Consider the following 57,671-nt stretch of genomic DNA (forward strand, 5'->3'; position numbering starts at 1 on the left):
ATCAACTATCAAATCGGAAAAAATAGCAGAGAGAACTGTTTCCAATGTGACAAATGCGATGGCAGGTCAGGTTGCCGGTGTGCAAATCACCCAAAGTAACGGTCAACCGGGTAGTTCGGCCAGTATTCGTATCCGTGGTATCGGCTCTATGTCGGCCAGTAATGCTCCTCTGTATGTAGTAGACGGGGTACCTTATGACGGCGAAATCTCAGCTATCAACCCGCAAGATATTGAGTCTATGACTGTGTTGAAAGATGCTGCTGCCAATGCTATTTATGGTGCACGTGGTGCCAATGGTGTGGTGCTGATTACCACAAAGAAAGGTGCTACCGGTGCGGCTCAAATTACAGTAGATGCCAAATGGGGCTCCAACAGACGTGGTGTGCCCAATTATGATGTGATGACCGATCCTGCGATGTACTATGAAACCGCTTATCGTGCCATGTACAATTCTAAAATCTACAATGGTTCTTCTGCTGCTGAGGCTTATGCTTTTGCCGACAAAACATTCTTGGACGCCAATAACGGTGGTTTAGGCTATCTGGTTTATACCGTTCCTGAAGGCGAGAAGTTAATTGGAACCAATTTCAAACTGAATCCTAATGCTACTTTGGGCTATTCTGATGGTACTTATTATTATACACCGGATGACTGGTATGATGAAATTTTCGGTGAAGGAAATATGCGTCAGGAATACAATGTGACAATTTCCGGTGCTTCCGACAAATTGAACTATTATGTATCAGCCGGCTATTTGGATGACAATGGAATTATTGCCAATTCTGGTTTCCAGCGTTTTGCCGGTCGTGCCAAGACTGACTACCAAGCTAATAAGTGGTTGAAAGTGGGTACCAATATCGCTTACACCTATTATAATATAAAGTCTCCGTCGGGACAGGATGACTGGGGTTCTACCGGAAACTTGTTCTACATATCCAATTTGATTGCTCCCATCTATCCGATGTATGTTCGTAATGTTGATGGAACTATCATGAAAGACAATAGGGGAATGACTGTTTACGATTTCGGTTCCGGTTCTTCCAATTTTAACCGACCTACTTTAATGGGTAATCCGGCAGGTACATTGAATCTGGATGACCAAAACACTTACAGTGATATGTTGAGTACTAAGTGGTATGCTACCATTACTCCGATAGAAGGGTTGAACATCACTGCTACGTTGGGTGCCAATGTGTTGAACCAGCGCAAAAATACGCTGAATAATCCTTTCTATGGAGGTGCTGTTTCTTCCGGTGGTTCCGTGTCTGTTGTTCATCAACGTATTTTCGACATCAACCAGCAGTATATGGCAACCTACAAGAAGACATTTAATCAGGTGCATAACATGGATTTGTTGGCCGGCTTTGAGTCTTATTCCCACAAGATTCAATACTTGGGCGGTTCTAACTCCAAGCTCTATAATCCTTTTATCGGTGAGCTTAACAATGCTATCAATACTCCTCCGAGTGTAAGTTCTTATACACATGAATATGCCACAATCGGTTATCTGGCACGTGCCCAGTATGATTATGACGGAAAGTACTTTTTGTCTGCTTCTTATCGTCGTGATGCTTCTTCACGTTTCCACCCGGACAATCGTTGGGGTAACTTCGGTAGTGTAGGTTTGGCCTGGTTGATGACCAAAGAAGATTTCATGGACGGTATCGACTGGATTGATATGTTGAAAGTAAAGGCAAGTTACGGTGTTCAGGGTAATGACAATTTAGGGACCAACTCTGCATATTATTATGCTTATGCGGACCAGTTTACTGTAAAGAACAGTAATGGTGACTACGCTGTGTCTTTTGCATTCAAAGGTAACAAGGACATTACTTGGGAAACTTCACATGCATTCAATGCCGGTTTCGACTTTGAATTGTTCGGTAGCCGTTTCAACGGTACGGTAGAATACTTTAACCGTAAAACTTCCGACTTGCTCTACAATCAACCTGTGCCCATCTCTTATGGTTACTCTTCTATCCCCAAGAATGTGGTTCTATCGTAAACCAAGGTATCGAATTGGATTTCAATGGCGTTTTGTTTAAGAACAATGATATAGAATGGTCGGCCAACTTCAACCTGACTCATTACAAAAATAAGATTACCGACCTTGATGCAACAGTGCGCGAAGAAGGTATCAAGTACTCAAATGCCATCTATCGGGTAGGCGGTTCTCTCTACAACTCTTACTTACCGGTATATGCAGGTGTTAATAAAGAGAACGGTATGGCACAATATTATGTAGATCCGGATAATGGCGATTACACGCTTACCACCGACTATGAAAAAGCACAGCAGTCTGATTTGGGCAGTACACTTGCGAAAGTATATGGCGGTTTCGGTACGCAGTTGAATGCATATGGTTTCGATTTGGGTGTACAACTTTCTTATCAATTGGGCGGTAAGGTGTATGATGGTACCTACGAGGCACTGATGCAGACCGGTGACTTGATAGGACAGAATTTCCACAAAGATGTATTGAAAGCATGGACTCCTGAGAATATGAACAGTGATATTCCTCGTATGTCTGTATCTGATGTTTCAAGCCAACGTATCTCATCTCGCTTTTTGGTAAGTTCTGATTATTTGAGTATCAACAATGTGACGTTGGGATATACATTGCCCAAACGTTGGGTTCAAAAGTTGGGTGTATCAAGCCTTCGTCTTTATGTAACGGGAGACAACTTGGGTGTTATATCTTGCCGCAAAGGTTTTGACCCGCGTCAGTTCATCGGGTTGGGTAGCTCTACCGGTAGCGGTAACTTCACTTACTCGGCTTTACGTACCATCACCGGTGGTATTACTTTGAAATTCTAACCAATAGACTTTTATTATAAAAAGAGAAATATGAAAACATATAATAAGATATTATCAGCATTGGCCATAGGAAGTATGGCGCTGGCTTCATGTACCGACTTGGACACCTTTCCTCAAAGCGGTAGTTTTACTGAAGACCAAAAGCAGGAGGTGGTAGGCATGCTGCCCGAACGTCTGGCTGCAGATATTGTGGGTATGTACTCTTCCAACCTGAAACAGTTCACTGTATTCGGCTCTACTTCGGAACGTGGTGATGACTTCGGTTATCCTGCCGTATGTCTTTCTAATGATTTGAATGGTCCCGATATGGTGGCACCCGATAACGGTTATAACTGGTTCACCACTTGCAGTGAATTTTCTGACCGTAGTGATACGTATGCCAATCCCTATATGCGTTGGGCTTTGTTCTATAATCAAATCAAAATGGCAAATGACATTTTGAATTCAATTCCCGATGATACGACAGACCCCACACTGCTTTCTTATCGCGGTCAGGCCAAAGCCATCCGTGCTTTCGACTATCTGAGCGTGGCTCCGTACTTCCAGTTCAAATATAAAGGTAACGAAGATAAACCTTGTATCCCTTTGGTTACAGAAGAAATGGCGGCAGACCCTAATAACCCGCGTGCTACAGTGCAGGATGTCTATGAATTGATTATCAGAGATTTGACGGGCGCAATTGCTGACCTGGAGGGCTATACGCGTAAAGATAAGAGTGAAATAGACCAGCAAATAGCTTACGGTTTGCGTGCTCGTGCCAACCTTTATATGGAAAATTGGCAGGCCGCTGCCGACGATGCCGCTAAAGCCATGGTGGGTTACACTCCTTATCAAAGAGCGGAGTTGACAAAACCGATGTTCGTTTCTTCTGATGAAAGTGGTTGGATGTGGGCTTTGGAGATTACTGAAGCGGATTATAACTCTGAGAACAGTTTGATTTCTTGGCCGGGAGTAATCGGGTCTTTCTGTGAAGGTTCTTATTCAGCCGGTGTAGGTATGTACAAGTGCATCAACGTATTGTTGTTTAATCTGATTTCTGAAACCGACGTACGTAAGGGGTGGTGGGTTGACGAGAACCTGCACTCTGACAACTTGGCGGGACAGAGTTGGCGTGGTCTTGCCTCCGGTGATGGCATTGCAACTCTGACGGTTGCCAATCAAGGTAAAGCAGCTTTCTTGCCATATACCAATGTCAAGTTCGGTATGTACGGAGGGCTTGGCAACAATGCCGCCGCTAATGACTGGCCGTTGATGCGTGTGGAAGAAATGATTCTGATTCAGGCAGAAGCCACTGCCATGGCCGGGAATCCGGGCAATGGCAAGCAACAGCTGGAAAACTTCGTTAAGACCTACCGTGACGAAAAATACACTTGTAGAGCTACCGATGCTACAGGCGTGCAAAATGCCGTATGGTTGCAACGCCGTATTGAATTATGGGGCGAGGGCTTTGCCATGGCAGACATTATGCGTTTGGGCAGAAATATAGTACGTGTGAAGAATGGCGTAACGACTAACTTTCCCGATGCTTTTGCCTTCAATGTCGCTGCTGATAACGGCTGGTTGCTGATGCGCATTCCGCAAGATGAGACAAATGCCAACACCGGTATCCCTCCGACGGCAAACAATTTGGATGGTACAATGCCTAAACCCGGTGAAGGAATGGGGCTTACTGATGGTGTAACAGATTAACTACTTTAATAAGATGAATATATGAAAACTATAAATAAATATTTTCTTTTTGCACTGACCGGAGGGTTGCTGGCCTTTTCGGCTTGTTCTGACGATATCGAAAGAGAATCATCTCCCTTGGTGCCGGAGAGTTGTCAAGGTGCTTCATTCTCTGCTGCGAATAAGTATGACTATGAGTTGGAACCGGAAGCTGCAATGGAACTGACATTGACCGTGACCCGTGAGAAGACAGATGGTACTGCAACCGTAGGAGTGGAGGTATTGAACAATACAGAAAACGTATTTGAAGTACCTGCCACAGTATCTTTTGCAGATGGAGAGAAAGAAGCTGCATTGACTTTGAAGTTTCCGAATGCAGAAATCGGAACATCTTACAACTATGCTTTAAAGTTTGTAGAAGGTGATTACAATCCGTATTTGGATAAGACGGTTTATGTTTCAGGTAGCGTCATCCGTATTAAATGGAATCCATTGGAAACGGCTATCTACACAGATGGTATGATTTCTACACTTTATGGTGTTGATTATCCGCTGTCATGGTATGTGAATGCTGAATATGCTTCATTCCCGGATGGCAGTCTGCGTGTACGCTTGAATAGTCCTTATTGTGTGGCAGAGAATGTTGATGACAATGGCATTTATGACGGTTATCCTTACTTTGATTCGGAAAGTATTGTTAATCCGAATGTCAAGATGCAGATTGATATTACTGGAAAAGAAGCGCATATACCTGCATTCAAGTTTGGAGCATTCTTGAATAGTAGCGACGGACAGTTGCTTGGTGGCTCTGCGTATGGTGTGTTCAAGGGTACTAAGGATGATTTCCCGTTGGGCGAAGTGGCTTATGATAAAGAAGGAAAACTTGCTTCTATCGTATTCGGTCCTAATTCTCTGTTCGCGTCTATAGAAAGTTTGTGGGCTGTGGGAAAGGCTGGTATTGCAACCAATCCGACCACTTTGTTCTTCTCTTTGGAAGGTTGGGAAGAATACCAGGAAGCTTCTGCTGAATAGTTTGTAGATGGCATGTCAATAGATTGACATTATTATATTGAAAGAGTTGTATCAACATAAAATGATATTATGTTTGGTGCAACTCTTTTTAGTTTAATCTTTGTATCTGATTAACGGTTTAATTATAATACGTGAGAAATATGAAAACAAAATTATCGTTTCTTCTACTGTGCGTCTTCGTGCTGGTGGCTTGTTCTAAAGATGATGAAGAGGCGCCGTCCCTCCAATTCAGTTCTGGTGTAGAGAATCTTGTCTTGGGGGCTGAGAAAGATTCTAGGCTTACACTCAATTTCTCCAGTTCCCATTCTTGGCAAGCAAGTACCGACACTGATTGGATTACTCTTTCTCCGGCACAAGGCAATGCGGGAAACTCTTCTCTTGCCGTTTTTGCCAAAGAAGGAAACCGTACGGGAGAAGTGCGTGAAGCAACCGTTACTTTCTCTGCCGGTGGTACTGTAATCAAGGAATTGAAAATAAGCCAACGAAAGAAGGATATTCTTGAAATGAAGCAAACGACCTATAATGTGCCTGCCGAAGGCATGGCTATACGGTTGGAGTTCACCACGAATTTGCAAGAGGGTGTTGTGAAAATACGCTATTCAAAAGATGCAAAAGATTGGTTAGCATTCAATGAAAAAACAAAAGCGTTGGTGGAGAAGTCGTTTGATGTCAGGGTATTACCAAACTCTTCCCGCGCTGAGCGAACAGCTATATTGCAAATAGTAATAGAAGATGCTGCCGGTAAGCAACTGATAGAATCTGATGAAATCTCTATTGTGCAGGAAGGAGCGGGAGTAGGTACTTCCACAGATCTTGAAACGGATGATGGTAAGGTGGTAAAGTTGCAGACACACTCTAAAGGGAACGGAATCCCGGTAGTGTTTATGGGAGACGGATTTCTGGATACTGATATTCAAAGTGGCTTTTACCGGAAAGTAATGGAGAAAGGTATGGAACACTTCTTCTCGGAAGAACCGGTAAAATCTTTGCGTGAGTATTTCGATGTATGGATGGTGACTGCCGTATCGTTGAACGATGCTCTGGGTGAAGGTTATTCTACAAAATTCAGTTGTTGGCTGGAAGGTGGGAACAGTACGTTTATTAAAGGAGATGAAGGGATGGTACAGCGCTATACGCAAGCCGTGGATGAAATCAGAACCAATCTGGGGATGTTTTACGAGACGATGTCTATAGTCATATTAAATACGGAAGCGTATGCCGGCACTACTTACTTTGGTTATGGTACGGAAGATGGTAGTTTGATAGAATATGCTATCGGTTATTGTCCAATTATTAGTGGTATGGAGAGCGAGGCTTTCCGCCAAGTGCTGTGTCATGAGTGTATAGGACACGGATTTGCCAAGTTATTGGATGAATATTCCTATCAGTCAATGGGACAGATTCCTGCAAAGGAGATAGAGGATAATCAACTGTTGCAAACGTTTGGTTGGGCTATGAATGTCGATTTTATCGGTGACAAGAGCCAGGTGATATGGAAGCACTTTTTGGAAGACGAGCGCTATGCCGGTGCTGATGCTTTTGGAGAGACTCTGAGTACCTATGAAGGTGCTTGTACTTATTGGAACGGTGCTTGGCGCCCAACCAATGAAAGCATGATGCGAAGCAATATACACGGTTTCAATGCCCCTTCACGCGAAGCCATCTACAAACGTGTTATGGAGACTGCCTATGGCACTCCGTGTAGTATAATTATGAAGAGTTTGTGAAATTTGACCGTGAACACTTGCCGCAGCCGGTCGGAGTCACCACTAAAAGTGTGGAACAAGTCGGTAAAGGCAGATACTTTGCCCCACCTCAGTTTGTAAAACGTGCTTTGATAGGCAAATAAGTATGACTTTGGGCCTTTCCTAATTAGAAAAAGTAGAGGATGCGTGACGAATGCCTTGGTATAATGGTATTTGCCCCGCATTACTATTTGTAATATAGTCGAACAGAATTGGTTTGCGAAAAAATACGAAGTAAGATACTCTCTCTATTCGCTTTTCTTTTCGCAAATCATTTCTGTTCTACTATAAAAGGCAATAGCGATATACCTATTCCATTAAATTTTCGTATATTTGTCGCCACGAACCAACAATACATAATGTATATATAATAAGGTATAGAAACTATGAAAGAATTTGTAATCTCCGAAGTACAGGCAGAAACAGCGGTATTGGTAGGGCTTGTCACGAAGACTCAGGATGAGCGAAAGACCAACGAATACCTGGACGAGCTTGCATTCTTGGCTGAGACAGCGGGGCGGAAGTCGTAAAGCGGTTTACTCAGAAGTTGGACCAGGCAAACTCCGTGACTTACGTCGGCAAGGGCAAGCTGGAAGAAATTAAGGAGTATATCCGGAATGAAGAAGAAGCCGAACGTGAAGTCGGTATGGTGATTTTTGACGATGAACTTTCTGCGAAACAGATACGTAACATTGAAGCGGAGTTGAAGATTAAGATATTGGACCGTACTTCGCTCATTCTCGATATTTTTGCCATGCGTGCACAGACTGCCAATGCAAAAACGCAGGTGGAGTTGGCGCAATACAAGTATATGCTGCCCCGTCTGCAACGCTTATGGACCCACTTGGAACGCCAGGGTGGTGGCTCCGGTGCCGGTGGAGGTAAAGGTTCCGTGGGACTTCGCGGTCCGGGTGAAACGCAGCTGGAGATGGACCGCCGTATCATCTTGAACCGTATGTCATTGTTGAAGGAGCGCTTGGCTGAGATTGACAAGCAGAAGTCTACCCAGCGGAAGAACCGCGGACGCTTGATTCGTGTGGCATTGGTGGGATATACCAACGTGGGAAAATCCACATTGATGACTTTGCTTTCGAAAAGTGAAGTTTTTGCCGAGAACAAGCTGTTTGCCACGTTGGATACTACGGTGCGTAAGGTGATTATTGAGAACCTGCCGTTCCTGCTCTCTGATACGGTGGGCTTTATCCGTAAATTGCCGACGGATTTGGTAGACTCCTTCAAGTCTACCCTGGACGAGGTGCGCGAGGCAGACTTGCTGTTGCATATCGTAGACATCTCTCATCCGGATTTTGAAGAACAGATAGAAGTTGTGAACAAGACGTTGGCAGATATCGGTGCCGCCGATAAGCCCATGATTCTTGTATTCAATAAGATAGACGCTTATACCTATATAGAGAAAGCGGCTGACGACCTTACCCCCAGAACCAAGGAAAACTTGACGCTCGAAGAACTGATGAAGACGTGGATGGCTAAGATGGAGGATAACTGCCTCTTTATCTCCGCCCGCGAAAAAATCAATATGGAGGAACTGAAGAGTGTGGTTTATCAGCGTGTGAAGGAATTGCACGTGCAGAAGTACCCCTATAATGACTTTCTTTATCAGACCTACGAAGAAGAAGTTTAATTTTAGGAGGGTGTGTCAAAATTCACCACAGATTACACGGATTAACACAGAATGAGCTTAATCTGCTGATAATCAATGATGCTTATTTGTGCAAATCTGTGTAATCTGTGGTGAATACCAGTTTTGACACACCCTCCTCATAACTCATTATAAGGATGAATTACAGAAGACTGACCGAAGATGAAATTCTCCGGTTGAAGAGCCAGTCATGTCTGGCAGATGATTGGGGGAAAGTAACCGTTGCAGAAGAGTTCTCAACGGAATTTGTGCATCATACCCGTTTCTCGGGCGAGGTGCGTTTGGGAGTGTTCCATTCAGAATTTATGTTGCCGGGAGGAATCAGGAAGCATTCCGGTTTGCGGCATGTGACGTTGCATAATGTAACAGTGGGAGATAACTGTTGCATTGAGAATATCCAGAACTACATTGCCAATTATGAAATAGGGCATGATACCTTCATTGAGAATGTGGATATTATTCTGGTAGACGGTGTGTCGAAGTTCGGCAACGGGGTAGAAGTGTCTGTCCTGAATGAGACGGGAGGCCGTGAGGTGCTGATTAATGATAAACTCTCCGCACACCAAGCCTATATTCTGGCGCTTTACCGCCATCGTCCGGAGCTGATTGCACGGATGAAGGAAATCACGGATTTTTATTCCAACAAACATGCTTCTGCTGTAGGAAGCATCGGGAACCATGTAATGATATTGAACACCGGTTCCATAAAGAATGTGCGCATCGGTGATTATTGCCGCATCTGTGGTACATGTCGTCTGTATAACGGAAGCATCAACAGCAACGAGGTGGCGCCGGTACACATTGGGCATGGGGTGATTTGTGATGATTTCATCATCTCTACCGGGTCGCATGTGGACGACGGAGCTATGCTGAGCCGCTGCTTCGTGGGGCAGGCATGCAAGTTGGGACACAACTACTCTGCCTCGGATTCTTTGTTCTTCAGCAATTGCCAGGGAGAGAATGGGGAGGCGTGCGCTATTTTTGCCGGACCTTATACGGTGACGCACCATAAATCCACGTTGCTGATTGCCGGTATGTTTTCCTTTATGAATGCCGGTTCGGGGTCCAATCAGAGCAACCACATGTATAAGTTAGGGCCTATCCATCAAGGTACCTTGGAGCGTGGTGCCAAGACGACTTCCGATTCGTACATCTTGTGGCCTGCAAGGGTGGGGGCGTTCTCCTTGGTAATGGGGCGCCACGTTAACCATTCCGATACTTCGAACCTGCCGTTCTCTTACTTGATAGAGCAGAATAATACGACTTATCTCGTGCCCGGTGTCAACTTGCGTAGTGTGGGTACCATTCGTGATGCCCAGAAGTGGCCGAAACGTGACGGGCGTACCGACCCGAACAAACTGGATTACATCAACTATAATCTTCTCAGCCCCTACACGGTGCAGAAGATGTTCAAGGGACGGGAAACGTTGCAGAATCTGCGTCATGCCAGTGGCGAGCTTTCGGACATCTACTCTTTCCATAGCGCGAAGATACGTAACTCGGCTTTGGTGAAAGGCATCCGCTTCTATGAAATAGCCATTCATAAGTTCCTCGGAAACTCTGTCATCAAGCGCTTGGAAGGCATTGACTTCCGGAGCAATGAAGAAATACGGGCCCGTTTGAAGCCCGATACTGCCATTGGCAGCGGCGAATGGGTGGATATTTCCGGATTGATAGCCCCGAAGAGTGAGATAGATGCGCTGATAGACGGTATTGAGTCCGGTAAAGTCAACCGCTTGAAGTCTATCAATGCCGAGTTTGAGAAGATGCACAGCAACTACTACACCTACGAATGGACCTGGGCGTATGAGAAGCTGGAAGAGTTCTATGGTATCAAGCCGGAAGGTATGACGGCGGAAGACGTCATACATATTGTCGAAAAATGGAAAGAAGCGGTAGTAGGCCTCGACCGCATGGTGTATGAGGATGCCAAGAAAGAATTTTCACTGGCTTCCATGACGGGCTTTGGAGCCGATGGCTCACGCTTGGAAAAGGAACTCGACTTTGAGCAGGTACGCGGCGACTTTGAAAGCAATCCGTTTGTAATGGCTGTGCTGAAACACATTGAGGTGAAGACGGCGCTGGGCGATGAACTGATAGGGCGGATGCAGCGGGTATCAGAAAATTAATTATGATTTGTTGCGTTTTTACTCTAATTAAAGAATTATTTCAATAATAGTTTTTACCTTTGCTCGGTAAAGGCGGTTTTGTGCTGCCTTTGCTACCCGAATCACTTTTAAACATTAAATATACGAGTAATTATGGCAACAACACCTCCGTTCAAGTATCAGCCCATGTTTGAGAAGGGAAAAGATACTACTGAGTATTATCTGCTTACGAAAGATTACGTGTCAGTAAGCGAGTTTGAAGGAAAACCTATCCTGAAGATTGAAAAAGAAGGTTTGACGGCAATGGCCAATGCGGCTTTCCGCGATGTATCGTTCATGTTGCGTCGTTCGCACAACGAGCAGGTTGCTAAGATTCTGAGTGACCCCGAAGCAAGCGATAACGATAAATATGTGGCGCTCACCTTCCTGCGCAATGCAGAGGTAGCATCCAAGGGGGTACTTCCTTTCTGCCAGGATACGGGTACGGCAATCATCCACGGCGAAAAGGGACAACAAGTATGGACCGGCTACTGTGATGAAGAAGCTCTCTCACTGGGTGTTTACAAGACTTATACCGAAGAGAACCTGCGCTATTCGCAGAATGCTCCCCTCACCATGTACGATGAGGTGAATACGAAATGCAATCTCCCGGCACAGATTGACATCGAAGCTACGGAAGGTATGGAGTACGAGTTCCTCTGCGTTACCAAGGGGGGTGGATCTGCCAACAAGACTTATCTCTACCAGGAGACAAAGGCTATCCTCAACCCCGAAACATTGGTTCCCTTCCTTATCTCAAAAATCAAGACTTTGGGTACGGCAGCTTGTCCTCCCTATCACATCGCATTCGTTATCGGCGGTACCTCTGCCGAAAAGAACTTGCTGACTGTGAAACTGGCTTCCACCCACTTCTACGACAATCTGCCCACTACCGGCAATGAGTTCGGCCGCGCCTTCCGCGATGTGGAACTGGAGAAGCTGGTACTGGAAGAAGCTCATAAGATTGGTCTCGGTGCCCAGTTCGGCGGCAAGTATCTGGCTCACGACATCCGCATCATCCGCCTGCCGCGTCACGGTGCGTCCTGCCCCGTGGGTCTGGGTGTTTCCTGCTCTGCCGACCGTAACATCAAGTGTAAAATCAATAAAGAAGGTATCTGGATTGAGAAGCTCGACAGCAACCCGGGCGAACTGATTCCCGAAGAACTCCGCAAGGCAGGTGAAGGCGACGTGGTGAAGATTGACTTGAACCAGCCGATGGCCGATATTCTGAAGGAACTGACCAAGTATCCGGTTTCCACCCGTTTGTCTCTGAATGGAACCATCATCGTAGGCCGTGACATCGCACATGCCAAGCTGAAAGAACGTCTGGACCGTGGCGAAGACCTGCCGCAGTACATCAAAGACCATCCCATCTACTACGCCGGTCCTGCCAAGACTCCTCAAGGCATGGCTTGCGGCTCCATGGGCCCGACTACTGCCGGACGTATGGACCCGTATGTAGACCTCTTCCAAAGCCATGGCGCAGCATGATTATGCTTGCCAAAGGTAACCGCAGTCAACAGGTGACGGATGCCTGCCAGAAGTACGGCGGTTTCTACCTGGGTTCTATTGGTGGCCCTGCCGCTATCTTGGCGCAGAACAACATCAAGAGCATTGAGTGCGTGGAATATCCCGAGCTCGGTATGGAAGCTATCTGGAAGATTGAGGTGGAGAACTTCCCTGCATTTATCCTGGTGGACGATAAGGGCAACGACTTCTTCAAGCAACTGAAGCCTTGGAATTGCAGCAAGTAAAACAGAAGCCTTTTAGAAGGGCATAATATAAGGAAAGCCGTAACGGAGAAAATCTTGTTACGGCTTTTTTGTTTTACTTTGATAAAACAGCTTGTTTTTTTATAGGAGGACAAAGCTGAAACTCGTTTGTTGTCGCATTTTTGTTACATTCTCCTTTTCATTTCTCAGTTAACTTCTTTATCTTTAGCCCTCCAAACAACCAATTTAATAAAACATGGAACCAACTCTTACACGACAAACTCCGGCACAACGCATCGTATGGCTGGATGTGGTACGCCTTGTTGCAATGTTTACAGTAGTTTGCTGCCATTGCACAGACCCTTTTAACTTCTATCCGGGCACATCGCCCGACATTGTTGACATCAAGTTCTGGGGAGCTGTCTACGGTGCGGCGCTCCGTCCTTGCGTACCGCTTTTTGTAATGATTACCGGCGCATTGCTGTTGCCGGTACGGGGTGACGCCTCGGCATTTTACAAGAAACGTATCCCCCGCGTATTCTTTCCTTTCCTCATCTGGTCTGTGATTTACAATCTGTTTCCCTGGATAACGGGCCTGCTGGGAGTGGAGCCGAAAGTGATTCTGGATTTCTTCCCTTATTCGGGTGAGGAAGCGATGCGCCAGTCTCTGGCAGTGAGCCTGGGATATATTGCAGAAATGCCTGTTAATTTCTCTCTATTGGATGTGCACATGTGGTATATCTATCTGCTGATAGGGCTTTATCTCTATCTGCCGATATTCTCGGCATGGGTGGAGAAGGCCTCGGAACGTGCCAAACTATGGTTTCTTGCAGCATGGGGAGTGACACTGCTGCTGCCTTATTATACCGAGTTTGCCGCTCCGTACCTTTGGGGGACTTGCTCGTGGAACTCGTTCGGTATGCTGTATTACTTTGCCGGTTTTAACGGCTATCTATTGTTGGGCCATTATCTGAGGAACCACGAATGGACGTGCCGTCAGCTCTGCTTCATCGGCATTCCTATGTTTGCCATCGGCTATGCGGTGACCTTCTTCGGTTTCCGCCACATCACAGCGTTGCCGGAATATACGGAGGAGATGCTCGAACTCTTCTTCACTTACTGTTCGCTTAATGTGGCGATGATGACCATCCCCGTATTTATGCTTTGCAAGCGGGCCGATTTCCGTTCGGAGCGTATCAAGAAAGCATTGGCAAACTTGACGCTCTGTGGTTTCGGAGTCTATATGATTCACTATTTCTTTACCGGACCGAGCGTAGTCCTGATGCGTGCTATTCATGTTCCTGTCTATCTTCAGATACCTTGTGCCGCAGTCGTCGCTTTCTGTGTCTCCTGGTTTCTGGTGGCAATGGCATACCGTTGTTTCGGGAAGCGGACCAAGTGGGTGTTAGGGTAGTTGGGATGAAAGATTGTTTTTCTTCTTCCATTGCTCGTACTTCTTCAAGACTTTGAGCCCGTGGCTATTGTACCAGCTGTATCCGTTGCGGCGTTCATATCTTATCTCGGAGATGTCGAAGCGTTTCACTCCGTCGCGGTCGCAGAAGAAGGGACGGTTGTCTTCCAGGGTATAGAAACGCGCCCAGAGTGGGGGACAGTCGAAATCATCCTGGGGGCAGGGAGCCATGCGGTAATCTTTCTTTCCGTCGCTGTTTGTAAAGTATTCCTGTATGATACCGGTTATCTTGTTGGCGTTGAACCAAGCGACAGCGGCTTCTACAGATGCGATGATTTCAGGTGAGGGGTGGGGGATGGACATCAGCAGCAGCACAATGCCGTCGGACTCGGCACCGCTCAATGAGGGCAGTTCATAGGCGCGGGCCTTGGCCGGGGCAAGTGTATGCTCGTCGTGCTGGGCACACCACACGGTGAGCTTGCCGTTCTGCCGTACTTGGGTCCGGAGTATACAGTCCACCCCCTTGTCAAAAGCCACGCGGGCCTGCCGGCAGATGCTGTCCGGTATGTAGGTGTAGGGGGGCTTCTTTTCATAAACATCACGAAGCAACTGCATGACGTTTACCATGGCATTGTCATTGTAGGTGATGTGGGTATAGTAGCCTTTGGGGCGTGGCCAGAACTGGGGCCAGCCTCCATTGGGGTATTGCGCTTTGAAGAGGTAGCAGATACCTTCGATGGCGGCATTCTTGTACTTGTCTATGCGGGTGGCTAGGTAGATGCGCGAAAGGTAGCGTATCTCCGTGCTTGTGGCACCATTGTCGATGGTACTTTGATTGATGTCGTCTTTGGCATGCAGCACGTCGTCCAATTCCTGGGGAGCCAGTTCGGCAGGCATATAGATGTTCTTGGGCCATCCTCCGGTGGTCTGTTGATATAGCAGGACATTGTCCGCAATACGGATGGCTTCGGGAGTCCGGAAGAAGGCATCGTCCAGCCGGGGGGCCATCTTTACCCAACTCTTATAGGGCTGCTTTCCCTTGTAGGTGGCTGTTTCCTGAGCCTTTACTCCTGCCAGGCAGGCAATCAGCGTGTAAAGTAAGATAATCCTCTTCATGGCATATTCGCTTTTTAATATTCGTTTCTACGGACAAAAATAGCGAAAGGACCGGAAGAAGAGGGGGAATATTTATCTTTAAAGGAGGAAATTTTGGGCTTATTCCATATAGCGTGCTATTTTTCCACTGATTTGCAATAGGGAGATTTCACATAATTTGGTATCATATTCCGCGGAGAGAATACGTTCTTCTGCATCCAGCAAACTCTTTTGGGCTTCGCGCATCTCGATTCCCGAGAGGTTGCCCAGCATATATCGTTCCATGGCAATCTCGTGGTTCTCCTTGGCGGCGACAAGGTTCTGGCGTTCCAGGTTCAGCATTTGCAGGTTGTTCTGGTAGGCCTGCCATAGGTTGCTGAGGTCGGCGCGCAGGGCTTGCTCCAGTTGTTCGCGTTCCAGGCGGGCGTTCTGCACGGCAATGCGGGCATTCTTGCGTTCGCGGCGCCGGTTGCCGTCGAACAGATTGAAGCCAACCGTGACACCGAAGTTCAGACCGAGATTGCTGCGGCGGCTGTTGGCAGAGATGTCGTATTTGTTGAGGGTGTAGCCGTATCCGCCGTTCATCTTCACGTATGGATAGTCGCGCGAGCAGACTTTCTTGTAGTCCAGGCGGGCCAGGTTGTTGTTCTGTTCGGCACGTAGCAGTGAGGCGTTGATGGCAAGGGTGGCGTTCCACAGCTCCTCAAAGTTCAGGGCGGCGGTCACGTTGATGAGGCTGTCTTGTATGATAAACGGCTGGTCCACATTTTTGTTTGCCATGAGTTCGTTCAGCCGGATACGTGAGGTGTGCAGCAGTTCCTGCTGCTTCATGTATTGGGCGCTGTCGGCATTGAAGTCCACTTTGGCCTGCTGGTAGTCTAGGCGCGAGAAGTTACCGATGTGGTAACGCTCTTCCACAATGCGCAGGCGCTCTTTGGATAGCGATACGGCATAACGGAAATTCTTCAGGCGGATTTTCTGCTGCACATAGTTATAGTATTCGGCGGCTATATTGGCTATCAGGTCCTCAATGGCAATGCGCGTATTGGTCTCGCCTTGGCGTTCCAGCTCCTTGAGCCTTTGGTAGTTGGCGGTAATGTTGAAACCGTCGAAGATGGTCCAGTTCAGGTTGATGCCTGCATCGAGAGTCTGGTCAAACACTCCGTTGTCCTTGGTTGTCTCTCCGGTGGCCCGGGCTTTGGTTTCGGTATTGTCTATGGTTCCCTTGTAGCCGGCAGAGAGGTCCAGTGTGGGCAGGTAGCTGCATTGCCCAGTGTGGCGTTGTTCTTGCTGACCTGCTCTTCATTGCGGACAATGCGCAGGGAGTAGTTGTTCAGCAATCCCTGCTCCAGGCAGGACTTCAAGGTGTAGAGGGGGGCCTCTCCCCCGACCCCTCTCCCGTAGAGAGGGGAGAAGAATGTGAGCAAAACTGTCATCAACAGTATGCTCTTTATAGACCAATTCTTTATCATCATCGTTTCTTTAAAAGAACACATAATATTCACACTTTATCTTTTTCGGGCTATCTCCGTCCCCCCCTCCCTGGCGGGGGAAGGTTGGGGAGAGGCTTCGGTTCGTTGATACATAACTATATATGGCAGGCACGATGTACATCGTCAGCAGTGTGGAGATGAGCATACCGCCTACGACGGCAGTACCCATGGCGATGCGCTGGTTGCAACCTTCGCCGGTGGCGAAGGCAAGCGGTATCAATCCCAGGATGGTGGAGGCACTCGTCATCAGGATGGGGCGCAGACGTTGCAGGGAGGCGTCCTTGATGGCGCGCATCTTGTCTTCACCCGCCTCCTGCTTCTGATTGGCAAATTCCACAATCAGGATACCGTTCTTTGCCACCAGACCAATCAGCATGATAATACCAATCTGGCTGAAGATGTTCATCGTAATCCCCCCGAAATACATGAACACCAGTGCGCCGGCAATGGCGAGAGGCACCGTCAGCATGATAATCAGCGGGTCCTTGAAGCTTTCGAACTGGGCGGCAAGAATCAGGTAGATCAGCACGATGGCCAGGATGAAGGCGAACATCAGGCTGGAGGAACTCTCCCGATACTCTTTGGAGTCTCCGGTCAGTGCGGTGCGGAAGGTCTCGTCCAGTGTCTCTTTGGCAATCTTGTCCATCTCGTCCAGGCCTTGTCCGATGGTCTTGCCGTCCGCCAGTCCCGCAGAGATGGTGGCGGAGACGAAACGGTTGTAACGGTACAGTTTCGGAGGGGCGATGCCGCCGGTAAGCTCAATCAGGTTGTCCAGCTGCACCATGTTCCCATTGTCGCTACGGATATAGATGCCTTTCAGGTCGGCAGGCTTGTTGCGTTGCTGGCGGTTGATTTCGCCCAATATCTCGTATTGCTTTCCGTTCATGTAGAAGTAGCCCATGCGCTGGCCGCTCAAGCCGTATTGCAGGGTTTGGGCTATGTTCTTGGTACTTACACCCATGATGCTCGCTTTATCTCGGTTGATGTTGATGCGCGCTTCGGGCTTGCTGAACTTGAGGTTCACGTCTGCCATCTGGAATACCGGATTCTCGTAGACCTTCGTCATGAATTTGGGAAGCACCTCCTGCAACTTCTCGATATTGGTGGCCTGCAACACATACTGTACGGGCATTCCGCCGCGTCGTCCTCCGAAAGAGGAGGACTGCTGTACGAAAGAGCGTGCCATTGTCTTTTTCTGCACTGCCTTCGACAACTTTTCGGCAACTGCCATCTGGGTATAGTCACGGTCTTTCATGTCTTTCAACGTGATACGCACGTTACCGCTGCCGCTGGATACGCGTGCCGTTACCGCTTCTGCATCCGGAATCATGGAGTCCACCAGATGATTTATGTCCTCGGTATAGTCGCGCATGTATTCGTAGGTCACTCCTTCGGCCCCCATAGTATTGATGCTGATTTGTGAACGGTCCTCCAGGGGAGCCATTTCGGCAGGGATGGTGTTCCACAGGTAGCCGATGAGCAGGATGGTGACAGCGGTGAAGGGTAAGGCAATCCAGCGCCGTTTCAGGAAAGCGGCCAGTGAGCGGCTGTATATCCGGTTCATTCCTTCAAAGAATGGTTCGGTCTTGCGGTAGAACCAGCTTTGCTGCTCGCGCTTCACCAAAAGTTTGGTGGCGAGCATCGGCGTAAAGGTGAGTGCGGCAAACGAAGAGATGACCACCGAACCGGAAACCACGATGCTGAACTCGCGGAATAGGCGTCCCGTCATGCCGTCCATGAACACGATGGGGAAGAACACCGCCACCAGCGTGATGGTGGTGGAGATGACGGCGAAGAATATCTCCTTGGCTCCCTCGATACCAGCCTCCTTGGGTGGCATTCCTTTCTCTATGCGGACGTAGATGTTCTCTGTCATTACGATGGCATCGTCCACCACCAGCCCCACGGCAAGCACCACCGCCAGCATGGAAAGCACATTGATGGAGAAGCCTGCCAGATACATCACGAAGAAGGCGCCGATGAGCGAAACCGGAATCACGATGCAAGGCACCAGTGTCACGCGCCAGTCGCGCAGGAAAAGGAAGATGATGATGATAACCAGTACAAATGCCTCGTACACCGTCTGCTTCACTTCGTTGATGGAGGCGCGGATAAACTTGGTATTGTCGAAACCGTAGTTGTAAAGTATGTCTTCGGGCAAGTCTTTCTTCATCTTTTCCATACGGTCGTACACGGCATTGGCTATCTCGATGTGGTTGGCGCCCGGCTGCGGGATGACGACTACTCCCACCATAGGCACGCCATTCATCTTCATATAGCTCTTTATGTCGGCAGGGCCCAGTTCGGCACGCCTATGTCACTGAAGCGGACAATGCGGTTACCGTCTTCCTTCAGTATAAGGTTGTTGAACTCTTCTGCCGTGTGCATCAGCCCCAGTGTGCGGATGGTGAGTTCGGTGGTGTTTCCTTCGATGCTGCCGGAGGGAAGCTCCACATTCTCCTTGTCCACGGCATTCTTTACGTCCATGGGGGTAATGCCGTAGCCGGACATCTTGACGGGGTCCAGCCAGAGGCGCATGGAGTAGCGTTTCTCTCCCCAGATGCTTACGCTGCTGACGTCGGAGATGGTCTGCAGCTGTTCTTTTACGGTGAGGTCGGCTATCTCGCTCAGTTCCAGCAGCGAGCGTTTGTCGCTTTGCAGTGCTACCATCAGGATGGGCATGGCATCGGCATCGGCTTTCGATACGGTAGGTGGGTCACAGTCACGAGGCAGATAGCGCTGTGCACGCGACACTTTATCACGTACGTCGTTGGCGGCGGTTTCCAGGTCAACGGAAAGCTCAAACTCCACCGTGATGCGTGATGAACCTTGCTGGCTGACACTGGAGAGGGAGCGTATGCCCGGGATACCGTTAATGTTCTGCTCCAGAGGCTCCGTTATCTGGTTTTCGATGACATCGGCGTTGGCGCCCGGATAGGAGCAGGACACCGATATGATGGGATTGTCTACAGACGGGTATTCGCGTACGCCCAGATAATTGTAGCCGATGAAGCCAAACAGCAGGATTATTAGGGTAAGTACTGTCGAGAGTACCGGTCGGCGTATACTTAATTCGGATATATTCATTCTTTACAATTGATAATTGACAGTTGATAATTTACAGTTGATAATTGACAGTTGACAATTGACAGTTAACGGCATTCATTAATTGTCAATTGTCAATCGTCAATTGTCAATTGATATTGTCCAGTGTTACCGGCAGTCCGGTGCGTAGTTGCAGGGTTCCCGAAGTGATTACGGTGTCGCCTGCCTGCAAGCCTTTCACTACTTGTACTTCCGCTTCGGTGCGGATTCCCGTGATGATTTCCGTCGGCTGGGCTTTCCCCGACTTATAGAGGAATATCTTGTCTTTTCCCATTTCCGGCACAATGGCTTCGGACGGTACAGCAAGGGCGTCTTGAATTTCGTCCTTGTTCAGCTTGATGTTGGCATAGCGGCCCGGAAGCACGGCTCCGTTGGCATTGGGATAAAGTGCACGGATTGTCAAGGTATGGGTCGTAGGGTCTATCTTCGATTCGCGTGCATAAACCGTGGCGTGGAAGGTGTTTAGCTTTCCTTCGAGAGTGAAGTCCAGTCCGGCGCCGGTCTTTACGTCATTGGCATACCGCTCGGGTACGGCAAATTCCACCTTCAACGGTGAAATCTTGGTGAGTTTGGCTACAATGGTGGTAGGGGAAGCGTAGGTACCCACACTGACTTGGCGCAGACCGATGACACCGTCGAAAGGGGCACGCAGCTCGGTTTGTGCGATGTTCGATTCTATCAGGTCAATGTCGGCATTCAGGGTGGCGAGTTCGGTCTTTACTTGCTCGTAGGCTTCCTTACTGACCGCATCCCTTTCCAGCAGGGCGTTTTGGCGAAACACGCGGTCTTCTGCCAACTTTAATTGTGAGACGAGGCGTTGCAATTGTGCTTGCAGCGGCCGGTCATTGACTTTGGCAAGTAATTGTCCTTTCTTGACGAAGCTGCCTTCTTCAAAATTTATCTCTATGATTTTGCCGGATGTCTCGAAAGAAAGGTCCACTTCCTCATCCGGTAGCAGGCTGCCGCTGATTTGTATTTCATCCTTCAGTAGTTGCGGTTTGATTATTTTTGCGTTTACGTTTAGAATTTTCTTACCGCCACGTTGACCGGTCATCACCTTGTCTGCAGCGGCTAATTCTTCATTCTCTTTAGGTAATTGGGAGTAGATTCCTCCTCCAATCAGTCCGGCACCAATCACGATAATGATGCCCCATTTAACTCTCTTATTCATGTTGTTGTATTAGTAGTAATAAAATCAGCCTTAAATTAGACAGCAGGAAAGAGGAAAGGTTTAAAATATAAAGAGTTAAAAAGTGTAAGAATATGAGCTCGAAAGATGACAAAATGACAAATCAGTAAGCAGCCCGGTATTTTCCCTCCTCCTTGTCTTCCAGCATGTTCAGGTAAGAAGCGTATCGTGACTCGCTGATATAGTGCTTCTCGACAGCCTCGCGCACGGCGCATCCGGGTTCGTGCCGGTGGGTGCAGTTGCCATAGCGGCAATCGGCGGATACTTTGAATATTTCCGGAAAGTAGTGTCCTATCTCTTCCTCTTCCATATCGAAGGTGCCGAAGCCTTTGATGCCCGGGGTGTCGATGATATATCCGTCACCGGGAACCGGGAACATTTCCGAGAAGGTGGTGGTGTGCATACCTTTATTATGATAGGTGGATATCTCTCCGGTCTTAATCTCTATATCGGGCAGTATTGCCTTGATAAGTGTCGATTTCCCCACTCCGGAATGTCCGGAAAAGAGGGTTATCCGTCCTTTGAGTTCTTCCTCGATAGTGTCGATGCCTTCCCCTTTCTTGGCAGAAACTTTGAAACAAGGATAGCCGATGGTGGTATAAAGGTTGATGAGACTGTCCAGATAGTGCAGTTCCTCTTCATCGTAGGCATCCGCTTTGTTGAATATGATTTTGACGGGAACACGGTATGCTTCGGCAGAGGCAAGGAAGCGGTCGATGAATGTGGTGGAGGTTTCGGGATAGTTCACCGTCACTATGAGCATGCACTGGTCGAGGTTGGCGGCAAGGATGTGCGATTGCTTGGAAAGGTTGGAGGCACGGCGGATGATGTAATTCTTCCGGTCCTCTATCTCGCTGATAAAGGCCGTACCTTCCTGGTTCAGTATGATATTCACATAATCTCCTACAGCCACGGGATTGGTGCTTCGTATGCCTTTCAGCCGGAAGTTCCCTTTGATTTTGCATTCAATTTCCTTTCCGTCGTCAGTCCGTACCAAGTACCAGCTTCCGGTGTTTTTTATAACGAGTCCCCTCAAAATATTTGATAATTGATAATTGACAATTGACAATTGATAATTGACAGTTGGAAGATGGAGTATGCCACCATTCCGCAGGTAATTGTCAATTGTCAATCGTCAATTGTCAATTGAAATTAAACGGTCATGATTTCTTTATCCTTTGCAGCCAGCATGTCGTCAATCCGCTTGATGAACTTGTCATGAATCTTCTGCAGCTTTTCTTCACCGCCTTTCTGGGCGTCTTCTGCCAGTCCGTCCTTTACGGATTTCTTCAAGGCGTCGATGGCATCACGGCGCGCATTACGTACACTTACCTTGGCGGTTTCTCCTTCTCCCTTGCACTGTTTGGCAAGCTGCTTACGGCGTTCTTCTGTCAGCGGCGGGATGCCGATGCGGATGATTTCACCGTTGTTTTCGGGCATGATGCCGAGGCTGGAGTCGATGATGGCCTTTTCGATGACGCGGAACATGCTCTTGTCCCATGGCTTGATGGCAATGCTGCGTGCGTCCGGAGTGGTTACGGCTGCCACGTTGTTGATAGGAACCATACTTCCGTAAGAATCCACACGGATACCATCCAGCAAACGGATATCGGCTTTTCCGGCGCGGATATGAGCCAATGCCTCGTCCAGATACATGATGGCCATGTCCATACTTTCTTGCGCTTCGTCTAAGATGTCTTTTACGTCTCTCATATTATTTTCGTTTTGGAATAGCTTTGATTTGAAACTTTGCAAATATAATTATTAAATTGAAAATTGAGAATCAAGAATTGAATAACATTTATTTTTTATTCTCCATTTTCCATTCAATTGTGCACCAGTGTACCGATTTCTTCTCCTTGCATCACTTTTTTCAGATTACCCACCGTGTCCATGTCAAAAACGATGATGGGCAGATTGTTCTCCTTGCACATGCAGGTGGCGGTGAGGTCCATTACCTTCAAGCCGCGCTTCAACACTTCGTCGTAGGTGATGTCGTGGAACTTCGTGGCTGTCGGGTCTTTCTCCGGGTCGGCGGTATAGATGCCGTCCACACGGGTACCTTTCAGCATGACGTCTGCCTCAATCTCGATGCCGCGCAGGCTGGAGCCTGTATCGGTGGTGAAGAACGGATTGCCGGTACCGGCGGACATGATGACTACTTCGCCGGCTTCCATGCACTCGATGGCACGCCATTTATTGTAGAATTCACCGATGGGTTCCATGCGCACGGCGGTCAGTACGCGGGCTTTTACACCGGCAGCCACCAGGGCGGAACTAAGGGCAAGGCTGTTGATGACGGTTGCCAGCATGCCCATTTGGTCGCCTTTCACACGGTCGAATCCCTTGTTGGCACCGCTCAATCCGCGGAAAATGTTTCCACCGCCTATCACGATACCTATCTGTACTCCCAATCCATGTATTTCCTTGATTTGAGCTGCGTACTCGGCAAGGCGTTTCTCGTCGATGCCGTATTGCTTTTCGCCCATCAGGCTCTCGCCGCTGAGCTTCAATAAGATTCTTTTGTAGGTTGCCATAATATATCGTTTGAATATTTTTCTGTTAGGGCAAAGATATGAAACCGCAGGCAGAAAGAAAAGGACTTCTTTGTTTTTTTTCTTTCCGTAAGGTTGTTATAGTAGAACAGAAATGATTTGCAAAAAATACGGAGTAACTTAATTCTCCTCTTTTCTTCGCAAGTCATTTCTGTTTGACTATAAATCCCACGGCAGGGTGGCTTGCCCCATGTGCAGATGCCACATGGCGGGACTCTCTTTCTGATGGATTTGTGTGGCATACACCTTGCTTCTTTCCAGCAAAGGCCTTGCCTCTATCTTGCTGGTTGCCTTTTCTTGCTATCAGTTCACTCTCGTGGTTCGGTCGACTCACTAAAGTGAGCTGCCCGGACCACTAGGGTGAACAAGACAGACCACCGACGTGAGCCGCTGTGAAACCTATGGACGGTGCAAAAGGAAGATAGGGGAGCGACCTTTGAAAGAAGGGCATCCGAATGGAAAGAAGCAGCTCTCTTTCCTCTCTTTCCCCTTATAGGGATTTTCTGCCTCTACGGGTAAGTCTTGGAAAAAGTTTTCTGAAACGAACCAAGTGGCTCGTGATGTTTCCCCCTGCAATGACGAGCGTTACGGCAACGATAATCATCACCAGCTATGCTGTCCCTGACCGTCAAACTCTCTCCAAAGACGGTGATTCCGAAGATGATGGCCGTTACCGGCTCCAATGCGCCGAGAATGGCGGTGGGGGTAGAACCGATGTATTGGATGGCACTGGTGGTGCAGAGAAAGGAGATGGCGGTGGGAAATACGGCAAGGGCTATCAGGTTGCCCCACAGATACCATTGTGTGGGAGTATGCAGTTCGCCTGTCCACAGCAGTCGCCCGGCAAAAAGCGACAGACCGAATAGCAACACGTAGAACGTTATCTTGAGCGTGGGCATATCTTTCAGCCGTGTCTGGTTCACTCCCACGATGTAGAGGGCATATACCAAGGCGGAGAGGAACACGAAAACAGTGCCCGTCAGGCTCAGTGTGGCACCGTCACCGCCCTTATAGAGCAGCCCGATGCCTGCCAGGGCGGTTGCCATGCAGAACGTGGTTTGCCTTGAAATCCGTTCCTTGAAAGCGAATGCCATGATGAGTGCCACCATGATGGGATAGACAAAGAGGATGGTGGAGGCGATGCCCGCAGCCATATAGTTGTAGCTCAGGAACAGGGTCAGTGAAGAGAGCGAGAGCAGGATGCCCATTGCGACGAGCAGAGGCACGTCATGTCTCTCTATCCGGAAACTCCGTCCCCTGGCCTTTATCATGATACCCAGCAACGGGATGGCGAAGAGGTATCTGAAAAAGAGCACCGAGTCCGGGTCCATGCCGGTCTTGTACAACGGAAGGGCAAATAGCGGGTTCATGCCGTAGGTGGCTGCGGCGATGGCCCCCAAAATATATCCTTTGGCTTTTGCGTTCATATATTTATCTGTAAATTAGCGCGCAAAGGTAGATATTTACTTTGATTTCCTCCCTCTTTTCCGTATGAAAACTGCATGGAGCCTGTATTTATGCCTTCAGTGTGTAGTCGCCGGCTTCTTCCGTCACTGCTTTCTGCAACTCTTCGAGCGTCTTTTCCCCGTCCGAAAACTCTACGGTGGCTACCGGAGGGTCTAGGGTCACGGTGGCGTGTATGCCTTCCATGCTGTTCAATGCTTTCTCTACATGCATGCGGCAATGGTTGCACATCATGCCTTCTACCTTGAATTCTTTCTTCATGATTGTTTCTGTCAATGGTTCAACTTCTTTGTTCCCTTCTCCCTCTTCATGAACTGTTTTAGGGATGCTTTCTTCTTCCCGATGTATCTTCTTGCGCTTCAGCAGCAGGCTGTTGCCCACCACACTGACACTGCTGAATGCCATGGCCGCACCGGCTATCATCGGGTTCAGCAGGAAGCCGTTGACGGGATAGAGTATGCCGGCCGCAATGGGTACACCTATTATATTATATATAAATGCCCAGAAAAGATTCTGCCGGATGGTGCGGACGGTGAGGCGCGACAGGCGGAGGGCTTCCGGTATCTTGGTCAGGTCGGAGGAGATGATGGTCATCTTGGCTACATCCATGGCTATGTCGCTTCCTCCACCCATGGCGATGCTCAGGTCGGCTTGGGCAAGGGCGGCGCTGTCGTTGATGCCGTCGCCCACCATGGCAACCTTCCGGCCTTCGGCCTGCAACCGGCTGACGAAGGTGGCCTTGTCTTGCGGCAATACACCGGCCTGGTAGTGGGCGATGCCTGCCTTGCGGGCAATCTCACGGGCGGTGGCCTCATTGTCTCCGGTCAGCATGTGGACTTCAATGCCGGCGGCACGCAGCTCGCTGACGGCGCGGATGGAGGTTTCCTTTATCCGGTCTGTGATTCCGGCCATTGCCAGCACGTTTTCTTCATCGGCAAACCAGATGACGGTCTGTGCCTCTGATGTCAGCCGGGCTGCCTCTTCCTGCAGGGAGGGGGAGATGGCGATATGGTTCTCTTCCAGCAGTTTCCGGTTCCCGGCGAGGTAGGTCCGGCCTTGTGCACGTCCTTTCACGCCTTTTCCGGTGATGCTTTCAAAGTCTTGAATGTCTATGGAGCCGACTCCTTGAGGTGGTTCACCACGGCTTCTGCCAACGGATGTTCCGAGAGCTTCTCCAGACTATGGAAAATGTCCGGCAGCGCATTGCCTGCGGTGGCGTCAGTACCGGGCGTCATTGCCTGCGTATTCCATATCAGCTTGCTGACTACCGGTTTTCCTTCGGTCACCGTTCCGGTCTTGTCGAGTACCACGGTGTCTATTTTCTTGGCAATCTCCAGGCTTTCGGCATCTTTTATCAGGATGCCCCTTTCGGCTCCCTTGCCGATGCCTACCATGATGGCAGTAGGAGTAGCCAATCCCAGTGCACACGGGCAGGCGATGATGACCACTGTGACAAATGCCAGCAATCCGTGGGTGAATCCGCCAGTTCCGTCCAGCAGCATCCATGCGATGAAGGCAAGCACTGCGATGCTTATAATGGTAGGTACGAATATCCCGGCTATCTTGTCCACCAGCTGCTGCACCGGTGCCTTGCTTCCTTGCGCGTCCTGCACCATGTGTATAATCTTCGCCAGCAGAGTATCCGTGCCTACCTTCTCTGCCCGGAAGCGGAAACTTCCCTTCTGGTTGATGGTACCTGCAAAGACCTTGTCATCTTTCTGCTTGGATACAGCTACCGGTTCGCCGCTCAGCATGCTTTCGTCCACGTATGAGCTGCCTTCCGTCACGATGCCGTCCACGGCAATCCGCTCTCCGGGCTTCACCAGGACGATGTCTCCGGGGCGGATCTGCTCGATAGGAACAATGCGTTCAAATGAAGAATGAGGGATAGCGTGTCCTTCATCTACGATGATGGTCACAGTCTTGGGTTGGAGTCCCATCAGTTTTTTGATGGCGGTTGAGGTATTTCCTTTCGCTTTTTCTTCCAGCAGGCGGCCCAGCAGGATAAAGGCTATGATGACGCTTGCCGCCTCGAAATAGACATGCGGATGGATGCCTCTGGACAGCCAGAAGTCAGGGAAAAGCATATTGAACAGACTGAACAGATAGGCTGTACCGGTGCTGATTGCCACCAGTGTGTCCATATTGGCACTGCCATGCTGCAACTGTTTCCAGGCGCTGGTGAAGAATCCCCGCCCCAGCCAGAAGACGACGGGAGTGGACAGCGCCCACATGATGGGATTGGCGTAGGGCATATCCATGAAGAGCATGCCTATGATGACGACGGGCGCAGAGAGGATGATGGCCCAGGTCGTGCGGAATTTCAGTGCACTGAATTTCTTGTTGTGGGCCTCTTCCGCCTCTTCGAGCGTGTTGCCGTCCTGCTTTATCAACAAGTCATATCCGGCTGCCTGCACAGCCTGCTGCAAAGCTTCGGAAGAACAACTCGTGGGGTCATATTCCACGGTTGCCGTTGCCGAAGCATAGTTTACGACTGCTTTCTTGACTCCGGATTGATGGTTCAGCGTCTTTTCTACCCGTGCGGAGCATGAGGCGCAACTCATTCCCAATACGGGAAATGTCTCTTGAACTATATTCTTTTCTGCCATAATGATTTTGTATCAATTATTACTCTTGTCCTGGGGGAAGGATTTCTTATTTTATATCAGTCATAGCGATACAAAGATAATGCTTTTTCCCTTGAAAATGTTCATTGCTTACCCCTCGCGCCAAGCAGGATTCTTCTTGTTGGAGAATGTCCGTCGGATAACTCCCCGGCTCAATCCCGTCTGCACCACTCCCCGCATCAGCAGGTAAGTGAGGAAGGCAAGCCATAGGGCATGGTTTGCCAGGACGGGACGCAACCCATAATATAGGATAAAGAAGCTGACGGCTGCTGCTGCCATGGAGAGGAGCATTCCTCGCGTGGCGGTGGCGCCGATAAAGATGCCGTCCCAGATGAAGGCGGCTATCCCGGCAGCGGGCACGGCAAGCGCCCAGTAGAAATAGGTGTCGGCAGCAGCTATCACTTCTTTGTCATCTGTCAATAGTCCGAGGAAGACATTGCCTCCCAGCGCATAAACCAATGTGAAAAGAACTGCCATCACCGCTCCCCATCCGAAGAGGTGCCGGACGGTGTCTGTAAAGGCTTCCCGGTTGCGTGCGCCTATGTATCTGCCGCTTAAGGCTTCGCCAGCGTAGGCAAAGCCGTCCATTACATACGAGAATAAGGTGAAGAGCTGCATCAGCAGCGTGTTGACGGCCAGAATGATTTCGCCCTGCGAAGCTCCTGCCGAAGTGAAGAACAACGTGACGGCCACCAGGCAAAGGGTACGCAGGAAAATATCCCTGTTCACTTGGAAGAACCGGAGCATAGCCCCTTTCTCCCAGATACCTGTTCCTTCTCCCCCTTTAATTTTTAATTTATAATTTTTAATTTCCCAGAATCTTTTCAGCCTGCTGTAGTTGTGCATCCAAAGGGCAATGCCCATAAGGAAGCCGGCATACTGGGCAATCAACGTCCCCAAGGCTACTCCTTCTACTTTCATCCCACACAGATAAACCAGGCAGAGGCTGGCAATGATATTGACCACATTCTGTGTGATGGCTATATACATGGGGATACGCGAATTCTGCATGCCGATGAACCATCCCGTCAGTCCGTATAACCCCAGCATGGCAGGTGCACCCCAGATGCAGATATGGAAGTAGCGCGTTGCCATCTCTCTGACTTCATCCGTGGGATGGATGAGAAGGAAGGCTCCCTGCCTGATAGGCGTTTGCAGCAGGATGAGGCAGAATGCGACTGCCAGGCCTATGCCCACGGAACGCAGCAGCAGGCGGACTACCTCCGGTAAATCCCGCTTGCCGAATGCTTGCGAGGTCATTCCGCTGGTACCCATCCTCAGAAAGCCGAATATCCAGTAGATGATGTTGAACAGCATGCCACCCACGGCAATAGCACCTATGTAGGCGGGCGAACCCAGATGGCCGACAATGGCCACGTCAATCAGCCCGAGCAGCGGCACGGTGATGTTCGATACGATGGAGGGCAAGGCTATTTGCAGTATTTGCCTGTCTCTGGGCTTCTTTGATAACACTTGTTTCATAAGGTTGGCAAAGTTACACAGAAAAAGAGGAAGACAGTGAGAAAGATTAACTATATTTTGTAGATGTTTGCAGCGAAAGTGTGTAATTTTGTAGGTGTTTTTCTATGGAGATGATTTAGGCTGTCAAACTATTACATACTTAAGAAATGAAATCCTTAACTTTACTTTTCTCTTTGTTTCTGATGTTGCCGTTACCGGTTTCCGCCCAGTCGGCGGGCGAACTGTTGCAGAAAGTGTCCGAAGCGCTTTCCGAAGGCAAGGAAGATTATGCCGTAAGCTTGTTCCGTCAGTCGGCAGATGCCGGTGTGGACCGTGCGGAGATGTTCTATTGGACCCATGTGGACAAGAGCAGTAAGGCGGCTCCCCGCCTTGCAGATGTGCTGGCTGTGCACTACAAGGAAATGCGGAATTACGATAAAGCCTATCTCTTCTATAAGGAGTTCTTGCAGCATCATCCCGAAGACGTGCCTGCACTCGTCTCTTGTGCCGAAATGGAGATGATGCGGGGCAAGGAGAAAGATGCCTTGAAAACCTATGAAAAGGTATTGATGCTGGATGCCGACAATCTCCAGGCCAATATCTTCCTGGGGAATTATTATTATCTCCAGGCCGAGAAGGACAAGAAGAAGCTCGAAGAAGACTACAAAAAGATAACTTCCCCCACAAGGATGCAGTATGCACGCTATCGCAACGGACTGTCCGACGTGTTCACCAATAGCTACGGCAAGGCCAAGACCTATCTGCAACGCGTGCTTCAGGTATTCCCCTCCATGGAAGCAGGTAATACGCTGGAAAAGATAAAGAAGATGGAGGCGGAGATACGCTAACAGTAGCTTAATCTCCCTCTTGAAGTATGGATTGCGCAAGTAATAAATCTATTACTTGCGCAATCCGTACTTTTTTTATAGCTTTGCGCAAGTAATAAGAAGGGGGAAACATGAAAACAGAGATTGTAGGGCGCATTAGGGAACAAAAAGCCTTGATGGAATATATGGATTCCAAGGAGTCTGAATTTATAGCTATTTATGGACGTCGCCGAGTAGGGAAAACTTTTCTTGTTCGGGAGATGTTGGGCGATTCTTTTGCTTTTTATGTTACAGGCGTGGACAATGTCTCGATGCAGGAGCAACTGTTGAATTTTAATTTGGCTTTACGAAAGAGTTCTGGAAAGGAGTGGACGATAGCTCCTAATTGGTTGTTGGCGTTCGACAGCTGGCTTCCTATTTGGATAATCTGCCTCGAGGCAACAAGATTGTTTTCATGGATGAGTTGCCTTGGATGGATACGCATAAGTCCGGCTTTGTCAGTGCTTTGGAGCATTTTTGGAATGCCTGGGCTTCGGCGCGCCGGGACATCAAGCTGATAGTTTGCGGTTCGGCCACTTCGTGGATGATTGACAAACTGATAAATAACCGTGGGGGATTGCATAACCGGCTGACGCACCGTATGCTGATTACACCTTTCACTTTGCAGGAGTGTGAATGGTACTTTCGTTCCAAGAGCATCTCATACTCCCGTCACGAAATAGCGGAATGCTATATGGTGATGGGGGGCATTCCTTTCTATCTGAATCAGATGAAGAAGGGGTTGAGTGTCGCGCAGAATATAGACCGTCTGTTTTTTGAGGAAGGTGCCCTGTTGGGCAATGAGTTCGATAACCTCTACCGTGCCCTTTTTAAATATTCCGAGAAATACATCAAGGTAGTTGAGGCACTTGCCATGAAGGGAAAGGGGCTGAGCCGGATGGAGTTGATAAAGCAAAGCGGGCTTGCCAATAATGGCGGGCTTACTACGATGCTGAAAGAACTGGAAACCTGTGGATTTATCCGTAGGTATGAACCTTTTGGCAAACTGAAGAAGGATGCGCTTTATCAACTGGTGGATTTCTATACACTGTTTTATTTCAAATTCATTTTGAAGAACCGCTATAAGGACAATCACTTTTGGACTGCCTCCCAAGAAAGTCCGGTGCATCGCGCTTGGAGTGGTTATGCTTTCGAAATGCTGTGCCTTTGCCATATTCGTCAGATAAAGAAGGCGCTTGGCATTTCCGGTGTGCAAAGCCTTGTCTCTTCGTGGCGCAGTGACAATGCGGAGGAGGGTGCACAGATAGACCTTGTCATCGACCGCAAGGACCAGACGGTCAACCTGTGCGAGATGAAATATTCCATCGCCGAGTTTGCGATAGACAAGAAATACGAGACCGTCCTGCGCAATAAACTGGCGGCTTTTCTTGCCGAAACCAAGACGCGCAAGTCCATCCAACTGACGTTTGTAACGACGTATGGCGTGAAGCCTAACGCTTATTCGTCGCGGGTACAAAGCGAGGTGCTGCTGGAAGACTTGTTTGTGGAGGCGTAGCGGTTCACTTGAATATCCTTTTGAGCAATGTCCTTTCTGATAAGTAACGGGATATTGTTTCCAGTGAATAGTTTGTTCCAAAGAAATCGCATATCATCTGTAAGCAGGCTAAACCGCACTGCATAGAGTCGTACTGTTTATGGAGTGGGAATCTCATCATTCTTTCAATAACTGTATGTTCGGTTTTTCTTGTTGCAGATATTGGCTTTTTCTTTTGGAGGCTTTATGTTTCCATACATATTGAACAGTGAAGTAAAGCATTTTGTCCCGTTTGGGGTAATCGTAGTTTATGTAACTGTGATAATCCAAACGGGCATCGTCAATAGAGTAGGCATATTCATAAGGTTCTATCATATAGCGCATGCCGATTCCTACGTTCCAATTGGTATCTATATTCCAGTTAAGTGCCATTCTGAAATCGGTAGAATTCTTCCTTTTGGAATATTCCTCATGAGAATAGGGCTGGAAGCTGATGGAACCGTTCAACGAAATGTTTTTATAATAGAAACGCCAATTGGGGTAAATGCTTATCCAGCTTTTTGTGGTATTTTCAAAAAAACACCTACGGTATCTTCCCATCAAGCCGATATGTCCTACATTTTTTATATTGTATCTGGCACTGAGCGTGGCGATAAGCTGGGACTCCTTTTTCTTGTTTTCGTAAGTGTAGGTATAAACTTCACCTTCCTTCCGGCCTATTCTTTCGTACATATCTGTATATAGAGCGTAGCAGATATCGGGCTCTATATACCACGCCCCTTTGGTGAACCGATAGGCTACTCCACTCTCGATGGTATAACTTGGCTCGAGGTAGGGGTTTCCTTTGATGGCTTGAAGGCTGTCTGTGGAGGTGTTGTACGGGTTCAGCAGGGAAATGGAAGGGTTGGATGTATATCCCCGGACGTAGCCTTTAAGTAGATGATGCTTCCGGAATGAGTAACTTGCATTCCCCGAAACTCTTATCTTGTAGTATTGATTCTTGATGTCTTCTATTTTATTGTAATGACAATCCAATCCCAACGATAGCATATACGAAAAAGGTGTTTTTGCACTGCTGTATGTGGCATATAGGTATTCGTTCCAGCTTCGGTAGTCGAAAGTATTGCTGCCTGCGGTCGAAGTGTTGTCCAATTTCCCGTTTATATAGTAAGTGTCACTTCCTATTAGTACACCTGCGTGGCTTCCGGTTCGGTCTGCGTGGTGTTTTCCATGCTTTTCAACAAAGTGATGGCACTGTCCGGCAGGACATTCGTCAAGCTGTCCGCAGTAATCAGTGACTGTGGATAGGGCTTGTGTCTGCAGGCGCAGAGGCACAGCAGGACAAGGACAAGAAATAACGCCTGTGTCATTACTTTCATGTGGGGAAATATAATGTTTTTTTGGAGGTTCTTCCGGAAAATGCGTAATTAAATGAGAAATTATCTGTGTGTATCTTCAGTTATCAATTATTCGAGTTTCAATGCCTCACATCCTTCACCTTTTCTGCGTAGCGACCTATCCATTGGATTTTCCGGTGAAACTTCATGCACTTTTCCGCATCTGCATTTCCAGCGTGTTCCATCTATATACGGAACGCGCTGCATCTATAGTTCCAACGCACTGCATCTATAGATGCAGCATCCTGCAAATACATATGCAACACGACACATCTTTATGCAGATTCAGGCTTGACGCCTTTCTCGGATGAACCATAATATAGAGGTTTGCAATCATTGTATAGAGGTTTACGTTCACTATACAGAGGTTTACAGTTGCCTACCTTAGCTTCGGCATCCTTCACCTTGTCCCTCTTCTGTTCAACCAAGTTTCACCGGAAAAGCCGATGGATAGGTCGCTACGCAGAAAAGGTGAAGGATGTGAGGACTTGAAACTTAAATATATAATCAAAACCGTCGGATGAACCTTTTTTGCACTACTTCTTCATCCGTTTCCGCCGCTTCTGCAAGAAATGCGCTGACCTTCTCCCATTGGAAACATGGGAAGAACTGCACACCAAACATGGAGCTGTGGAGCAAATCGAATACATTTATCAGGTGTGTGAAACGTGCCGTTGGCACTACGCAGCTGTACAAGATTGTAGTGGTGTACAAAGGTATGGACATGCCGGTGTGCGAGGAGGTGTATGAACTGACTGTTTTGTTGAGCGCATCCGGACATCCGGATGTCTTTATGCCAATGCGATGGCACGGGTTGTACATTTCTTACAGAATGTATTGCACTTCCTTGAACAGATATTCCCGTTCACTTCCTCCTTCATCCTCCAGCACGAACCGTCCGTCTTGCTCTACACGCAGCAACCGGGCAAGGAACTTGCCGTCGGCATCTTCATAAGGGTGCAATCCCCGGCGACGGAAAAGGGAGCGGGCATACCGTGTGGATATCTCGTCGGAGTAGATGGCGAAGTCCTCCATTTGGAGGCTGTTGTAGTAGATTTGTACACGTTTCAGGATATGGGCAAGGATTTCATGACGGTCGTGCTCCTTTCCGGTGATTTGTTTCAGTGAGACGGGGTTGGGAGCATCACTGTTGAAGACTTCCTGGTTGATGTTGATGCCGATTCCGGCAATGCTGCGCTTGATATGATGTCCGGAAAGGTCATTCTCTATCAGTATGCCGCAGATTTTCTTGTCTTTCCAATAAATGTCGTTCGGCCATTTGATGGTGATTTCATCAGACCATCTGCTCAGTTCCTCCTTAATGGCAAGGGAAATGATTTGTGAAAGGAGGAACTGCTGGCGGGCTTCCAGAAAAGAAGGGTAGAGTACAAAGCTGAAAAGCAGGTTCTTGCTTTCTTCAGCTTCCCAGGTGTTGCCGCGCTGGCCTTTACCGGCGGTTTGGAACTCGGCAGTCACGGTGGTTAGTTCGGCAACGGATTCTTGCAACAGGTTGCAAAGCTGGCTGAGGTATTGGTTGGTCGATGCCGTTTCGTCCAATGCCACCAGCGGGAACGGGAATGTGTCAGGGCAGGGCTTCATATTCTGTACGCATTTTTTTGGTGAACTTCTTCAATACTTCTTCCATGGAGTGGTCTATCAGTTGCTTCAACAGTTTGTCGTCGACGTCACCGTCAAGGAACACCTGGTTCCAGTACTTTTTGTTGAAGTGATAGGCACCTTCGATGGCAGCATAGTGCTCCCGCAGTTCGAGTGCATATTCCGGGTCGCATTTCAGACAGATTTTGTTGGCACTCTCCAGGTCGATGAGTGCAAACATCTTATCCATGACTTTCATCACGAGCGAATATTCGTCGAACGGAAGGCATTCCGTGACGGCCTTTTTGCTGAGGCAATATTCGCGGGCGGTTTCTATGTCCATGATGGGATTTACGATTTTACGATTTTACGATTTACGATTGAAATAACTCTTACTTATCAATTATCAATTGTCAATTGTCAGAACATCGGCGGATAGAAGGCTTCTTTGATATGCTCTATCCTGAATGCACCCGGTTCGCCTACAGCCGTTATGATGTCGAAGCGGACGGGTGCATCCAAGCAGAAGTGCTTGATATAGGCATCGGTCGCTACGACAATACGTCGTATTTTCTGCCAGTTCACGGCATCCTGCGGCTCAATGTAGTCCGTATTGCTACGGGTTTTCACTTCCACAATAATCAATTCCTTATCTTTGTCGGCTACAATATCCAGTTCAAGGTGATTCTTCCGCCAGTTACGGTCGCGTATGGTGTAACCGTTCTGTTCCAAGTATTTGGCAGCGGCGTCTTCCCCGGCTTTTCCAAGAGTATTGTGTGCTGCCATTATTCCGGCAACTTAATCATGCCTTCATGTCCTCGTCGGTAGATGGCAGGTACCTTCAAGGCTTTGCCTCTCATCAGGGTTTCTGCACTGCGTGTTGTGGGTGCCGGAGCCTGACCGGTGATTTCCTGGATGGCACGGGCATATAGGAACTCTTTATCCGAACCATAGTCTCTGTATATGTAATATCCGTCTCCTCTGCCGTAAGGGTCGTTTTCATCTATTTCGATGTCAGGTGTGAACCCATTTTCATAATCTCCAACTCCTTTGGCATTATAGCTCTGGAAGGTAATGGGAACCACTTCGTAGACGTTATTTCTTATGGTATATTCTACAGGTTCCATACCTACATTCTTACCGGTAGTTCTTTTGCCTATAAGTGTCACTTCTACATCTATTCCCTTTAGAGAATTGATGACAAGTTCACTGGCTGATGCTGTTCCGTTACCTACGATACAATAGACGTGCTGAAGGTTTAAGGCACCTGCTGATAGAGACGTAGCCAGATTCTCATAGTTGGAATATGCAAACAATTCTTCCTCACGTTTATTGTTGCGTTTTTCCATTCTTTCTTTATTATATCTTAGGCTTGTAAACACCTTGCCTTCAGATTTTGCGCCGGCTATACAAGTTGCTATCAGGTTGGCTGATATAACGTGGCCACCTCCATTGTAACGTAAATCCAAAATTAGGTCGGTGATATTCTGGCTTTTGAATTCTTTGAATACATCGAATAATTCTTGGTCAAATCCGGCCTCAAATCCTGAATAAACAAGATAGCCGATTCTGTGCCCTGGAGTTTCTTCTTCTGTTGTCACTTTACTGAAAAGAACAGGATTGCAGTACATGGCTTCGGAAGATATGTCTTTTTCCTGGGTACCTCCCTCCATATCCTCCTCTGTAATTTTCAGACTGAAAGCCGAAGCTGGTATCAGTAAATCTAGGTAATGTTGCCAATAATTATTCATGGTTAACTTCTCTCCGTTTATTTGCATGATTGAGGAACCTCGTTTAATACCTGCCCGTGCTGCCGGTGAATTGGGATAAACACCTTGTACAAAGAAATAGATAGTGTAATTATCTTCGCTTCCAATTGCTCGAACGTCTGCTCCGGTAATACCGAAACTGTAAGTTTGTTCTTTTTTTATCCATTGAGTGGAACGGGTTGAACCGATGGGATTTTTTTTCTGTATGTATGAAAAGAGAGTATATTTCCCATCAGCAGTAGCCTTTTTATCCAAAGTATTGGTAGTCATACTTCCCAATGCATCATAGAAGAAGTCTTCATAGCCTTTGTTATGGTCAAGATTCAACGTTTTGTATTCATCGTTCCAGAGATACATTTCCCTCAGATATTCGTCAACTTTTGCGTTAATCTCCATATCTTCGGTGGTTTGGGGAGCACTGGTCCCCTTTTGGGTAACTTCAAAACTTACGGGAGAATAGCCGTCTATATTGATGGAGATTCTGGCTGTCCGGTCGGTGGTGGAACTTGTACTTACAGATAATTTCAAGGTGCTTTGTCCTTTCGCGCCCGAGGTCGTATTCAGTTTGCACCAATCTGCTCCTGAGGTGACGGAAGCTACCCATTTGGCTGCAGCATTGAAGCTTACAGACAAGTCATTATCCTGGCTGATTTCCAGGGATTTCCCTTCTGTCCAACTCTGGTTGGTTATGCCGGTATTAAGCTTATTATCATCATCGTCACTACATGAGATAAAACTTATACTGAACAACGTGAGTAGAAAGAAACTGAGATAATTTACATGTTTCATACCTTTTAAATTTAGAACTCTCCAAAAATACATTTTTAATTGCTGAATTAAAATGTTTTTAAGAAATACTTTAAGTTTACCGGTCAAAAAAATATTTCAATGCTATTTAAGTGTTTCCGATATAAAAATTACGTAGGTTCGTTTTGTTTTTACAGAAGTAAAAGTAATTTTGCAGGAAATATGAGAAAGAGAGATAAAACGTGTGCGAAAGCAACGCCCGAAGAACCGAAACGCGAGCAGCGCATGGTATGCCTGATGAGCGAGGAAGAGCAGCGAATTGTGGACCGTTATCTGGAGAAATACAAGATAACGAACAAGTCGCGTTGGCTGCGGGAGACTATTCTCATGTTTATCCATAAGAATATGGAAGAGGATTATCCTACTTTGTTTGGTGAGCACGACATGAGGAGGTGAGGATAAGGATTAGGGATTAAGGATTAAGGATGGACGATAGCTATTATATGAAGCAGGCGCTTTTGGAAGCGCATAAGGCCGGTGAACGGGGAGAAGTTCCCGTAGGTGCAGTTGTGGTGTGCAAGGACCGTATCATAGCCCGTGCCCATAATCTGACGGAGACTTTGACGGATGTCACCGCCCATGCCGAGATGCAAGCCATTACCGCTGCCGCTGCAACCCTTGGCGGCAAATATCTGAATGAATGTACTCTCTATGTCACAGTGGAACCCTGCGTGATGTGTGCCGGTGCCATTGCCTGGGCACAGATGGGGCGTCTGGTGTTTGGCGCCGAAGATGAGAAAAGAGGGTATCAGCGCTATGCCTCGCAGGCATTGCATCCCAAAACACAAGTTGTAAAAGGAATTCTGGCAGATGAATGTGCCGCCCTGATGAAAGAGTTCTTTGCCGCCAAGCGCAAATAATCCTTAATCCCTAATCCTTATCCTTAATTCCTACTCCCTACTCTTTGATTTCTTCAAAATCCACATACTCTCCCTCGTCTTTGGAGAACAGTTTCTTGTGGCGGGGACGTATTTCACCTTCTTCGGCTTGTACTTCCTCTTCAGAAGATTGTCTGTTGTCATTGTAGGAATACCCTCCCGGCTGGTAATTGCCATTTCCTTTTTGGTAGGGACCGGAGTTGGAGGAAGTACGGCGTCCGCCCAATCCGAATATGTTCCGGATGACAGTACCGATAATGCTGAGGCCAATGAGCAGAATGGCAATTATGATGATGAATAAAAATCCTAAAATATGAAACATGGGCTAATGTCTTTTTATGTGTTCGTTTTCTACGAACTTCAATACAACAACCGTGCCAAAGATTTGTTTATTTACTTTTCCTTGTAATAAGCGAAAGTAGTATATACCACACGATAATTGCAGCAAAGCTACAGATTCCCAAGAAGATGAGGAACGGAATGCAGACAAGCAGGAAAATGAAGCTTGTTTTATTGTCTTTCCATGACAGGTTCTTGAATTTGAGTGAGAACATTGGAATCTCCGATACAAGCAGCCATGAGAAAAGGCAGACCAGCAGCAACAGATAAACCGGATGGAAGCTGCCGCTCACCAGCCAGTCGTGAGCACCCGTCACCAATGAAGCCCAGAACAAGGCGTTGGCCGGAACGGGAAGTCCTACGAAAGAGCTCGTCTGGCGGGTATCGTTGTTGAACTTGGCGAGCCGCAGTGCCGAGAATACGGACAAAAGAAATGCGAGATAGGGGAAAACGCCGGCCAGGCTTTCCATTGCGCCCGAATAGTCCATTTCCTTGAACAGGGAAAATACAATCAGGGAAGGGGCCACTCCGAAACTGACATCATCTGCCAGGGAATCCAAATCCTTGCCGATAATGGAATGTGCGTCCAGTGCACGTGCCATCATGCCGTCGAAGAAATCGAATACGGCACTGAAGATAATGAAAGCGAGTGCCCATTCATATCTGGCTTCGAATGCCATGACACAGGCAATGCCCCCGGAGAATAGGTTCAGGCAGGTCAGGGTATTTGGAATATGGCGGGTAATGCAGTTTGCCATTGTTGTTCTTTTATTATTAAAGTTTGGCTATCACAGTCTGATTGCCGGTAGTCAGTTGTCCTAGTTTGACGAATACCTCGGTGCCCAACGGCAGAAAGACATCCACACGGGAACCGAATTTGATGAAGCCCATATGTTCGTCGATGTAGCATTCCTCGCCCGGTTCGGCATAGGTCACGATGCGGCGCGCCATGGCTCCGGCTATCTGTCGTGCCATAATCTCCACGCCTTCCGGAGTTTCTATTACTACGGTGGAACGCTCGTTGTCGGTGCTGGCCTTGGGCAGCCAGGCTTTCAAGAACTTGCCGTTTTGATGCCACACTTTCTTTACCGTACCGTCTACCGGATACCAGTTGGCGTGTACATTAACCAGGCTCATGAATATGGATACCATGATACGGCGGTCGTGGAAGTATTCGTTTTCCTCCACTTCTTCCACCACTACGATTTTACCGTCGGCAGGAGCTACTACGACTTTCTCCGTTTCCTGTCCGAACAAACGGATGGGACAGCGGAAGAAGTTCACAAGTATGCCATATACTATGAGGCTGATGACCGCTACTACGTAAAAAGGAACTTTGCATTCCAATCCGAAGTAAAGGGCGGCGTTGACAACCAGGAGCAGAACCAGGCTGCCTGCCAATGTATGTGTTCCTTCACGATGTATGCGTATCTTTTTTAATCTTTTTAATCGACCCATGTATATCGTATTTGCTATTTTAGATAGAAATTATCTGCAAAAATAGGCTTATTTTGAAAATCTAACAAGGATTTGGAGAGAGAAATGTGTATGTTGATAACTTTTTGGGAAATATTTTTGTTAGCTGTGATAGAGGTTGTAATTTTAGGCTCTCAATAGAAAGGATATATATGCAAGATTTTGTTCATTTACATGTCCATACCCAATACTCTCTCCTGGACGGTCAGGCAAGTGTCAGCAGGCTGGTTGACAAGGCCATGAAGGATGGTATGAAAGGCATCGCCGTGACCGACCATGGAAATATGTTCGGTATCAAGGAGTTCACCAACTATGTCAACAAGAAGAACAGCGGACCGAAGGGGGAGATAAAGGACCTCAAGAAAAGAATTGCCGGTATTGAAAGCGGTGAGATAGCGTGTGAAGACAAGGAAGCGGAGATTGCCGGTTGCCGTGCCAAGATGTCAGAAGCGGAAAGCAAGCTGTTCAAGCCGATTGTAGGCTGTGAAATGTATGTGGCACGCCGAACCATGGACAAGAAGGACGGTAAGCAGGACCAGAGTGGCTATCACCTGATTGTGCTGGCAAAGAATGAGAAGGGGTATCACAATCTGATAAAACTTGTATCGCATGCCTGGACAAGGGGATACTATATGCGTCCGCGTACAGACCGCAGTGAACTGGAAAAGTATCATGAGGGGCTGATTGTCTGCTCGGCATGTATCGGCGGCGAGGTTCCTAAGAAGATTATCAATGACCAGCTGGAAGAGGCGGAAGAAGCTGTACGCTGGTATAAGAATCTGTTTGGCGATGATTACTATCTGGAGCTTCAGCGTCATAAAGCTACTGTTCCCCGTGCCAACCACGAAGCCTATCCGCTTCAGCAGAAGGCGAATGCCAAAATATTGGAGCTTGCCCGGAAATATGACATTAAGGTCATCTGCTCCAATGACGTCCACTTTGTGGATGAAGAGAATGCGGAAGCGCACGACCGCCTGATTTGTCTGAGCACGGGTAAAGACCTGGATGACCCTACCCGAATGCTCTATACCAAGCAGGAATGGATGAAGACAAAGGCTGAGATGAACGCCTTGTTTGAGGATGTGCCTGAAGCCTTGTCCAATACCTTGGAGATTTTGGACAAGGTGGAGTATTATTCCATCGACCATGCTCCCATTATGCCTACGTTTGCTATTCCGGAAGATTTCGGAACGGAAGAGGAGTATCGGCAGAAATATACTGAAAAGGACTTATTTGATGAGTTTACCCAGGATGAAAACGGCAAGGTGGTGCTGGATGAGGATGCCGCCAATGCCAAGATAAAGCGTCTGGGGGGCTATGACAAACTGTACCGTATCAAGCTGGAGGCCGACTATCTGGCAAAGTTGGCATTCGACGGTGCCAGGAAGTTGTATGGTGACCCCTTGTCCGACGAGGTGAAGGAACGTCTGGTCTTTGAGTTGTACATCATGAAGACGATGGGTTTCCCGGGATACTTCTTGATTGTGCAGGACTTTATCAATGCCGCCCGCACGCAGCTGGGCGTTTCGGTAGGACCGGGACGTGGTTCGGCTGCCGGTTCGGCGGTGGCCTATTGCTTGGGCATCACGAAAATAGACCCGATTCAATACGACCTTCTGTTCGAGCGTTTCCTGAATCCCGACCGTATCTCTTTGCCTGATATCGATGTGGACTTCGATGATGACGGGCGTGGAGAAGTGCTCCGCTGGGTGACGGATAAGTACGGGCAAGAGAAGGTGGCGCACATCATTACATACGGCACGATGGCGACCAAGATGGCCATCAAGGATGTGGCGCGCGTACAGAAACTGCCTTTGAGCGAATCGGACCGTCTGTGCAAGCTCGTGCCGGATAAGATTCCCGACAAGAAACTCAACCTGCCCAATGCCATTGCCTACGTGCCCGAATTGCAGGCTGCGGAGGCTTCGCCCGATCCCCTGGTGCGCGATACGATGAAATATGCCAAGATGCTGGAAGGTAATGTACGCGGTACGGGTGTGCATGCCTGCGGTACTATTATTTGCCGTGACGACATCACGGATTGGGTACCCGTCAGCACGGCGGATGATAAGGAGACGGGCGAGAAGATGCTCGTAACCCAATATGAAGGTTCCGTCATCGAAGACACGGGACTTATCAAGATGGACTTCCTCGGACTGAAAACCTTGTCCATCATTAAGGAAGCCGTTGCCAATGTACGTCTGCACCGCGGCTTGGAACTCGACATCGACAAGATATCCATTTCCGACCCTGCTACCTATAAACTCTATTGCGACGGTCGCACCATCGGTACGTTCCAGTTTGAATCGGCCGGTATGCAGAAGTATCTGCGCGAGTTGCAACCGAGTACTTTCGAGGACTTGATTGCCATGAATGCCCTCTACCGACCGGGTCCTATGGATTATATCCCCGACTTCATCGACCGTAAGTGGGGACGCAAGCCCATCGAGTATGATATTCCTGTCATGGAGAAGTATCTGAAGGATACCTACGGCATTACGGTCTACCAGGAGCAGGTCATGCTTCTGTCGCGTTTGCTGGCGGACTTCACCCGTGGTGAATCTGATGCCTTGCGTAAGGCGATGGGTAAGAAACTGCGTGACAAGCTGGACCACATGAAGCCGAAATTCATTTCGGGCGGACAAAAGAACGGCCACGACCCGAAAGTGCTCGAGAAAATCTGGGCCGACTGGGAAAAGTTTGCATCCTATGCCTTCAACAAGTCACATGCCACCTGCTATTCGTGGGTGGCCTATCAGACGGCTTTCCTCAAGGCTAATTATCCGGCCGAATACATGGCGGCGGTCATGAGCCGAAGTTTGGCGAATATTACCGATATAACCAAACTGATGGACGAATGCAAGGCAATGGGCATCAATACATTGGGACCGGATGTAAATGAAAGTAACCTGAAGTTCACCGTGAACAAGGAAGGCAATATCCGTTTTGGCCTTGGTGCGGTGAAAGGGGTAGGCGAGGGTGCTGTGCAGAGCATCATGGAGGAACGCGAGAAGAATGGTCCTTCAAGGGTATATTTGATTTTGTGCAGCGTGTCAATCTGACAGCCTGCAACAAGAAGAACCTGGAATGTCTTGCTTTGGCGGGCGGGTTCGACAGCTTCCCGGAGCTGAAGCGAGAGCAGTATTTTGCTGTAAACTCCAAGAACGAGGTCTTCCTCGAAACCTTGGTGCGTTATGGTAACCGTTACCAGGCCGATCAGGCTGCGGCTGCAAACTCCCTGTTCGGTGGTGAGAATGTGGTGGATATCGCCACTCCGGAAATACCGGTAGCGGAACGTTGGAGCGACCTCGACCGTTTGAACCGGGAGCGCGATTTGGTAGGTATCTATCTGTCCGCACACCCGTTGGATGAGTATTCTGTAGTTCTGGAGCATGTTTGCAACACTCACATGGCAGAGCTGGAAGATAAGACGGCACTTGTGGGACGCGAAATAACAATGGGTGGCATCGTGACCGCCGTGCGTCGTGGTATCAGCAAGAACGGTAATCCTTACGGCATAGCCAAGATTGAAGACTATTCCGGTTCGGCAGAGCTTCCTTTCTTCGGAAATGATTGGGTGACCTATCAGGGGTATCTGGGTGAGCGTACCTTCTTGTTCATCAAAGCCCGTTGCCAGCCCAAGCAATGGCGGCAGGATGAGTTGGAGTTGAAGATAACCTCCATGGAACTGCTGCCTGACGTCAAGGAGAAACTGATTGAGAAGATAACCATTCTCATTCCGCTGGGTGTGCTGAACAAGGCTTTGATAACTGAACTGGCAGAACTGACCAAGGAACGTCCGGGCAGCACGGAGCTTTATTTCAAAGTCAGAGATGAGGATAGCAAGATGACGGTCGATTTGATTTCCCGTCCCGTGAAGCTTTCCGTGGGGCGTGAACTGATTACTTATTTAAAAGAGCGTCCGGACCTTGAGTTCAGGATTAATTAGTTATCTTTGTTGGAAAACGAAGATAGGCTGCACCTCAGCATAAAAAATGAACAAGTTCATTTTGTTTTGCATTCGGTTTGCACTATCTTTGCTTCGAAAGCGAAGGTTGATAAAACGCAATTGACAGTAAATTAATAATTATAGTTGACATTTAATATTAAAAGAAATGGCTTTAGAAATTACAGACAGCAATTTTCAAGAAATCTTGGCAGAGGGAAAACCGGTAGTTATGGATTTCTGGGCGCTTGGTGCGGCCCTTGTAAGATGGTGGGACCAATCATCGATGAATTGGCTACTGAATATGAAGGAAAGGTAATCATTGGCAAATGTGACGTGGATGAGAACGGCGACGTGGCTGCCGAATATGGTATACGCAACATCCCTACAGTCTTGTTCTTCAAGAATGGAGAGCTGGTGGACAAGCAGGTAGGTTCTGCTCCGAAATCTGCTTACGTGGCCAAGATAGAAGCGATATTATAAGGTACTATTTACAATTTACAATGTACAATTTGGCTGCGCATCATTCAAGGCGCTTCAATTGTACATTGTACATTGTAAATGGTAAATTAAACAACTCTTAAAATATAACGGTATGGGAATGGAAGACGATTTTTTGCAGAATGATGTCGATGATGAAAAGACCATCGAGTACATCAAGAATTATTTGCCGCAGGAGTTGAAAGAGAAGTTCTCTGACGACGAGTTCTATTATTTTCTCGATTTGATTGACGAGTACTATTCCGAGAGCGGCATCCTTGATGCGCAGCCGGATGCGGATGGGTACATCGAGATTGATTTGGGGAAAATCGTGGACTATATTGTCAAGGAAGCCCATAAGGATGAAATGGGTGACTATGATCCGGAAGAAATCCTTTTCATCGTACAAGGTGAGATGGAATATACGGAATCTTTGGGCGAAGAATAGTCTGTATCAAAAGTATAGGAAAAAGGGGTGTGTCAAAATTCACCACAGATTACACGGATTAACACAGAATGAGCTTAATCTACTGATAATCAAAGATGCTTATCTGTGTAAATCTGTGTAATCTGTGGTGAATACCAGTTTCGACACATCCTCTTTTTTGTTTTTATGTGGCTGGTGGCGTATTCAGAAAAAAGAAGACAGACGTGCCGATGAGGATGACACCCAATACGCCGTAGAACAGGCGGGCTTGTCGCCGCCCTACATTTTGTACGATAAACTGGGTGTTTCGGGCAGTAAAGAACCAGTTCCAGTCCAATATGGCTGCCAGCAAGGCGATGATGCCTGCGACGGCAAAAATTCCTTGAACGATGTATTGGCTCATGGAGAATTAAAAATTATAAATTAAAAATTAAAAAGAGGGGAGGGGTTATTCAAAGTCTTCCAGGGTGACTTTCCGCTCTCCGTTCTCTATTTCCTCAATGGTCACTTTGATGGTATTGCCCGGCAGAAGTTCCTCTACCAGCTCCGGCCATTCTATGAAGCAGAGGGCGCCGCTGTAGAAGTAATCTTCGTAACCCATGTCATACACTTCTTCCAGCTTCTTGATGCGGTAGAAGTCAAAATGGTAAATCAGTTCGCCGGCAGTGTCGGAACGGTATTCGTTGACAATGGCGAAGGTAGGGGAGGTGATGACGTCGGAAACGCCCAATTCCTCGCAAACGGCTTTGATGAAAGTCGTCTTGCCCGCTCCCATTTTTCCATAGAGGGCGAAGACGGTATTGTCACCCATTTCAGCGATGAACTGGCGGGCGGCTTCGTGAATCTGGTCTAATGACTGAATTTTGATTTCCATTGTGTCTTTTGATTTTTGTTTTTATTTTGTTTCACCACAGATTACACAGATTTTCACAGATTTTTTTTAATCAGTTCTGTGTGAATCTGTGTAATCTGTGGTGAAACCTTCAGCGTTGCAAATATAGCCAAAAACTCTTTCCCGTCTTGCAAATGGCATAGATAATGATGGAAAAGAATATGATGGATGCACCCGAGGGGACATTCAGGTAGAAAGAAATCATCAGCCGCCCAGGCAACTGAGGTAACCGATGCCGATGGAAAGCCAGATGATGCGGTGGAACCGGTGCGAGAACAAGTTGGCGGTCATCTGCGGAACGGTGAGCAGCGAAATGACCAGCACGATGCCCACCATGCGCAGGCATGCCACGATGGTAAGCGCAATGAACATCATCAGTACATATTCGAATACCTGCACCGGAATACCTTGCGAGAGGGCAAACTCCCGGTCGAAAGCTACGTAGATGATGGGATGGAGATACAGCGCGAAGAACAGTATCAGCAGCAGGGCAAGCCCGCCCAATAGAGCGATGTCGCTCCAGGTGATGGTGAGAATGTTGCCGAAGAGATAGGCGGACAGGTCGGGGGCGAATCCCGGCGAGAGGAAAGTGAACATGATGCCCAGTGCCATGCCCAATGTCCAGAATACGGCAATGGCAGAGTCTTCCCGCATATCCTTCCGCTTGCTGAGCCACTCTACTCCGAAAGCGGACAAGACGGCAAACAGGGCTGCCGAAAGGATGGGGAGATGCCCGCATAAAGTCCCAGACCGATACCTCCAAAAGATGCATGTGTCAATCCGCCGCTGATGAACACCAGTCTCCGGGTGACGATGTACGTGCCTATCAGCCCGCAAGCAATGCTTGCCAGCAGACTGCCGATGAGGGCATGTTGGAAAAAGGTGTATTGCAGTAGCTCCATTTATTCAATTGAAAATTAAGAATTAAAAATTAAAAGTCGGATGTGGAGTGTTAGGAATGGGGGGTGAGACGGCGTTCGCCGATGATGAGGAACACTTCATCCTTGATGTTGTCCGGCAGGGCTATGCCGCGCAGTTGCAGGCTGCGCACCCATCCGGCTACGTCCGTGTCTTGCATGGTGTAGAATACGTCGCGGAACTCGTCTTCCTGCTCGGGAGTATAGGCATCGGGAGCGGTGCCGATGTATTTGTCCAGCTCCTCGTCATCGTAATATTCTATTTGCTTGCTGACGGCTGCCAGCAGGCTGTCACGTTCGCAGATTTCATGCTGTCCGCAGCACTCGGCATCCACTTCCTGCACTTCGGGCATGGCGTCCAGTTCGCCGCGGTCTATCTTCTGCTGCAGTCGCCGGTAGCGTATAGTTCCGGCTGTGGCTGCCACGAGGGCAAGGACAATCAGGCTAATAATCAATATCCACATGGGCTTCTTTTCTCGTTTATACTAGTTCAAAACTTGCAGGCAAAGATAGGGAATAATGGTGAGAGAAGAAAAGCATGGACACTTTTTCTGGGGGCGAATCGCAAGGGGGTGAGGGGACGCATTCACTGGTACGGGGAGTTTATTTTTGTTTGTCGCCATTAAACTGGCAGTTTAGTAGGAATAAACTGTTGGTTTATCGGCGTTAAACTGACAGTTTATTGGCGTTAAACTATCAGTTTGTCGACGCTAAACCGGTAGTTTGTCGTCACTAAACTGACAGTTTGTTTTCATCAAACGGTAATAAACCGGTAGGTACTTGATTAATAGCGACTTGTCTGCTTGCTTTCGGCGGCTATCCCGAATCCGGCTTTCCGCAAGTCTTCCCAGTAAGCGGGGTATGATTTGGATACCACTTGCGGTTCGTCTATCCGGATATGTGGCAGGGCAAGGCAGGCGGGGGCAAATGCCATGGCCATACGGTGGTCTTCGTAGGTGGCGATAACGGGGTCGGTGTCTGCCGGGCAGCGTTCGCCGTCCCACAACAGGATGCTGTCTTGCTCGGAGCGCACGACGTAACCCAGCTTGCGCAGTTCCGTGATGAGGGCGGTGATACGGTCGGTCTCCTTTATCTTGAGGCTTTGCAGTCCGGTGAAGCGGAAAGGGATGTCCATCAGGCAGCAGGTGACGACAAAGGTCTGTGCCAGGTCCGGGATGTCCACCATGTCTTCGTCGAGACGGGTGGCGGGAGTACCCTTACGAGTCAGCCTTACTCCCCGGTCTGTATATTCGGTATGGACGCCGAGGCGGGCAAAGACTTCCGCGCCGCGGCTGTCGCTTGATAGCTGTGGGCGAAGAGACCGAGCAGTTCGATTCCTTCAATTTTTAATTTATAATTTTTAATTCCCTCTATTGCCATCATCTGATACCAGTAAGAAGCGGCGCTCCAATCGCTTTCCACGGTGAAAGGGGTATCCGTGTATCCGCCGGGGCTGACGGTGATGCAATCTTCGGAGGTCCAGTAGGCTTGGGCACCGAAGTCGCGCATCAGTTGCAGAGTCAGGTTGATGTAGGGGCGTGAGATGATGCTGCCCGTCAAGTGCAGGCGCAGGCCTTTGGGGAGGACGGCGCCAATCATCAGCAGGGCGGATATGTATTGTGAGCTGACGTTACCGGCGAGGGATATGTCGCTGCCGGTCAGTTCCGTCCCGGTGATGCGCAAGGGGGGGAAACCTTCGTTCCCGACGTATTCAATGCGGGCGCCGAGCTCCCGCAGTGCGTCTACCAGTATGCGGATGGGGCGTTGCTGCATGCGTTGCGTACCGGTGATGATGCGGGTGCCCGGAGTTACGCTGAGGTAGGCGGTGAGGAAACGCATGGCGGTGCCGGCGGCAAGGATGTCGATGTGCGTGGGGTTTCCGTCGAGGGCGCGGGTCATCACCATGGTGTCGTCACAGTCGCTCAGATTGCAGGGCAGGATGTTGCCATGGGCAAGGGAGTGGAGGATGAGGGCGCGGTTGCTGATGCTTTTGGAGGCCGGCAACTGTATGGTGGCGTGCAGGGCGGCGGGGGCGGAAATGGTATATCGCATGGTCGTATTTGTTAAGTTACGGTGGTAAGGAGTTTTTTTATTGTCGCTGCAAAAGTAGGATAAATCTTTGGGAAATGGAAAAAAGGGAACTTGTTTCTGTAGTTTCAATCTTTGGCTTATCTTTGCGGTAGTAAGTCCTGATATCGGGACGGATAGATATAATTAAGTAATCATGTTTATGGAAATAGATTTAACCACCCCCGCTTTGCTGTTTTCGGCCATATCGCTGATTATGCTGGCCTATACCAACCGCTTCTTGTCCTACGCACAACTGGTGCGCACCTTGAAGGAGCAATACATGGAAAATCCTTCTTCGGTGAAGGCGGCGCAGATTGCCAACCTGAGGAAGCGGCTCTACCTGACGCGTGCCATGCAGGTGGCGGGCATCGGCAGCCTGCTGCTGTGCGTGGTCAGCATGTTCTTTATCTATATCCGGCTCCATCTGCTTTCGGTCTATATCTTCGGTTTGGCGCTGATATTGCTGATTGTTTCGCTGGCTATATCGGTGTACGAAATATATATATCGGTGAAGTCCTTGGAGATACACCTCAACGATATGCGCGAGTAGCGGCTCTACGGGATGATGTTCCGTACGGGGAGCTTCAGCTCTCCCCAGTCAATCATGGCATTGAACAGTCTGACGGTGGAGACAAGTCTTCCGGTCTCTGTACGTCTGCGTGCGTCAATAGACTGCGGAGGCTATCACCTGGATTATCAGAATGAGGAATACCATGGCAATGGGATATACCGTGGCATAGGCCACGCTCGGTATGTTGCTGTCCGTCATGGAGTCGGCGGCGGCAAGGCCGGGCGTACTGGTCATACCGCCGGTGATGGTGCCCAGCAGGTCGAGAATGTTTATCTTGAATACGAACAGCCCGACGATGACGGCCACCAGCATGGGTACCAGCGTGATGGCGGCACCTACGCCGAACAAGAGCCAGCCGCTCTCCTGGAAGGTGGCTACCAGGTTCCGTCCTGCCGAGGTGCCTACTTCGGCCAGGAAGAGGAGCAGTCCCAGCTGGCGCAGCAGTTGGTTGGCAGGGCCGGACATGGACCACAGAATGGGGCCGGTCTTTCCGATGGCACTGAGCAGAAGGGCCACCATGAGGATGCCTCCCGTCAGTCCCGGCGAGAACGACAGACTGTCCGAGAAGGAGATGTTGAGCTTGCCGAAGAGTACGCCGAGCACGATGCCCAGGGCGATGGGAAAGAAGTCGGTGTCGGACAGCTGCTTGTTGTCGTTGCCCAGCAGGCGTGCCACGCCTTTAATGCCGTCTTTCTCGCCCACCACCATCAGCTTGTCGCCGAACTTCAGCGCCAGGTCGGGCGAGGGGGAGAGGTCGATACCGCTTCGGCGGACGCGGGTGACGGTACAGCCGAAGTTCTTCATCAGGTTGAGGTCGCCCAGCTGTTTGTTTATCATATCCTTCTTGGTGAGCAGCAGGGATTCAATCTCCTGCATGTCTGCGAGTGGCAGTTCGCCTTCTTCGCGCTGGCCCACGAGGACGGCGAGCTGGTTTAAGGCCTCTTCGCTGCCCACGGCTTGTATGTAGTCTCCCTCGTGCAGGATGGTCTGGGCGGTGGGGATGGCTATCTGCTGGCCCGTCTTGTGGCGCGAGATGACGGCACCGGTCATGGCGCGGGCGTTTATCTGGCCCAGGCTACGTCCGTAGATGGCGGCATTGGTGATGCGGAACACGCAGGTGGTGAGCTCGGGATACTGGCTGCGGCGTTCCTTCTCCAGGCGGCGGGCTTCCTTGTCAAGGTCAATACGCATAATGCGGGGCAGCAACTTGACGAAGAGGATGACGCCAATGACGCCGAAGGGATAGGCGATACCGTAGGCGATGGAGGCCAGCGGAGAGTGGGTGCTGTCGATGGCTACGGCAAGTCCCGGTGTGCTGGTCAGGGCACCGGCTATGAGGCCCACCACGCTGGGGGTGTCTATGTCGAAGGCGTACTTCAGCCCCACGGCGGTGAGGGCGGCGGAGCAGATGATGAGCAGGGTGATGATGATAAGCGTCTTGCCCTTGCTCCGGAAGGAGTCGAAGAATCCGGGACCGGCCTGGATGCCGATGGTGAAGATGAAGAGCACCAATCCGAAGTTTCCTAACTCTTTGGGGATGATGACACCGAAGTGTCCGAACAGCAGGGCAATGAAGATGACGGCGGAGACGTCGAGCGAAAGCCCTTTAATCTTGATTCTTCCCAACATGAAGCCTAAAGCCACAATGAGAAAGAGCGCGAAATAGGAGGAGTTTAACAAGTCAGCAAACATAATCAGTCAAAGAGTTAGGAGTTTATGTCACAAAGATAGTGCAAAAAAGTGAGATAGAAAAAGTATTGCTTCCTTGTGGCATATAAAAAAGATGATGTGCCATCAACCGTTTTGACACATCATCTTAATATGAGGGTATGTCAAAATTCACCACAGATTACACGGATTAACACAGAATGAACTTAATCTACTGATAATCAAAGATGCTTATCTGTGCAAATCTGTGTAATCTGTGGTGAATACCAGTTTTGATATACCCTCTCCTGCGTAGGGCAGGGCGGTACTTATTTTTCGAGTTCCTTCAGCAGCTCCTCTACGGCAGCTTTCAGCTGTGTGTCTTCTCCCTTCACGATGGTCTCGGGCGAATTGGCTACTTTGATGTCCGGCTCCAGCTGCGAGTTCTCCAGATAGCTGCCGTCCGGCAGGCGATAGCCGACGACGGGGATGCCGAATACGAGCGACGGGTCTTGCAGACGCTCCCACGACACGCTGGTCATGGTTCCCGGCACGGGCATACCTACCAGCTTGCCGATGCCGCGGTGGCTGTACACCCACGGCGTGCCGTGCGCATTGGAGTAGTTGGCCTCGCACATCACCATGATGGACGGCTTGTTCCAGCGGCGGCTGGGCATGTCGCACGCCTCGCGACCGCGCACCACCTGGGTGAAGTATTTCTGTCCGCTGAAAAGTATCTCTATATCCTCGTGCAGGCGTCCGCCGCCATTGAAACGGGTGTCGATGACGATACCTTCGCGGTTGTTGTACTTGCCCAGGATGTCCGAGTAGACGGAACGGAAACTGTCGTCTCCCATAGACTCGATGTGCACGTAGCCCAATCGACCGCCCGACCATCTATCTACGTCTGCCGCACGCTGTTTCACCCAGCGGCTGTAGAGCAAATCGCTGAACGCACCGTTCGTGATGGGGATAACGACCTCTTCCCAGCGCTCCTTGGTCTGCGGTTGAAGAGAGAAACGAGGATTTTCTTCCGTGCCTTGTTGTTGAGCAGCGTGTAGTAGTCTGCATCGGGGGTGATTTCCACGCCGTCTATCTTTTCGATGACTGTACCGGCTTTCACCCGGGTGTTGGCAGTATCGAAGGGGCCTTTCTCCACCACTTCGGCAATGAGCATGCCCCGGCCCGTGTAGTTCCAGTCGAAGAACAGTCCCAGGCTGGCAGTAGGTTCGGATTGCCCTTTGGGATAGAAACGACCGCCGGTGTGAGATACGTTCAGTTCGCCCAGCCATTCGCTCAGCAGCTCGGCAAAGTCATAATTATTGTCGATATGGGGCAGGAAGCGGCGATAGGCGGCGGTCATCTTGTCCCAGTCTACTCCGTGCATCGAGGTATTGTAGAATCGCTTCTGCTGCTGGCGGTACACGTGGTCGAACATGTATTCGCGCTCCGCAGCCAAATCCATCTTGGCATCTACCTGGAAGGTGATGGGGGTCAGCGCATCGGATGAAGTGTCCATTTTCTGCATCTTGCGGCTGCCCAGCAGGAAGAGGCTCTTGCCGTCCTTGTCCAGCTGCATGTCCGCCCATCCGGCGTCCATCTTGTGTAGCAGGCAGGTCTCCTTCTTGCGCAGGTCCATCTTCCAGAGGTCGTATCCGCCTTCGAAGGCAGCCAGGTAGTAGAGCGTCTCGCCATCCTTGGAGATGATGGTGCTGCCCATATCGGAAGAATTCGGGGTGAGGCGCACCACACGGTCTTCGATGCCTCGCAGCTCGACGACGATGTCTTTCGGCTGGTCATCTTTTTCGTCAGTATTGCTGTCTTTCTTGTCGTCTTTCTTCTTCTTATCCTTGTTTTTGCCTTGGGGGGTGTCTTTTCCGGCAGACTTCTTCTGCTCCTTCTCCAGCTCCTTGCGTAGCTCGTAGTCTTCCTTGCTCAGGCAGTATTTGTCGTAGGCGTCTTGGTTGAGGAAGACGAGCATGGCGTCGTTCAGAGAGCCCCATGAGGCGTGGGCACGCATGCCGTAGCGTTCGGTGGTGAAGAGGATGGCGTTGCCGTCCAGCACAAAGCGGGGATAGCCGCTCATGTAGCCGCTATTGGTGAGGTTGATGATGTCTTTGCCTCCCTCTGCGCTGACCAGGCCGATGTCGGAGTAGGGGTCGTGCTTGTTGCCGGTGAACTCAAGTGTAAACCACTTGCCGTCTGGCGACCATGCGTAGTCAAATCCTCCGCCGGTGCTGTACCAGGTGGAGCCGTCCGTAATCTGGCGCACCTTCTTCGTCTCCAGATTGAGCACCATCAGCCGGATGCGGTCTTCGATGAAGGCGAGTTCCTTGCCGTCGGGCGAGAATTGCGGATAGGCACGTTCCACGGTGGTGGAGGGCAACAGCACTTCTTCTTCAATCAGCGTGGCGTTCGGAAAGTTGGGGTCTTCCTTGCGGGCTATCTTGGCAAGGTAGAGTTGCCAGTTGCCGCCTCGCTCGCTGGCGTAGGCCAGGGTGCGGTTGTCCGGCGCAAAGGAGAGGCCCGCTTCGCGTGCCGGTGTGTGCGTCACCTGCTTGGTAGTGGCATAGTCTGCCGAAGTGACAAAGACTTCGCCGCGCAGAGTGAAGGCAATCTGCTTTCCGTCCGGGGACACAACGGCAGAAGTGGCTCCGTCGGAAGACTGCAGGTTGGCGAATTGCGACCGGTCATCGCGCACAATCTCTATGGCGACTTTCTTCGGGGTGGCATCCGGCTGCTGGGTATAGATTTCGCCGTCGTAACCGTAGCACAACGTCCCGCCGTCACTCATGGAGAGGAAGCGTACGGGATGTGTCTTGAAGCTGGTGATGGGTTTCACCTCTCGGGGCTGTGCCAGCGGGAAGGCATACACGTTGAATGAGCCGCCGTTTCTCTCACTCAGAAAGTAAACCGTTCTTCCATCGGGTGACAACACCGGGTTGCGGTCTTCGCCCGCGCGGTCGGTGAGGTTGGTATGGATACCCGTCTTTGCATCATACAGCCAGATGTCGCGGGTGATGGAGGAGGTGTGGTGCTTTCTCCATTCGTCTTCAAATCCCTTGCGGTCTTGGTAGAGGAACTGCTGGCCCGCCTTGTCGAAGCAGACCGCTTCGGCAGGGGTGCCCAGCACTTGCTCCGTACGCCCTCCTGTTGCAGGTACTTTGTAAAGCTCGGTCATGGCCGAAGTGGGGAAAAGAGCGCTGCTTGCCGGGTCCTGGATGGAGGCGGAAAACAAGATATACTTTCCGTCCGGAGTGAATGTGGAGGGTATCTCGCCGGTGGAGTGGGTAGTGAGCCGTTGGGCGGTTCCGCCGTCTGCCGGCATCACGAATACGTCGAAGTTGCCGTATCTGTCGCTGGCAAAGGCAATCTGTTTGCCGTCCGGCGACCATATGGGGGTACATTCGTAGCTCTCTTGGGTAGTAAGCTGTGTGGCGGTTCCACCTTTGGCGGGCACCTTGTAGATGTCTCCTTTGTAGCAGAATGCGATTTCCGTACCGTCGGGAGAGATTTGCACATCGCGCATCCAGAGCGGCGTGGCGGCATGTCCGGCAATGGCAGTAAGGCCTAGTGCAAGGATTGCAAGGGTTTTCTTCATAAGTGTGTGGGTTGATGTTAATATAGAATGTTTATAAACGTCATGATGCTGTCCACAAGGCAAGGAGCGGGGTGCGTCATTTCATACCTCGTGCCTTGTATATCTGCTCCTTGGCGTTGTTGATGCTTTGGAACTTCTCTTCTGCGGCTTTTTTGATGTCTTCGCCCAGCGTTGCCACCCGGTCGGGATGGTGTTTCAAGGCTAGGCGGCGGTAAGCGGCACGCACTTCGTCATTGGTGGCGGTAGGTTCAATTTCAAGTACTTTATAGGCCTCGTTCAGTGAGCTGCCGCCCAGGTTGAGCATGGATTCCACTTCCTTGACGGATAGTCCCATGTACATGGCCACTTCTTTCAAGGCTTCTATCTCCTCGTTGCAGACGTGTCCGTCGCTTTTGGCAATTTCTACCAAGAATACCAGCAGTTGCAAGCGTTCCTCGTATGTCAGGTTGGCGGCAATCTGCGTTCCGCAGTCACGGATGGTGTTTTTAAATGCCAGTGGGTTTTGTCTGTCCATCTGCTTGCGCTGTTCGAAGAGGTTGAGCAGTATTCGTTCTCCCTCGCCCACGGCAGCCTCACCGAATGTGCTTCTCAGAAAGCGGCGGACGAATTCCATTTCACTATGCATGATGCGCCCGTCTGCACGGATAATGTACGAAGCCATTACGAGCATGGAGAAGAGGAAACTGTTCCGTTGCCCGGTATAGGTAGTGCCGCGCGTTGGTTCTTCTCCATAATAACTGCCTGTGTCGCTTGAGTCGGTGTCGAACAGTGAACCGAATACAAAACCTGCCAGGGCTCCCAGCGGTCCTCCGGCCATGAAGCCGATGATGCCGCCTATCCATTTAGCTGCTCCCATAATTTTTCTTGTTTAAAGTGCAAAAATAGAGATTTCTTACGAGAATTCCAGTAAAAGTGGATGAAGTATTAGGAGATGGGGGAATGTTTTGCTTGTGCTGTGGATATTGCATTGGCAGACGGATATTCGAAATACAAGTAGATGACGGCAATGAGGCTTCTAACGGAGTGTATAAGATAGGAGTAGGGCAATAGTTGTCCTACGCTGTTTGTGATAATGGGTTTGCTTCTAATAGAAGAGTAAAAGAACCTATGCACAAAACTTTAAATGTTTCTCAAATATTATACCCACATACTTTTTGACTTGACCCCAAAAAAAGTGTAATCAAACAGTAATCGAGATAAAGAAAAAGGAGCTAAGTCTTAGACTTAACTCCTTAATGCTCAACAGTCGGGATGACAAGATTCGAACTTGCGACCACACGCCCCCCAGACGCGTACTCTACCGGGCTGAGCTACATCCCGAATTGCGGGTGCAAATGTACGGCTTTATTTTAAAATAGCAAATATTTATAGCGTTTTTTTATTGAATGAACCTATATTTTGCAGTTTCAAGGCTTTCGGTCAACGTGTCCTGCTCTCTTTTTACTTGTATGCCTGCTTCGCAAGGCAATGGCTTTGAGCGGGCAGGCATACTTTGAATGAAGTTATTGCAGGTTTAGGCTGTTTCTTACGGAAGTGACAGCCGGACTTTCGGGCGTTACGGATTTCCGGGTACAATAATCGAATTCCACAGACTTTTCGCCGCTGAATGATTTCCACTTCAGTTTCAATTTAACGGTCTTGCCTTCTGTATCAGGCAGGGCATCCAACTTGAAAGCAACCAGTCCGTCCGCATACCTGCCGTAAATGTCGCCCTTGGCATTGTGGCGGAATTCTACTTCATACGGGTTTTCCGGATTCTCGCTCAGCAGCAGATTGACAAAGTGCTTTGTTTGATAATCTCCTTGCTGAGTTCTAAAGCGAAGGGTCAGATAACCGTCTTCTGCAATGGTCACCCAATCGTTTACTATTTCCACCGGGTCGGTGCCGTATACGGCATCGTTCTCTTCACCTAAATCCGGGGCGATGGGCTTGGTAAGGATACTGTCTATCCAGTTTATATATACGGCTTGGGTGTAGATGTCACTGGGCTCGTCCACTTCCTTGTAGTTTACCAAAGCGCGGACTTCCTTCTCGCCGTAGGGAGATTTCGTCATGTTGGTAGGCAGCAGAGTGGTCTTGTCATCCAATTGCAGAAAGACAGTCTGGTCTGTATCGGTCTTTACCGTTACCAGGGCATTGGGGAATCTCATGGCGTAATCATCATCGTCGTCCAGGCACGATTGGAGGCTCAGAGAACCGATGGCTGCAAGGGCGATTAGAATTTTCTTGTTAAAGAGTAAGTTCATTTTTATGGGTTTTTAGTTGAACAATTCAGAAAGTAATTTTCTGTAAAAAGAAACGGCAAAGTGATAGAAAGACTGCATAAGGTTTGGTTAATAAATAATAAAGGATGCACCCGCAGAGTAGAGATTTGTGCCGCTAAACCTCAGGTTTACTTTTGTCATGCTGGGCATATTTGCAGGAATGAAAGGATGAACTTAAGGTGTTGCAAACAGATATTATGTAGCTATTTCTGTGTGAAAATAAGGCTGAATGGGCATTGCTTTCATTCATACATGAACCGTGTTTCAGGAGGACTTAGAATTCACCCTCATGTAAGATTGACCTGTTGGGGGAATTAACGGCTTTCATGTCTTCTTCTTGGAGGTATGCACAGATTTTATTTTGTTCTGTTTGTCGGAATTCCCACGTCATTTAATTCCGTCTACGGTAAGATTGCTGGTCTTTCGGGAAGAAGATAGGTTTTAGTTCCGGATTCGATTGCGATAATTTGCCTGTTTTGCTATGGCAAATCAGTCTTGTTTTGTATTTTTGTCTTTTCAGAAGAAAGGAGGAATTTAGCGGTGAATGTGGAAGAATTCAGAGAATACTGTCTCTCCTTGCCGGGAGTGAGCGAGAAGATGCCTTTTCCTAATGTGGCCGACAGATACAGCCGTGATGTGCTTTGCTTTTATGTGGGCGACAAGTGGTTCTGCTTTGTCAATATCGAAGTGTTCGACTTCTGTTGCATCAAGTGCTGCCCGGAGGAATCGACGGAGCTGCGGGCAAGGTACGAGGGGGTGAAGCCGGGATGGCACATGAACAAGAAGTATTGGAACAGTGTGTATTTTAATCAGGATGTGCCGGACAGCATCGTCCGTAAACTAGTGGAGCGTTCCTATCGGCTGGTGTTGGAGAGCCTGCCCAAAAGGGAGCGGGAGAAAGCGCTTGCGGGCGGTGAGGGAGGCGTTTAGCCCCCCATGCACTCCCTGTAAAAATCGAACATCTCGAAGATGGTGTCCTTGTCTGCCGTCTGGTTGAGGCAGATGTCACCCACCTCTTTCAATAAGGTGAAGTTGATGACTCCGGCGGCATT

The 57,671-nt window shown here is 49.0% G+C and carries 39 protein-coding genes, 1 tRNA gene and 11 pseudogenes (1 of these 51 running past the window's edge); 19 read left to right on the forward strand and 32 right to left on the reverse strand.

Going from position 1 to position 57,671, the window contains the following annotated elements; translation table 11 throughout:
* The 9 genes and pseudogenes from JCM16496_RS10805 to JCM16496_RS10840 form a co-directional block, all read left to right on the forward strand.
* Positions 1 to 2,005: SusC/RagA family TonB-linked outer membrane protein (locus JCM16496_RS10805; RefSeq protein ID WP_244440326.1), on the forward strand; the 2,005-nt coding region annotated here is incomplete at its 5' end.
* 14 nt (positions 2,006 to 2,019) lie between these two features.
* On the forward strand, positions 2,020 to 2,817 hold the full coding sequence (locus tag JCM16496_RS23730) for a SusC/RagA family TonB-linked outer membrane protein (RefSeq protein ID WP_244440327.1): 798 nt from the start codon (positions 2,020 to 2,022) through the stop codon (positions 2,815 to 2,817).
* A gap of 30 nt (positions 2,818 to 2,847) precedes the next feature.
* Positions 2,848 to 4,506 (forward strand): RagB/SusD family nutrient uptake outer membrane protein, encoded by a 1,659-nt coding sequence (locus JCM16496_RS10810; RefSeq protein ID WP_025834239.1) that lies wholly within the window; start codon positions 2,848 to 2,850, stop codon positions 4,504 to 4,506.
* A 21-nt stretch (positions 4,507 to 4,527) separates the two neighbouring features.
* Complete coding sequence (locus tag JCM16496_RS10815) at positions 4,528 to 5,517, forward strand: ricin-type beta-trefoil lectin domain protein (RefSeq protein WP_025834241.1); 990 nt, start codon at positions 4,528 to 4,530, stop codon at positions 5,515 to 5,517.
* Positions 5,518 to 5,657: 140 nt separating this feature from the next.
* Positions 5,658 to 7,244: a M64 family metallopeptidase gene (locus tag JCM16496_RS10820; protein WP_128809551.1), complete on the forward strand. Its 1,587-nt coding sequence runs from the start codon at positions 5,658 to 5,660 to the stop codon at positions 7,242 to 7,244.
* Between the two features lie 404 nt (positions 7,245 to 7,648).
* Positions 7,649 to 8,904 (forward strand): annotated as a pseudogene (gene hflX / locus JCM16496_RS10825) (GTPase HflX).
* Positions 8,905 to 9,059: 155 nt separating this feature from the next.
* Entirely contained in the window at positions 9,060 to 11,051 is a 1,992-nt protein-coding gene (locus JCM16496_RS10830; RefSeq protein WP_025834243.1) for a DUF4954 family protein, read from the forward strand.
* A 132-nt stretch (positions 11,052 to 11,183) separates the two neighbouring features.
* Positions 11,184 to 12,823: pseudogene (locus tag JCM16496_RS10835) on the forward strand (fumarate hydratase).
* Between the two features lie 214 nt (positions 12,824 to 13,037).
* Entirely contained in the window at positions 13,038 to 14,195 is a 1,158-nt protein-coding gene (locus JCM16496_RS10840) for an acyltransferase (RefSeq protein WP_025834245.1), read from the forward strand.
* On the opposite strand, the gene pelA is transcribed toward JCM16496_RS10840, so the two are convergent.
* The 10 genes and pseudogenes from pelA to JCM16496_RS10890 form a co-directional block, all read right to left on the reverse strand.
* Complete coding sequence (gene pelA / locus JCM16496_RS10845) at positions 14,187 to 15,308, reverse strand: pectate lyase (protein WP_025834247.1); 1,122 nt, start codon at positions 15,306 to 15,308, stop codon at positions 14,187 to 14,189. The genes JCM16496_RS10840 and pelA overlap by 9 nt on opposite strands.
* Positions 15,309 to 15,407: 99 nt before the next feature.
* A pseudogene (locus JCM16496_RS10850) lies at positions 15,408 to 16,723 on the reverse strand (TolC family protein).
* 46 nt (positions 16,724 to 16,769) lie between these two features.
* Positions 16,770 to 19,867: pseudogene (locus tag JCM16496_RS10855) on the reverse strand (efflux RND transporter permease subunit).
* Positions 19,868 to 19,973: 106 nt separating this feature from the next.
* On the reverse strand, positions 19,974 to 21,056 hold the full coding sequence (locus JCM16496_RS10860; RefSeq protein ID WP_025834249.1) for an efflux RND transporter periplasmic adaptor subunit: 1,083 nt from the start codon (positions 21,054 to 21,056) through the stop codon (positions 19,974 to 19,976).
* A 121-nt stretch (positions 21,057 to 21,177) separates the two neighbouring features.
* Positions 21,178 to 22,110, reverse strand: coding sequence for a ribosome small subunit-dependent GTPase A (gene rsgA / locus JCM16496_RS10865; protein WP_025834251.1), 933 nt, complete (start codon positions 22,108 to 22,110; stop codon positions 21,178 to 21,180).
* Positions 22,111 to 22,226: 116 nt separating this feature from the next.
* Positions 22,227 to 22,787 carry a ribosome recycling factor gene (frr, locus tag JCM16496_RS10870; RefSeq protein WP_025834253.1) on the reverse strand — a complete coding sequence of 187 codons (561 nt, stop codon included), beginning with the start codon at positions 22,785 to 22,787 and terminating at the stop codon, positions 22,227 to 22,229.
* A 113-nt stretch (positions 22,788 to 22,900) separates the two neighbouring features.
* Complete coding sequence (pyrH, locus tag JCM16496_RS10875) at positions 22,901 to 23,611, reverse strand: UMP kinase (protein ID WP_025834255.1); 711 nt, start codon at positions 23,609 to 23,611, stop codon at positions 22,901 to 22,903.
* 508 nt (positions 23,612 to 24,119) lie between these two features.
* Positions 24,120 to 25,056, reverse strand: a pseudogene (locus JCM16496_RS10880) (DMT family transporter).
* An 88-nt stretch (positions 25,057 to 25,144) separates the two neighbouring features.
* Positions 25,145 to 27,702, reverse strand: a pseudogene (locus JCM16496_RS10885) (heavy metal translocating P-type ATPase).
* A 108-nt stretch (positions 27,703 to 27,810) separates the two neighbouring features.
* Positions 27,811 to 29,202, reverse strand: coding sequence for an MATE family efflux transporter (locus JCM16496_RS10890; protein WP_128809553.1), 1,392 nt, complete (start codon positions 29,200 to 29,202; stop codon positions 27,811 to 27,813).
* 146 nt (positions 29,203 to 29,348) lie between these two features.
* On the opposite strand from JCM16496_RS10890, the gene JCM16496_RS10895 reads away from it, so the two are divergent.
* The 3 genes from JCM16496_RS10895 (at position 29,349) to JCM16496_RS10900 (ending at position 31,563) form a co-directional block, all read left to right on the forward strand.
* Positions 29,349 to 30,029, forward strand: a complete 681-nt coding sequence (locus JCM16496_RS10895) for a tetratricopeptide repeat protein (RefSeq protein WP_025834259.1) — start codon at positions 29,349 to 29,351, stop codon at positions 30,027 to 30,029.
* Positions 30,030 to 30,139: 110 nt separating this feature from the next.
* On the forward strand, positions 30,140 to 30,565 hold the full coding sequence (locus JCM16496_RS23735; protein WP_244440328.1) for an ATP-binding protein: 426 nt from the start codon (positions 30,140 to 30,142) through the stop codon (positions 30,563 to 30,565).
* Positions 30,481 to 31,563 (forward strand): AAA family ATPase, encoded by a 1,083-nt coding sequence (locus JCM16496_RS10900; RefSeq protein WP_244440329.1) that lies wholly within the window; start codon positions 30,481 to 30,483, stop codon positions 31,561 to 31,563. The genes JCM16496_RS23735 and JCM16496_RS10900 overlap by 85 nt, the downstream gene beginning before the upstream one ends.
* A 4-nt stretch (positions 31,564 to 31,567) precedes the next feature.
* Here JCM16496_RS10900 and JCM16496_RS24920 read toward each other — a convergent pair whose 3' ends face one another.
* The 8 genes from JCM16496_RS24920 to JCM16496_RS10935 form a co-directional block, all read right to left on the reverse strand.
* The gene (locus JCM16496_RS24920; RefSeq protein ID WP_128809554.1) at positions 31,568 to 31,723 is read right to left on the reverse strand and encodes a cysteine peptidase family C39 domain-containing protein; all 156 of its coding nucleotides are present in this window, start codon (positions 31,721 to 31,723) and stop codon (positions 31,568 to 31,570) included.
* On the reverse strand, positions 31,720 to 32,694 hold the full coding sequence (locus JCM16496_RS10905) for an outer membrane beta-barrel protein (RefSeq protein WP_025834261.1): 975 nt from the start codon (positions 32,692 to 32,694) through the stop codon (positions 31,720 to 31,722). Before JCM16496_RS10905 ends, JCM16496_RS24920 begins: the two co-directional genes overlap by 4 nt.
* 32 nt (positions 32,695 to 32,726) lie before the next feature.
* Positions 32,727 to 32,921, reverse strand: coding sequence for a hypothetical protein (locus JCM16496_RS22695; RefSeq protein WP_025834264.1), 195 nt, complete (start codon positions 32,919 to 32,921; stop codon positions 32,727 to 32,729).
* Between the two features lie 525 nt (positions 32,922 to 33,446).
* Positions 33,447 to 33,761 (reverse strand): hypothetical protein, encoded by a 315-nt coding sequence (locus tag JCM16496_RS22935; protein ID WP_025834265.1) that lies wholly within the window; start codon positions 33,759 to 33,761, stop codon positions 33,447 to 33,449.
* A gap of 3 nt (positions 33,762 to 33,764) precedes the next feature.
* Positions 33,765 to 34,538 carry a biotin--[acetyl-CoA-carboxylase] ligase gene (locus JCM16496_RS10920; protein WP_025834266.1) on the reverse strand — a complete coding sequence of 258 codons (774 nt, stop codon included), beginning with the start codon at positions 34,536 to 34,538 and terminating at the stop codon, positions 33,765 to 33,767.
* The gene (locus JCM16496_RS10925) at positions 34,522 to 34,878 is read right to left on the reverse strand and encodes an MmcQ/YjbR family DNA-binding protein (RefSeq protein ID WP_025834268.1); all 357 of its coding nucleotides are present in this window, start codon (positions 34,876 to 34,878) and stop codon (positions 34,522 to 34,524) included. Before JCM16496_RS10925 ends, JCM16496_RS10920 begins: the two co-directional genes overlap by 17 nt.
* Positions 34,879 to 34,955: 77 nt before the next feature.
* Entirely contained in the window at positions 34,956 to 35,321 is a 366-nt protein-coding gene (locus JCM16496_RS10930) for a YraN family protein (RefSeq protein ID WP_025834270.1), read from the reverse strand.
* A complete protein-coding gene (locus JCM16496_RS10935) occupies positions 35,321 to 37,093 on the reverse strand; it encodes a S41 family peptidase (RefSeq protein WP_025834271.1) in 1,773 nt (590 codons plus the stop codon). Before JCM16496_RS10935 ends, JCM16496_RS10930 begins: the two co-directional genes overlap by 1 nt.
* A 180-nt stretch (positions 37,094 to 37,273) precedes the next feature.
* Between JCM16496_RS10935 and JCM16496_RS10940 the strand changes: the two genes are divergently transcribed.
* Together JCM16496_RS10940 and JCM16496_RS10945 are read left to right on the forward strand one after the other, a co-directional pair.
* Complete coding sequence (locus tag JCM16496_RS10940; RefSeq protein WP_005824205.1) at positions 37,274 to 37,507, forward strand: hypothetical protein; 234 nt, start codon at positions 37,274 to 37,276, stop codon at positions 37,505 to 37,507.
* A gap of 29 nt (positions 37,508 to 37,536) precedes the next feature.
* Positions 37,537 to 37,971: a nucleoside deaminase gene (locus tag JCM16496_RS10945; protein WP_009037193.1), complete on the forward strand. Its 435-nt coding sequence runs from the start codon at positions 37,537 to 37,539 to the stop codon at positions 37,969 to 37,971.
* 37 nt (positions 37,972 to 38,008) lie between these two features.
* Here the strand turns inward: JCM16496_RS10945 and JCM16496_RS10950 are convergent, their stop codons facing one another.
* From JCM16496_RS10950 to JCM16496_RS10960, 3 genes are all read right to left on the reverse strand, one after another.
* On the reverse strand, positions 38,009 to 38,311 hold the full coding sequence (locus JCM16496_RS10950) for a DUF4834 family protein (RefSeq protein WP_025834279.1): 303 nt from the start codon (positions 38,309 to 38,311) through the stop codon (positions 38,009 to 38,011).
* 67 nt (positions 38,312 to 38,378) lie between these two features.
* Complete coding sequence (pssA, locus tag JCM16496_RS10955; protein ID WP_025834281.1) at positions 38,379 to 39,086, reverse strand: CDP-diacylglycerol--serine O-phosphatidyltransferase; 708 nt, start codon at positions 39,084 to 39,086, stop codon at positions 38,379 to 38,381.
* 16 nt (positions 39,087 to 39,102) lie between these two features.
* The gene (locus JCM16496_RS10960) at positions 39,103 to 39,786 is read right to left on the reverse strand and encodes a phosphatidylserine decarboxylase family protein (RefSeq protein WP_025834283.1); all 684 of its coding nucleotides are present in this window, start codon (positions 39,784 to 39,786) and stop codon (positions 39,103 to 39,105) included.
* Positions 39,787 to 39,956: 170 nt separating this feature from the next.
* Here JCM16496_RS10960 and dnaE point away from each other — a divergent pair.
* The 3 genes and pseudogenes from dnaE to JCM16496_RS10975 all read left to right on the forward strand — a co-directional run bounded on the left by dnaE (position 39,957) and on the right by JCM16496_RS10975 (position 44,678).
* Positions 39,957 to 43,753: pseudogene (gene dnaE / locus JCM16496_RS10965) on the forward strand (DNA polymerase III subunit alpha).
* A gap of 166 nt (positions 43,754 to 43,919) precedes the next feature.
* A pseudogene (gene trxA, locus JCM16496_RS10970) lies at positions 43,920 to 44,233 on the forward strand (thioredoxin).
* Between the two features lie 112 nt (positions 44,234 to 44,345).
* Positions 44,346 to 44,678 (forward strand): hypothetical protein, encoded by a 333-nt coding sequence (locus JCM16496_RS10975; RefSeq protein ID WP_025834285.1) that lies wholly within the window; start codon positions 44,346 to 44,348, stop codon positions 44,676 to 44,678.
* A gap of 163 nt (positions 44,679 to 44,841) precedes the next feature.
* Here JCM16496_RS10975 and JCM16496_RS21810 read toward each other — a convergent pair whose 3' ends face one another.
* The 5 genes and pseudogenes from JCM16496_RS21810 to JCM16496_RS11000 all read right to left on the reverse strand — a co-directional run bounded on the left by JCM16496_RS21810 (position 44,842) and on the right by JCM16496_RS11000 (position 48,518).
* Positions 44,842 to 45,060 carry an immunity 17 family protein gene (locus JCM16496_RS21810; RefSeq protein WP_128809557.1) on the reverse strand — a complete coding sequence of 73 codons (219 nt, stop codon included), beginning with the start codon at positions 45,058 to 45,060 and terminating at the stop codon, positions 44,842 to 44,844.
* Positions 45,061 to 45,105: 45 nt separating this feature from the next.
* Entirely contained in the window at positions 45,106 to 45,531 is a 426-nt protein-coding gene (tsaE, locus tag JCM16496_RS10985) for a tRNA (adenosine(37)-N6)-threonylcarbamoyltransferase complex ATPase subunit type 1 TsaE (protein ID WP_005824185.1), read from the reverse strand.
* A gap of 109 nt (positions 45,532 to 45,640) precedes the next feature.
* A pseudogene (locus tag JCM16496_RS10990) lies at positions 45,641 to 46,451 on the reverse strand (metal ABC transporter permease).
* Between the two features lie 50 nt (positions 46,452 to 46,501).
* Entirely contained in the window at positions 46,502 to 46,930 is a 429-nt protein-coding gene (locus tag JCM16496_RS10995) for a hypothetical protein (protein ID WP_025834290.1), read from the reverse strand.
* A 320-nt stretch (positions 46,931 to 47,250) separates the two neighbouring features.
* Positions 47,251 to 48,518, reverse strand: a pseudogene (locus JCM16496_RS11000) (3-phosphoshikimate 1-carboxyvinyltransferase).
* A 178-nt stretch (positions 48,519 to 48,696) separates the two neighbouring features.
* On the opposite strand from JCM16496_RS11000, the gene JCM16496_RS11005 reads away from it, so the two are divergent.
* On the forward strand, positions 48,697 to 49,086 hold the full coding sequence (locus tag JCM16496_RS11005) for a DUF2721 domain-containing protein (RefSeq protein WP_025834292.1): 390 nt from the start codon (positions 48,697 to 48,699) through the stop codon (positions 49,084 to 49,086).
* A 114-nt stretch (positions 49,087 to 49,200) separates the two neighbouring features.
* Here the strand turns inward: JCM16496_RS11005 and JCM16496_RS11010 are convergent, their stop codons facing one another.
* The 5 genes and pseudogenes from JCM16496_RS11010 to JCM16496_RS11030 form a co-directional block, all read right to left on the reverse strand.
* Complete coding sequence (locus JCM16496_RS11010; RefSeq protein WP_025834293.1) at positions 49,201 to 50,799, reverse strand: aspartate:alanine exchanger family transporter; 1,599 nt, start codon at positions 50,797 to 50,799, stop codon at positions 49,201 to 49,203.
* Between the two features lie 284 nt (positions 50,800 to 51,083).
* Positions 51,084 to 54,355: pseudogene (locus tag JCM16496_RS11015) on the reverse strand (S41 family peptidase).
* A gap of 76 nt (positions 54,356 to 54,431) precedes the next feature.
* A complete protein-coding gene (locus JCM16496_RS11020; protein WP_025834294.1) occupies positions 54,432 to 55,211 on the reverse strand; it encodes a DnaJ domain-containing protein in 780 nt (259 codons plus the stop codon).
* 390 nt (positions 55,212 to 55,601) lie between these two features.
* A tRNA-Pro gene (locus JCM16496_RS11025) sits at positions 55,602 to 55,675 on the reverse strand.
* 182 nt (positions 55,676 to 55,857) lie between these two features.
* A complete protein-coding gene (locus JCM16496_RS11030; RefSeq protein WP_025834295.1) occupies positions 55,858 to 56,607 on the reverse strand; it encodes a NigD1/NigD2 family lipoprotein in 750 nt (249 codons plus the stop codon).
* A 552-nt stretch (positions 56,608 to 57,159) separates the two neighbouring features.
* Between JCM16496_RS11030 and JCM16496_RS11035 the strand changes: the two genes are divergently transcribed.
* Entirely contained in the window at positions 57,160 to 57,549 is a 390-nt protein-coding gene (locus tag JCM16496_RS11035) for an MmcQ/YjbR family DNA-binding protein (RefSeq protein WP_025834296.1), read from the forward strand.
* Here the strand turns inward: JCM16496_RS11035 and aroB are convergent.
* On the reverse strand, positions 57,546 to 57,671 hold the 3' portion of the coding sequence (aroB, locus tag JCM16496_RS11040) for a 3-dehydroquinate synthase (protein ID WP_025834297.1). Its footprint extends 936 nt past the window's final position; only the last 126 of its 1,062 coding nucleotides appear in the window; its start codon lies beyond the right edge, outside the window — the gene reads right to left on this strand; it ends in the stop codon at positions 57,546 to 57,548. The two genes, JCM16496_RS11035 and aroB, sit on opposite strands and share 4 nt — an antisense overlap.

This window comes from Bacteroides rodentium JCM 16496 (genome assembly GCF_000614125.1).
Taxonomy (GTDB): Bacteria; Bacteroidota; Bacteroidia; order Bacteroidales; family Bacteroidaceae; genus Bacteroides; species Bacteroides rodentium.

Bases quoted from the DNA above. Each gene is read 5' to 3' on its own strand.
- pssA (WP_025834281.1), bottom strand. From the start codon at position 39,086: ATGGCAAACTGCATTACCCGCCATATTCCAAATACCCTGACCTGCCTG.
- JCM16496_RS10945 (WP_009037193.1), top strand. From the start codon at position 37,537: ATGGACGATAGCTATTATATGAAGCAGGCGCTTTTGGAAGCGCATAAG.
- JCM16496_RS23735 (WP_244440328.1), top strand. From the start codon at position 30,140: ATGAAAACAGAGATTGTAGGGCGCATTAGGGAACAAAAAGCCTTGATG.
- JCM16496_RS10920 (WP_025834266.1), bottom strand. From the start codon at position 34,538: ATGAAGCCCTGCCCTGACACATTCCCGTTCCCGCTGGTGGCATTGGAC.
- JCM16496_RS10840 (WP_025834245.1), top strand. From the start codon at position 13,038: ATGGAACCAACTCTTACACGACAAACTCCGGCACAACGCATCGTATGG.
- JCM16496_RS10810 (WP_025834239.1), top strand. From the start codon at position 2,848: ATGAAAACATATAATAAGATATTATCAGCATTGGCCATAGGAAGTATG.
- JCM16496_RS11010 (WP_025834293.1), bottom strand. From the start codon at position 50,799: ATGTTTGCTGACTTGTTAAACTCCTCCTATTTCGCGCTCTTTCTCATT.
- JCM16496_RS10815 (WP_025834241.1), top strand. From the start codon at position 4,528: ATGAAAACTATAAATAAATATTTTCTTTTTGCACTGACCGGAGGGTTG.
- JCM16496_RS10890 (WP_128809553.1), bottom strand. From the start codon at position 29,202: ATGAAACAAGTGTTATCAAAGAAGCCCAGAGACAGGCAAATACTGCAA.
- JCM16496_RS21810 (WP_128809557.1), bottom strand. From the start codon at position 45,060: ATGAGCCAATACATCGTTCAAGGAATTTTTGCCGTCGCAGGCATCATC.
- frr (WP_025834253.1), bottom strand. From the start codon at position 22,787: ATGAGAGACGTAAAAGACATCTTAGACGAAGCGCAAGAAAGTATGGAC.
- JCM16496_RS10975 (WP_025834285.1), top strand. From the start codon at position 44,346: ATGGGAATGGAAGACGATTTTTTGCAGAATGATGTCGATGATGAAAAG.
- pyrH (WP_025834255.1), bottom strand. From the start codon at position 23,611: ATGGCAACCTACAAAAGAATCTTATTGAAGCTCAGCGGCGAGAGCCTG.
- JCM16496_RS10900 (WP_244440329.1), top strand. From the start codon at position 30,481: ATGGATACGCATAAGTCCGGCTTTGTCAGTGCTTTGGAGCATTTTTGG.
- JCM16496_RS22935 (WP_025834265.1), bottom strand. From the start codon at position 33,761: ATGTACAACCCGTGCCATCGCATTGGCATAAAGACATCCGGATGTCCG.
- JCM16496_RS10950 (WP_025834279.1), bottom strand. From the start codon at position 38,311: ATGTTTCATATTTTAGGATTTTTATTCATCATCATAATTGCCATTCTG.
- JCM16496_RS11020 (WP_025834294.1), bottom strand. From the start codon at position 55,211: ATGGGAGCAGCTAAATGGATAGGCGGCATCATCGGCTTCATGGCCGGA.
- JCM16496_RS10960 (WP_025834283.1), bottom strand. From the start codon at position 39,786: ATGGGTCGATTAAAAAGATTAAAAAAGATACGCATACATCGTGAAGGA.
- JCM16496_RS10940 (WP_005824205.1), top strand. From the start codon at position 37,274: ATGAGAAAGAGAGATAAAACGTGTGCGAAAGCAACGCCCGAAGAACCG.
- JCM16496_RS10930 (WP_025834270.1), bottom strand. From the start codon at position 35,321: ATGGCAGCACACAATACTCTTGGAAAAGCCGGGGAAGACGCCGCTGCC.
- JCM16496_RS10820 (WP_128809551.1), top strand. From the start codon at position 5,658: ATGAAAACAAAATTATCGTTTCTTCTACTGTGCGTCTTCGTGCTGGTG.
- JCM16496_RS10925 (WP_025834268.1), bottom strand. From the start codon at position 34,878: ATGGACATAGAAACCGCCCGCGAATATTGCCTCAGCAAAAAGGCCGTC.
- pelA (WP_025834247.1), bottom strand. From the start codon at position 15,308: ATGAAGAGGATTATCTTACTTTACACGCTGATTGCCTGCCTGGCAGGA.
- JCM16496_RS10895 (WP_025834259.1), top strand. From the start codon at position 29,349: ATGAAATCCTTAACTTTACTTTTCTCTTTGTTTCTGATGTTGCCGTTA.
- tsaE (WP_005824185.1), bottom strand. From the start codon at position 45,531: ATGGAAATCAAAATTCAGTCATTAGACCAGATTCACGAAGCCGCCCGC.
- JCM16496_RS10860 (WP_025834249.1), bottom strand. From the start codon at position 21,056: ATGAATAAGAGAGTTAAATGGGGCATCATTATCGTGATTGGTGCCGGA.
- JCM16496_RS10830 (WP_025834243.1), top strand. From the start codon at position 9,060: ATGAATTACAGAAGACTGACCGAAGATGAAATTCTCCGGTTGAAGAGC.
- JCM16496_RS11005 (WP_025834292.1), top strand. From the start codon at position 48,697: ATGGAAATAGATTTAACCACCCCCGCTTTGCTGTTTTCGGCCATATCG.
- JCM16496_RS10995 (WP_025834290.1), bottom strand. From the start codon at position 46,930: ATGTGGATATTGATTATTAGCCTGATTGTCCTTGCCCTCGTGGCAGCC.
- JCM16496_RS22695 (WP_025834264.1), bottom strand. From the start codon at position 32,921: ATGAAAGTAATGACACAGGCGTTATTTCTTGTCCTTGTCCTGCTGTGC.
- JCM16496_RS24920 (WP_128809554.1), bottom strand. From the start codon at position 31,723: ATGATGAGATTCCCACTCCATAAACAGTACGACTCTATGCAGTGCGGT.
- JCM16496_RS10935 (WP_025834271.1), bottom strand. From the start codon at position 37,093: ATGAAACATGTAAATTATCTCAGTTTCTTTCTACTCACGTTGTTCAGT.